We start from the raw sequence: 46,373 nt of genomic DNA on the forward strand, positions 1-46,373 counted from the left end.
TCGAGCGGCAATCTGAATAGGGAAATAAAACCCATGACTATGAGACTGAGCGCTACCATTACAGCAGTAATGGGTTTTTTGATCGCGTATTCCGAGAGTTTCATAAGCGGGCCTCAAAAGAGCGAAAATTGAAGGTTGAAGTAAGGAACGAGACGCGAATCTCAGAGTGCGTCCATCAGAGATTGAGACTGATTTTGCTAAGTAACCATTTACTTACTTACGGATAATATACAACATTTCGCTGCAAAAGCAACCGCAGTTTTTTTAAAAATTTCACCATTACAGAAAAGACTTGCGATTTTGTTTCAATAGATATTTCATGCTGAAGTCTGAACATAATCACGTAACTATATTTTGGAGGAGACTTCCATGGGCAATCGCGTCAATCGCGCAGTTGAGTTGCTTGCACAAGATCAACCTATCTATTACACGGGTGCACACACAGGGCATGTGCTTACGTTTGAACAGGGTCAGAATGACGCCAGTACCTGGGCGGATTATATCAATGTGGGTATGGAACACGGGGCTTTTAATCTGGGAGGTCTCGACGACTATATGCGCGGTCTGGTGGGCGGGGGACCTACAAATAGTGGGCACAGGACGCCCGCTGTTATTGTCGAAGCCCCCGTGGAGGGCGCGTCTGAAAATATTGTGCGCTACAATGCCTGGCAGTTTCGGCAGATTCTCGCGCGCGGTGTACACGGCGTTTTGCTCTGTCAGGCGGAATCGCCCGATGCGATACGCGCTTTTGTCGAGTCGTGTCGCTATCCCATTAACAAGATCGGCGTTGGACACGGCCTCAGTACAGGTACGCGAGGCGTGGGATCCGAATCGTCGGCCTCAGCGATATGGGGTGTTAACCGCGATGAGTACATCCAGAAGGCCGATCCCTATCCGCTGAATCCCGATGGCGAGTTGCTGTTGGGCATCAAGATTGAGAATGTGCGCGGCGCGTCCAATATCGAACAGATTCTCAAGGTGCCCGGCATTGGATTTGCCGAAATGGGTCCGGGCGATTTGAGTATGTCGATGGGGTATTTGCACCGTCCAACGCCTTTTTCTCCCGAAATGCAAGAGGTGAGAGATCGAGTGAAGGCAGCCTGTGAAGAAAATGGCGTTGCTTTTCTCGAGGGGGGTAGTCCCGAGACGGTTGCCGCAAAAATAGACGAGGGCGTGCGCGTGGTTTCTGGGGGCAGGGAAGAGATCGCGCGTATTGGACGCGAATATTCAGGCCGCCGCATGCCGGTTTAAAAAAATAGGGCTGTGCGATGTTTGCACAGCCCTGAGTATTCAGTTTAATAGATGCTTAAAATGGATTGCCCTGGCGGGCCAGCTCAAATTTTCGCCAGCCGACTTGTTTGCCATTTTCGAATACTTTTTGTATGGCGTAAAAGGAGGACGGATCGTATTCTCGCCAGACACCTGTTTTCTTTCCCTCCAGATATCGGCCTTCTTCTTTTTTCACACCGTTTCTAAAATAAGATATCCAATTCCCATCTTCCACACCATTTGTCCAGTTGCCTTCTGTTTTTTTCTGTCCGTTGCTGTAAAATGTGATCTCAAGTCCGTCTTGCATGACGCCATTTTTGTATGTGCCCTGCCCGCGCACATTGCCCGCAGCATCGTAATATGTCCAAACGCCAGTGCGGGCACCGCTGTCGTATTGCCCTTCTGCCAGTACGCGGCCGTATTGTTTTATTTGCGTCTGCCCTTCAAATAGTGAGGGCATCTGACACCCGGTTGTGAGTATTCCCACGATAAAAATTGCAATAGAGCGTTTGATCATTTATTTTCTCCTGTGTTGTTCTTTAGATGGACATTTTACTGTAATACAACTAATATACAAAACTGCTTTCATAAGGCAAAGATGAAATGACAAAAGACGTGTTTAATGCTTGCGCGTGCGCATAATATCATACCGGACCTCAACCGCAAAGCGATTGCATTCAACTATCTCTTTATTGTCACAATCGTCCTCTCATCGTAATTTTTATTTTAAAGGTTCGCCCATCGCGGCCTAAAGAGTCCAATATGCTACTTATTGAACTCGGTCAACGCCTTCGCGCTCAGCGGGAACGCCTTGGCCTCAAGCAAAACGACATTGCCAATGCCCTGCAGGTAAGCCCACAGGCCGTTTCCAAGTGGGAAAGGGGCGAAAACGGTCCCGATATTGCTACTCTGGGACCGCTTGCCAAATTGCTCGGCGTTTCTACGGACTGGCTTTTGGATGCACATGGCGAAAATCAAGATGTTTTTGATGCTACTATCTTTACCTCTACCGTTGTCGGTGCATACCAAAAATCATTACAAATGGAGGCGCGAGAGTTTGCAGCCTGGGCAAATGGCATTTTGTTTCAACTGACCGAAGCTGTTTTGCGCCATGATGGCGTTCCGCTCAGATATATGGGAGACGCATTTTTGTGTTTTTTTTCTGGCGTACACCATCAGCTTCGCGCTGCCCAGGCAGCGGCATTTTCCCAGCGGCTTATCAGCGAAGACCTGGTCATTGGCTTGAGCAGCGGTGAGATTTATTTGGGCGCAATGGGGCATCCCGATTACGCCCATCCCGATGTGACAGGAGAAGTGGTCAACATCGCATTTATTGTTCGAGAATGGGCAGAAACAAATGTCCGCAAAGGAATTGCAGCAACGACATCTGTGTCGAACAATCTCGATGAAGTTTTTGATATTTCCCAACCCACAGAAATCAATTTTCGTGGCATCAAGACGCCCATCTCAATTTGCGAGATTAGATAGGCGTATGCCAACCGAGAGAAAGGATGATATATGGCCGATATAGTGTTGCCCGATAGCGCGACGGATATTCAAATTCCCGATTATTCGCATCTGCCCCATAAAGTCGCCGATATGTCTCAGGCAGATTTTGGACGGAAAGAGATTACAATTGCCGAGCGCGAGATGCCCGGTTTGATGGCTGTGCGCGAAAAATACGCAGATCAGAAACCTCTCAAAGGTGCTCGCATAATGGGGTCTTTGCACATGACGATTCAGACAGCTGTGTTGATCGAGTCTCTCAAAGTGCTGGGGGCCGATGTGCGCTGGGCGTCGTGCAATATTTTTTCTACGCAGGATCACGCCGCTGCCGCTATTGCAGAAACAGGTACGCCGGTTTATGCGTGGAAGGGCGAGTCGCTGGAAGAATATTGGGAATGTACTTTGCAGGCACTCAATTTTGTGGAGGGTGGACCGACACTTATTGTCGATGATGGCGGGGATGCAACGCTGCTGGTTCACCGGGGGTATCAGGCTGAAGACGATCCCTCGATTCTCGATGAGCCGACCGATAATCGCGAATTGGAGATTGTCAATGCCGTGCTGAAGCGGCAACTCGAACGCAATCCGCGTTTTTGGCACAATATGGCCACCGATATTCAGGGCGTGTCAGAGGAGACTACAACGGGGGTTCACCGTCTGTATCAGATGCGGGATGAAGGCGTGCTTCTCTTTCCCGCGATCAATGTCAATGATTCGGTGACCAAATCGAAATTCGATAATCTCTATGGCTGCCGCGAGTCGCTCGCCGATGGTATTAAGCGCGCGACAGATGTTATGGTCGCCGGGAAGGTCGTTTGTGTGTGCGGTTATGGCGATGTGGGCAAGGGATGTGCCCAGTCTATGCGGGGATTTGGCGCGCGCGTGTTGGTGACGGAAATCGATCCGATATGTGCTTTGCAGGCGGCGATGGAGGGGTTTGAAGTGACGACTGTGGAAGATGCCCTTTCCGAAGCCAATATTTTTGTTACGACGACGGGCAATACGGATATTATCCGCATTGAGCACATGGAAAATATGCTCGACCAATCCATTGTGTGCAATATCGGACATTTCGACAATGAAATTCAGGTCGATAAGCTGGGTGATTACCCGGGCATTATGCACGAAAATATCAAGCCGCAGGTCGATAAATACACGTTTCCAGATGGGCGTGCGATCTTTTTGCTCGCAGAAGGCCGTCTGGTCAATCTCGGCTGTGCGACCGGGCATCCTTCTTTTGTGATGTCCAATTCGTTTACCAATCAGGTGCTGGCGCAGATGGATCTGTGGGCACAGCAGCGCGAAGTCGGCGTTTATACCCTGCCCAAACACCTCGATGAGGAGGTCGCACGGCTTCACCTTGAAAAGCTCGGTGTAAAGTTGACTGAACTCACGCAGAAGCAGGCCGATTATATTGGCGTGTCCGTCGAAGGTCCGTACAAACCCGGTCATTATCGGTATTAACGATTAGAGACTGGGAGCTTAGCCCCAGTACCCAGCCCCTATTTTATGCGATTTTTAGACTATTTTACCGGCGATCAACCGGTCATTTCCTTTGAGATTTATCCCCCGCAGACGCAGGGTGGTATGCGTGCCCTCAAAGCGCGGGTTGTACCCAATTTGCTCAAGCTGAATCCCAGTTATATGACGGTTACGTATGGCGCGGGTGGTTCTACTCGCGCCAAAACGCTGGAGATTGCCTCGCTTATCCAGAACGAATTTGGTCTGACAGCGGCGTGTCATCTCACATGTGTGGGGTCGTCCCGAACGGATATTGATGATATTCTGAAGGCGATTCGCACAGAGGGTATTCGCAATATTGTCGCGCTTCGCGGCGATCCCCCGCGCGGCGAAGATACTTTTGTGCCCGCGAAGGATGGATTTGCCCACGGCAATGAGCTTGTGGCGCATATTCGCAGCACTGAACCGAAAGATGATGGGTTTGGGTTGGCTGTTGCGGGGTATCCCGAGAAACACCTTGAAGCGCCCAATTTCGATACCGATATTGCAAATTTGAAGCGCAAGGTCGAGTCCGGTGGGGATATTGTTATTACGCAGCTTTTTTACAATAACGATTATTTTTTTCGCTTTGTCGATCGCGTGCGTGCAGCCAATATTACAGCACCTGTTGTTCCGGGGTTGATGCCGATTCTCGCGGCGGGACAGATACAGCGCATCGCGTCTTTGTGCGGGTCTGAGATTCCCGGGGATTTGCAGGATCAACTCAAGGGGGCTGTGGATGATGAAGATAAGGCGATGAAAATTGGGGTAGATCAATGCATCGAGCAGGCAACCGAATTGCTCGAACAGGGCGTGCCGGGTATTCACTTTTACGTGCTCAACAAGTCCATCCATATGCGTCGGATTATCAGTGCGCTTCCTCTCTGAGCGGAAATTTCTCAGTGATCAGCATGATTAGCTTTTTATTGGCGAATACCCTGTAGGTGCGGCTGAGTAGTGGTTCCCCTTCAAGATGCGCAATGGCTTCCGGCAAATCCCGTGCGGTTTCAAAGCAGCACCACAACAATTCACGGCGGGTTTCCAGTCCGCTGTTTTGCAGAATTCCTCCCAATCCCGAAGGATCTGATTCCAATCCGTCCAAAATGCCTTTTGGCAAGTGTTGTGGTACAATGAGGGATGTGGCATACGCCTGAGTTTTCGGCGTTTCGTTGCCGATTGAGGGTGTTTGTAATGCTACTTGTCGCGCGATGACTGGTGCTCCTGATGGCAACTCGAGCCAGATATGCTCTGTGCAGAGTGTCTGTTCCGCCTGATGGAGGAGTACGACTTCCACAGGTGTGAGTGTATAGGCTTCGATGAGTCTTGTGACGGTGCCGTCGGTGACGATCAATGCCCGCTGGAATGGCGTTAATTGCGCGATGTTGATTTCTCCAGACATTGCTGGCCTTTCGGCTTGTGCGACAAATATATTTTTTACATGTGTGTCAGCAAAGGTTGTCGAATTGAAAATTGAATCTGTCTTCATCGAGCTATTGTCCTTTCATATATACAGTTGTTGTGTAACGCAGGTGCACTTTAGACACATAAGGACAAAAAAAGTTCTGAAACATTGCATGTGTGATTCTAATCAGTTATTTTGATGGAAAGGACAGCATGCGTATCATAACCTGGAATGTAAACGGATTGCGGGCGGCGCTTCGCAAGGGGTTTATGGATCATATTAAAACGCTAAACCCCGATGTGATCCTTTTGCAAGAGATTCGGGTCTTGCCCGAGCAACTATCTGCGAGCGAGCGCAATCCTGAGGGATGGCATGTTATCTGGCATCCGGCCGAGCGCAAGGGCTATGCGGGTACAGCGGTATGGTCTCGCACGCCTTTAAGTGAGGAAGAACGCGGTGAGGGCGATTCTGAAGGCCGGATTTTGCGGGTGAGTACTCTGGGGATTCAATTTGTCAGCGTGTACCTGCCTTCGGGATCATCGGGCGATGAGCGCCAGGCGATTAAGGAGTGCTGGATGGATCGCTTTCGTCCCTGGGCCGATGGCCTGGTCAAAAAACGGGTTCCCACAATTATGGGCGGTGATTTTAATATCGCGCATACCGAACGCGATATTTTTTATGCTAAAAGCAATGAAAAAAATTCGGGTTTTTTGTCGCATGAACGCGCGTGGATGGGCAATCTCATCGCTTCTGGCTGGCGCGATTTTACACGGGAACAATACGGCGATGTTCAGGGTCCGTATTCGTGGTGGTCCAATCGGGGAAGAGCCAGAGAATTGGACCGCGGTTGGCGCATCGACTATTTGTTGGGTAATGAGGTAGCTGCAAAGCGCGTTGAATCCGCCCATGTTGATCGCGAAGGTGGCATGACCATATCTGATCACGCACCGGTTGTTGTGGATTTGAAATAGCTCATACACACAGGAGATTTCCATGCACACTCTTGAAACACATCCTTTTGCAGCGTTATTCGGCGTTGATGAAAGCGTGGCCGAGCAGGCATTGTCCGAAGCGATGTCCCGAGGTGCCGAATTTGCCGATCTGTATTTTCAGCATGTGCGTACTACGTCACTCAGTTTGGAAGATGGCATTATTTCCAGTGCCAATACAGGCGTTGATCAGGGCGTGGGGATTCGCGCGGTGATTGGGGATCAGGTTGGCTATGCTTTTTCCGAGAGTTTAGAGGCAGATGCAATTTATGCGGCTGCTCGAACAGCGGCTGCAATAGCAGAGGGCACAAAAAATGTGCCCCCGCAACACTTGCAGGGCAGAGAGGTTGACAATTACTACGCGATTGATCGCGACTGGGATGAGGTCAATATTACCGAACGCCTGCCACTGGTGCAGAATGCGGAAATAATGACTCGCGCAATGGATCCCTCAATAGAAAAGGTGTCTGTGGGGTGGATGGATAGGGATGAGCGCGTGCTCATTGTGACCAGCGATGGTGTTTTCAGTACGGACCGGCGGCCTATGGCGACGCTGTATTGTTCGGTGACAGCCAACAAGAATGGCGTGCGGCAGAGCAATGGGGCTTCGGTTTCCCGGCGCGAGGGGATTGACTATTTTACCGAAGAGAATATCAAAGCGGTCTGTCAAAAGGCGGTTGATCGCACGATGATTCTCTTTGAGGCGCAGCGCCCACCTGCTGGCGAGATGCCGGTGGTGCTTGCAGCTGGTGCTTCGGGTATTTTGCTCCACGAGGCGATTGGTCACGGCCTGGAAGCGGATTTCAACCGCAAGGGTACTTCTATTTACGCGACGATGATGAATGAGAAAGTCGCCCCGGATTTTGTGACGATTGTCGATGACGGTTTGCAGGAAAATGATCGCGGGGCGCTCAATGTAGATGACGAGGGCCAGGCTACTGCGTGTACGACGCTTATTGAAAACGGCGTCTTAAAAAGCTATTTGCACGACCGCATTTCGGCCAGGCACTACGGGGTCGCACCCACGGGGTCGGGTCGTCGCGAGAGTTTTCGGCATGTTCCTATGCCGCGTATGCGATCTACGTATATGCTCGACGGTCCCCACACCCGCGATGAGATTATTGGCGCTGTCGATTACGGCATTATTGCCGATACGTTTACCAATGGACAGGTGCAAATTGGCGCGGGTGATTTTACTTTTTATATCAAGAATGGATGGCTTATTGAAGGCGGCAAAATTACTGCGCCGATCAAGGATGTCAATATTATTGGCAATGGTCCCGAGGCATTAAAAAATGTGGTTATGGCAGCAGGTGATGCCGTGCTGGATGATGGTAGCTGGACGTGTGGAAAAAACGGGCAGGGTGTGCCCGTTTCGATGGGCGTTCCGACGATGCTGGTGGAAAAGAGTATGACTGTGGGTGGGGTGAATTAAATGGAACGAGAACTTCTACAACAGGCAGAACAGGCGGTTGATCAGGCGCGCGGAGCAGGTGCGAATGATGCGATAGCGCGGGTGCGGGATGAAAATAGCACGGAGTACACGTATCGCGATGGGAATATTGAGCAGGTCCAACAGAGTGCTGCCCGCGGCTTGAGTATTCAATTATATGTCAATGGGCGGTATTCGACACACCAGACCTCGGATTTGCGCGCGGCGTCTGTTGCCCGGTTTATCGAAGATGCAGTTGCGCTGACACAGCATCTGGCTGAAGATTCGCATCGCGTTATTCCCGATGCTGCACTGTATGACAATCGTCCGGATACTGACCTCCAATCCGACGATGTTGTGGTGCGCGATTTGCCCCGCGAAGCGTGTATTGATTGGTTAAAAAAAATGGATGCTGTCACCCATACAGATGACCGTGTGGTGAGTGCTACCGCCGATGTTTACTATGGTTGGAATACGTCGGCTCGGGTGAGTTCAAATGGATTTTCGGGGATACAGAGCGGGACTTCGATAGGCTATGGCGCGAGTGTGACGCTCAAAGAGGGCGAGCACGGGCGTCCCGAAGACCATCGCTATGTGCGGGCGCATCATTTGTCGGATTTGCCCGATCCAGAGGCGGTTGCGCGCGAGAGCCTCGACCGCGCACTTTCCCGATTGGGGAGTGAAAAAGCGCCGAGTGGGCGGGCGACTATGGTGGTTGATCCCGAAGCTGGCGGGCGTTTGATTGGCGCGATATGGGGTGCGTTGCAGGCGCGCAGCATTCAGCAGAATCGGTCTTTTCTCGCTGATAAAAAAGACGCGCAAATTGCCAGTTCGCTCCTGTCGGTGACAGATGATCCCCTGATGGTGCGCGGTCTCGCATCTCGGCATTACGATGGCGAGGGGATTTCGGCAAAGCGCAGGTGTGTCGTCGATCAGGGCGTCTTGCAAATGTATTATGTCGATACGTATTACGGGCGCAAACTCGGCTGGGAGCCTACAACTGGAATGTCGTCTAATCTCGTTTTTGCACCGGGCGATAAAGATCTCAATGGCCTGATTGCAGAGATCGAGGATGGCTTTCACGTCACGTCCTGGCTCGGCGGCAATGCCGATACGACGACTGGGGATTTCTCTTATGGTTTTCGCGGCTTTCGCATTGCCAACGGGCAGAAGACGGGTGCGGTATCGGAAATGAATATCGCTGGCAATTTTCTCGATTTGTTGCAAAATCTCGTCGCCGTGGGCAATGATCCCAATGTCTATTCCAGCGTGCAAACGCCTACTCTAATTTTTGACAATGTGGCGTTTAGCGGAAAGTAAAAAGAGTGGCATTAGAGAGGGTAAATAATGTCTGCCGCGTCAAAAACGTCGCGCCATATTGCATTGGATATCCTCTGTCGCGTTGAACGGGGCGCTTATCTCGACCGTTTGCTCGACGCGCAGCGCGAGCATATCCGCGGTCCCGATGGCGATTTGCTTCACCATCTCGTGCGGGGTACGCTGACCTATCGGGCGCGTCTCGACCATATTTTGACGCCCTATCTCAAAAAATCCCTGTCCAGACAGCACGCAAAACTCCGCAATCTCCTGCGCCTCGGTGTTTACCAACTCCAGTATCTCGACCGCGTGCCGCCTTATGCGGTTGTTTCTGAATCCGTTATTCTCGCCCGTCACATTCTCGGGGAGCCGGTCGCCAGACTGGTCAATGCGGTGTTGCGCGGTGTGGCCGAGAATCGCAAGCCTGTTGTTTTTCCCGATTTTGATAGCGATCCCGTTGAGTATCTCGCCATTATGACATCACATCCCCAATGGCTCGTCGCGCGGTGGATCAAACGCTATGGCGTGGATGAGACACGCGCCCTGTGTGAATTTAATAATGCCCAACCTACCCTGACCATTCGCCCCAATGCGTTGCGAACGACGTCCGATGCTTTGCGCGATCAACTCGCTCTCGAAGGGATTGACACCGAATTTGCAGCATCCAATCTCCTCGCTGTATCCCAGGTGGGTCATCTTTTTCAGAGCAGGGCTTATTGCGATGGTCTCTTTAGCGTTCAAGGCGCAGGGGCTGCAATGGTTGTTCCCCTGCTCGATCCCCAACCCGGCGAGGCTGTTCTCGATTTGTGCAGTGCGCCCGGCGGCAAAACCACTGCTATGGCCGAGCGTATGAAAAATCGGGGTTTTATTCTCGCTACAGATCTCTATCCGCGTCGCCTCGAAATGCTAAAAAAAAACACGCACCGACTCGGGATTACATGTGTTTACCCTCTCGCTGTCGATGCGCGTTGTCTGGCTGTGAATCGCTTATTTGATCGGGTTCTGGTCGATGTGCCCTGTTCCTCGCTGGGTATTCTGAATCACCATCCCGACCTGCGCTGGCGAAAATTCGATATTCACGGTCTTGCGCGCTTGCAGCGTACTCTTCTCGATAGCGCTGCCGATTACGTGCGCCCGGGCGGCGTTCTGGTTTACAGCACTTGCACGCTTGAACCGGAGGAAAATGAGCGCGTTGTCGAAGGCTTTTTAAGCGATCATCCGGGCTTTCGAGTGACCCATCCCTATTTGCAATTGCTGCCCCATCAAACTGGTAATGACGGTGTTTTTGCCGTGCGGTTGAAGCGCTCTGTTTAGACCAACTCGTAGTGTCTGGAGTCAGGTGGAGGCACTGGCCGGGCATCTTCGGTGTTGATGCTCCAGTCGGCCAGTCGCAGTCGCATGGCGGCGAGGGCGTCGCGATGTTGATCTTCGTCGATTACATTGACCAGTTCGCCTGGATCGGCGACGAGGTCGTAGAGTTCGTCGCGGTCTCCCATGGGGTCGTGGACGTACTTCCACTCACGGGTGCGGACCATTTTGCACCGACCGGCTGCCTCGCGCCACTGCAAGGTGTCAATCAGGGTTTTGCGGCCCCAGGGTTGAGGTAGCTTTTCCAGGTCGGGCATGGTAAAGAGCGGTCCCCCGCTTCCGTATTCGGAAAAGGTCGCGTCCCTGGGTGCGGCTGCGGTTACAGTGGGTAGGGGTATTCCGTGCATGGCATGCGGCTGCGCCAGCCCTTGCAAGTGTAGCAACGTGGGCACGACATCAATCAGATTGGCCATGCTTTGATCGCGCACCCCGGCGGTGACCTGTCCGGGCCAGGAGACGATCAGCGGCACCCGCGTCAGGCTGTCGTAGAAGACCCCGCCTTTGCACTGCATGGCGTGTTCTCCCATAAAGTCGCCGTGGTCCGAACAAAAGACCACAATTGTTTGCTCTCGCAGCCCCAGTGCGTCGAGTTTGTCGAGTATTTGGCCGAGTGCGTCGTCGATAAAGCGCACCATGCCAAAATACGAGGCCATAACGCCGTAAACGTCTTCAATTGGATCGCGGTGCATCCCCAGCATCTGGTAGAGCACGCGGTTGCGTTCGGGTGCGCGCTCGTCGTCGAATTCGCCGTTGCGCCAGGGGGGAAGGTCAATATTTTCGGGCGGAAACAAGGCCGCGTACTCGGCCGGACACAGCCAGGACTCGTGTGGATCGGGAAAGGAGACCCACAGGGCAAAGGGTTGGTCTTGGTACTTTTCGATAAAGCGCGTCGTCTGTCCGGCGATCAGGCCGGTGGAGTGATCCTCCAACGGCAACTCGGAGGTGCCGTAGCTGAAGCGGGGGTTCTGATGGGCGAGCTGGCGATTTTCGGCGGCGACCTTGCGTCGGCCTTCTGCCGGGCGGAACCAGTCCATGCCCCGCGTCTCTTCGCCGCTACCACCGTGGGTACCGGGGTTCCACACGTCGAAGAGGGCCAAATCCTCCTCCTGTTCGAAGCAGTGGTTTTTGCCGATCAGGCCCGTGGCGTAGCCCTCTGCTTTCCAGAGTTGCCAGGCGTGTTCGGCACCGGCTGGCATCAAGGTCTGGTTGCGTCGGCCCCCGTGCGAGTGGGGAAATTGCGAAGTCCAAAATGAGATGCGCGCTGGCACGCAGAGGGGGTGCGGGGTGATGGCGTTTTCAAAGAGAACCCCGCTATCTGCTAGGCGTTCCATCGACGGGGTTTGGCAAAAGGTGTTGCCGTAGAGATGGCTGGCCGTGGCGCGCTGTTGATCGGTCATGATTACCAGGATGTTGGGGCGGTCAGTCATGGTGTTCTGCCTCGTTTTTGTTATGCGGCTGCCGACATGGCTTTGCTCAATATCTCCGATGTGCTGGGGCGCATGATTCGGGGATCGACTTGTTCGCCGTTGCTGAGTGTGTCGCGCACTTGAGAGCCTGAGATAAAGACCGGTTGTTCATCGGGGTGATGTTCCATCAAATCCACGCGTCCAAGTGATTCGTAATAGGCGGCAAATCCCACGTTTACGGGCTGAATTTGCAGGTCGCCATTCAGATGATCAAAAATTTCCTGTGCATCGAAGTCTCCCCAGATCGCGCTGCCGTCGTGATAGGGGGCATCGGCGTGTTTGCGGCCGATAATGATGTCGGTAAATCCAAAGTTTTGGCGATAAATGGCATGCATGACGGCTTCTTTGGGTCCGGCGTAGAACATTTTGATGTCCAGCCCGAGCAAAATGACTCTATCCGGTACAGATTCACCGCGTTTTTGCCAGAGTTCCACATCGCTATCCCCTTCGCCCAGTCCCCGAGATGCGATGAGTGCTTCGTAAGTTTGCATGCGAATCTCTGCGTTCACGTCGTCCGATTTGGTTTCTCCCACGAGGGGATTTAAGCACGCGCCTGCGTTGTGTCCCTGGCGCAGGAGGGTTTCCAAACCATATACCAGTGCGTATTCGTGTGCCCGATGCAGGGCATTGCGCGTTTGAAATGCCACAACGCGGTTCCAGCCTTTTTGTGTCAGGAGGGGTCTGATTTCACGCGGGCTGAGGACGTATTGTCCAAAATGTGGATTTTTGGGTTGGGATAGTACCTGAATTTCGCCGCCGAGGAGATGGGTTTTGTCGGCATCGCCATTCAGGACCATGTCGGCACCGGGATGGTCTGTGCGGTCCGTTAAATATACGCGCTGAAGATATTTGGTTTTGTCCCATTCAAAGATGTCGCTGATGTCCAGTACCGCCACAGTTTCGCCAGATGTGTTTTCCAATGCGACTTTTTGCCCAATCGAAAGGGTTTTGGCGAGGTCGGAACTCACGGGTAGTGATATTGGGATCGTCCAGGCATAGCACTTGCCGCCCACTTCGATGACGGATTCGTCGAGTACTCGATGATATGTTTGTGCATCCATTGGTCCTGTTAGTGGACTCAATCCGCCGTCGCCAAAACGATAGACCGAGGATAGATCTGCATCGCTGACCGGGACACGCGTCAGTCCGTTTGCTCTGGATAAAAATGTTTCAACATCTACTATCAGGCGATTGACCGGTTCGGATAGACCACCGTGGGGTGCAATCAGGGGTGTATCGGACATTTGGATAAACCTCCAGTGTTGTTTTTGATATTCTTGATTCACTAAGTAATGAATATATCTTTGACCTGTTTTCTGTCAAGAAAGAAAGCGGTTTTGGGCTTCTGCTTCTTCAACGCAATTCATCCCACTTGAATTCCAGGCGGATGAGATCTGGGGGCGATTCGCGCAGGTGGAGGGATTTATAGGTTATGATATTGAAATACACTTTTTCGGCGCGCGTTGTGAAATAAGGCATCGCATAATACCCGTCGGGTACAACTGCGCCTTCGTAATTGTCCAGTATGGCATAGGTGAGGATGTCGAGTGATTCGGGATCAAATTTGAATAGACACAGTTTCATGCCGCGTATCGATTTCATGTAATTTCTACCGATAAAGTAGTAGTTGCCATCTCGCTTGAAAAGTCGCGGTCTGCCTATCTGGGCGCGTATGAATTTGTAGGTCTGTGTCAGGTTCACTTCTCTGATTAAGTGGAACGATCTATCGGTAAAATGCATTCGCTGGATGCCGTCCAGACCTCGTGTGTTGAAGATGTATCCGTCTTCATATCGCAGGAAGGATGTTTCATTGATGGGGGCGTTGCCAAAGGCTTTTGTGAGGTTAGCTACAAACTGCCAACTTTTCCCATTGTCATCGGATCGAATCACATCCACATTGGGATTGTTATTTCGATAATGCCGGTAGGGCGTCAGGAGCATCCAGGTCGTTTCGTCCTCTGTCAGAGATTCAAAGGCATAGACATATTCCGTACCGTTGATGGAGCCGAGTTTTTCCCCGCCTTCAAAATGCACGCCATTGTCCGAAGACCGATATGCAAGAAGCCCGAATTTGTCTTTGGAATTTGGGAAATGGGGATCTACGTACAGGCCAATATCGCCATTGGCGAATCGGACAAATTCTCCGTTCTGGATCGTGAATCCATCCAGGTGCGCGACAATTTTCCGATCCGAAATTGTCCCCGTGGTGGGATTGTAGCGAAATATCTCCCAGTCGGCGGCTGGTTCTGTGTTGTGCCGGGTGCCGCGTTTGTAGGCGATCAGGACATTATGCTCGTCCAGAAACAAGAGGTGTGGGGCTTTCACATAAGGCAGTGTCTTTTGTTCTGCGGCTCGTATCAGGATTTCCTGGGTTTTGTAATGAGGTAGAATGGGGATATGAGGTTTCATGGTATTTTTCTACTGGCAGTTGGTACCAAGAAAAAAGGGTATGCCTTGAAGCCATGTCTGAAAGGCAGCATTGAGCGGCGCGCATAGCTCCGTGTCTTGAAAGATGAATTCCTTTAGATTCGTCAGGTTTGTCAGGCTTTGGGGAAGTGGACCCGTCAGGCCATTCTGGTCGAGATACAGTCCCGTGAGGTTGGACAGATTGCTCAATTCAGAGGGGATTGATCCGCTCAATGCATTTCTGGAAAGATACAGGTCCGTGAGGTTGGACAGATTGCCCAATTCGGAGGGGATTGGGCCATGCAACTGATTGTTGGAAAGATTTAATGTTTTGAGGTCGGACAATTTGCCCAATGCCCCGGGAAGTTCGCCCGTTAGATTATTGTTGGCGAGGTCCAGGGCTATGACCCGTTCATTAGAAACCGTGATGCCATGCCAGGTCGAAAGATCACTATCGCTCAGCCAATTTGTTTTGTTCGTCCAGTTTGCTCCGTTGGTTGCGTTGTACAGGGCTACCAGTACATCGCGGTCTGCCGCCAGTGACTGTTCTGGTCCCGTGCTGTTCTTCCCACAACTGAAAAGGAGAAATACCAGCATAATGTAAATGGGAAATGGTCGCATTATGCCATCCTCAAAAAAAGGCTACCGAAAGAACGAAATCGGTGACCTATTATGAGGTTGTTTTCTCTTTTATGTCAATATATAAAAAAACAGGCACTTGCTAGAATGTACGTAAGTGCCTGTTAGATTATGGTGCGCCCACAGGGAATCGAACCCCGAACCTACTGATTAAGAGTCAGTTGCTCTGCCAGTTGAGCTATAGGCGCGTTTTTTATGTACGATTGGAAATGTAAAGAAGCCTTTGTGTGATGTCAAGCCTTGCGAACATAAGTTCCGCTGCGTCCGCCACTTTTTTGTAAGAGACAGATTTCTCCGATGACCATGTTGCGATCTACTGCTTTGCACATGTCGTAAATGGTCAATAGGGCGACACTGACCGCGGTGAGCGCTTCCATTTCGACACCTGTGCGGTCGGGTACGCGCACGGTTGCACGCACTATAATGCTCGCGTTTTCGGTCTCAAAGTTGAGTTCGACGCCCGTAATGCCCAGCGGGTGACACATTGGGATGAGGTCAGAGGTGCGCTTGGCAGCCATGATGCCCGCAATGCGTGCGGTTTCCAGCACATTGCCTTTGGGTATGTTTCCCCCGGTGATGAGTTGCAGGGTTTCGGGCCGCATTTCAATTTTGCCCGATGCGATCGCCTCGCGGTCTGTCACATCTTTATCTGTGACATCCACCATCTTTACGGATCCCTGTTCGTCAATATGTGTCAATTTTGCCATGATCTTTTACCAGCTATTTAATAAAATGAGGTCTAATTCAGTTCCCGCACGCACATGGGCATCTTCGGCGTTGACCACGAATAAGCTGTTTGCGCGGGCCATTGAAAACAGGTCCGCCGAGCCGTGGTGCCCGACCCAGGAGCTTTCCCATATGCCGTTTTTGCTCGGAACACTGTGCGCGGGTACAAATTGCTTTCGCCCGGGCGTTTGTCGAAAGTCGGCACTGAGCACTGTGCGGACGGTGGGGAGGTGTACATCTGTCATGCACTGCATTTTTCTGATTGCAGGGCGCATGAGCAATTCCAGGCCGACTACAGAAGATACTGGATTGCCGGGTAAGCCAAAGACCTGTCGCGGACCTTTTACGCCAAATGTCAGGGGTTTGCCGGGTTTCATGCGGATGCGGTCAAATAGTACTTCGACACCCAGATCTCGCATGCCGTCTTGCACCAGATCGTATTCGCCGGCGGAGACACCACCCGATAGGGCGACGATATCACAGGTCTCCAGACCCTCGCCGATGGTTTGTATCAAGGCATGGATGTCGTCTTCTACTATGCCGAGATAACGCGCCTGCGCCCCCGAGCGCAAGACTTGAGCGACCATCGAGTACCCATTGCTATTTCGAATTTGACCGGGTTTGGGTTTGTGGTGTGGTTCCACCACTTCGCTGCCGGTTGCCACGATGCCGACTACTGGTTGGCGATAGACCTCGATATGGATATGTCCCACAGCGGCGAGAATGCCAACTTCGGGGGGGCGTATGACCGTGTTGGCCTGTAATACGACCTGATTGACGCGCACATCTTCGCCGAGGCGGGCGATATTTCTGCCTGTTTCCGTGGTGTCGAGCACGCGCACCTTTTTGGCATCTGCGTGTGGTTCTGTGTCTTCGACCATAATTACCGTGTCTGCGCCATCGGGTACGGGTGCGCCTGTCATAATTTGAGAGGCTTGCCCACATTCTACGCGCTTTTGCGGGACTGTGCCCGCTGGGATCTCTTCGATTACATCGAGTATGACCGGTGTATTACTGGATGCGGATGCGATATCTGCTCCCTGAAGGGCATAACCATCCATGAGGGCTTTGTCAAAGGGGGGCATATCGATATCTGAGCGCACATCTTCGGATAAAACGCGCCCGAGCACGTCGTCCAATCCCACGCGGATTTTGTCAATTGGCCGGGTATTTTCCATTACAATGCGGATGGCGTCGTCCATTTCAATCATATTTTACTCCTTGTCTATTTTCCCAATCGCGCATAATATACGCAAACTCGTTCGAAGTATTTGAGATTTTTTTTTTGTTTTTTTCATAGAGTATGTCGATATTTGTTTAACATACTGTGTTCAAAATGACAATATTTTTGACGGGAAAAATCGCGATAGAGTGTATTTTAACTATGAGGAGCAATATGTCCAAGACAGCAATTATTACTGGCGCAGGTACCGGAATTGGTGCGGGCATTGCCATTGCATTTGCCGAAGCGGGCTATAATCTCGCACTCGTGGGTCGGCGTATAGAACCCCTTGAAGAGATAGCCCGGCAATGCGGCTCTGCCAATATCGAGATTTGCGCTGCCGATGTTGCCGACCGCCAGGCGGTTCAATTGCTTGCCGACCAAACGGTCGCGGCATTTGGTTGCATCGATATTTTAGTGAACAACGCGGGCATCAATACCAAAAAACGCCACTTGACCGATATTGCGGATGAAGACTGGGACCGCGTTATGGAGATCAATCTCACGGGTGCTTTTAATGCGTTTCGCGCTGTTTTGCCACAAATGAAAGCGCAAAATGACGGTCTGGTTATCAATGTCTCATCTATGGCTGGCAAAAGAGCGGGTATGATCAGTGGTGTGGCTTATTGCGCGTCCAAATTTGGCATGGCCGCGCTGAATCAATCGATTAATGTCGAGTTTCGAGAGGCGGGTATTCGCGCCTGCTGTATTTATCCCGGAGAAGTCGATACACCTATCTTAGACCACCGCCCCAATCCCGTTTCAGATGAAAAACGCGCGGCCGCTCTTTTGCCCGAAGACATTGCCGCAGCCGCACTTATGGTCGCTCAGATGCCAGACCGCGTCATTGTCGAAGAAATTACCATTTTTCCACGCCGCGTGGTTGGGAGATAGAAGGAGCGTTGTACAACTGGCCGTATCTCAGGCCAGTTCATATCAGTAAGGAAGATAAAATGAAAACCGAAATTATCATTAATGTCGCTTCACACGAGTCGCGAATTGCCATTCTCGAAGATGGGAAACTCGCGGAAATTCTCGTTGAGCGCGCTGAAAGAGAACGCATGGTTGGCGATATTTATCAGGGTGTTGTCACGGCGGTTTTGCCCGGCTTGCAGGCCGCCTTTGTCGATATTGGGCAGGAAAAAGCAGCCTTTTTACACGTCTCAGATATGCCTGGCTCGCCCGGCTCAATGGTCGAGCTCGACTCGGAAGTCCTCGAAGACATTCGGGATCAGAGCAATGGTCAGAGCAAGTTCAGTATTGATGAGCTTGTGTCCAGGGGCCAGGAGGTCATTGTACAGATTAAAAAAGAGTCTATTAACACAAAAGGACCGCGCATTTCTGCTGTGCCATCGCTTGCCGGTCGGTTTATGGTGCTTGTGCCCGATGGCGATAAAGTCGGCGTGTCGCGCAAGATTACCAATTGGCGTGAAAAACGGCGCCTTCGAGATCTCGCGGGCAATATCAAGCCCGAGGGCTTTGGCCTTATTGTGCGTACCGAAGCCAATGGCAAAGGCGATCGGGAACTCGGGCGCGACCTCAAGCAGCTTTTGACCACCTGGAAACGGCTTCAAAAACAGGGAAAGAAGAGTAGCGGGCCCCAGTTGCTTCACAAGGAAGTGGGTATGACGTCTGGCCTTATCCGCGATTTGTTTACGGAGGATGTTCACCGCCTTGTCGTCGATTCGAAGCGCGAATACAAGCAAATTCAGGCATATCTCAAAGGGGTTTCGCCCGAGTTGCGCCGAACCGTGGAATACTACGGCGATACGCGACCGATTTTCGACGCTTTTGGCATTGAGGCTGAAATTGAAAAACTCTCCGAACGAAGGGTCTGGTTCAAAGGCGGTGGTTATCTGGTTATTGATCCGACCGAAGCGCTGGTTGCCATTGATGTCAACAGTGGGCGCAGCGTGGGTAAAGGACGCGCCAGGCAAGATGAGACCGTGTTGAAGACCAATTTGGAGGCTGCCCGAGAAGTTGCCCGACAACTCCGTTTGCGCGATATGGGCGGACTGGTGGTTGTCGATTTTATCGATATGGACCATGCGCGAGATCGCAAGCGCGTGGAAGATGAAATGCGTCAGGCTATTCGCCGCGACCGGTCCAAAATCCGGTATTCACGGATTACAGCGTTTGGGCTGATGGAGATGACCCGCCAGCGGGTGCGTCCCAGTTTGATGTCCACTTATTCTACGCCCTGTCCGCAATGCCATGGTACCGGGCATATTCCGAGTCAGGAGACCGTGTTGTCGCGTATCGAACGCTGGCTCAAACGCTCTCGCGCAGCTGCGCTCGAAAGACGGCTCACTGTGCAGGTTCATCCCACGCTCGGGTTCTATTTGCTCGAAAATCGCAGGGAACGCCTCAAAGCCATTCGCAAATCCACCCGGGTTTGGCTCGATGTCGAGTCGGCTCCGGATTTGAGTGAGGAAGATTATCGCATTTTTTCCAGAAAGCGGAAGATTGATGTGACAAATGAAGTTCAAACTTGACATAAAGTACGACTTCGGATAGATTTAGCCCTCTTTGGATTTCCCGATCCACGCCGGGTCGGGAAGTCTGTTTGAAAATAAAAAGTGGGGGCTGGGGACTGGAGGTTGGGGACTGGAACAATTTCTGGAGGTTTAGTATGTATGCAGTGGTCGATATTGCTGGCAGCCAATACAAGGTGCAAGAGGGCGATCATATCCGCGTGGCCCGGCTCGATGCCGAGGCGGGGGATTCACTCACTTTGCCCGATGTGTTGCTCTTAGGTGGCAGCGATGAAATCAAAGTGGGTACGCCTCAAGTTGAAGGGGCTGCCGTCGAAGTGAGTGTTAAAGGGCATAGTCTTGCAGATAAAGTCACGGTTTTTAAGATGAAGCGCCGCAAAAATTACCGGCGCAAGAGAGGGCATCGGCAATCTTATACCGATCTTCAGGTTGAAAAAATTGTAGCGGAAAGCTAAAATCGAGGAGGCTTTTCATGGCACACAAAAAAGGTGTTGGCAGTTCGAGAAATGGCAGAGATAGCGCGGGAAGACGCCTGGGTGTGAAATCCCCTGGTGGTCAGGTTGTCTCTGCAGGGACGATTATTATGCGCCAGCGCGGCACAAAAATTCACCCGGGCAATAATGTTAAGAAGGGTAAAGACGATACGCTGTATTCGGTCATCGACGGGCGCGTCAAATTTGAGCATCTCGGTAAGAAGCGCAAGAAGGTGAGTGTTTACGCGTAAGAGGCGAGAGGCGTGAGGTGAACAAAATTGGGATTGTTGGTGCTGGCAATGTGGGGGCGACTTCTGCACAGCGCATTGCCGAGAGAGAATTGGCCCGCGAGGTTGTGCTTCTCGATGTGGCAGAGGGTATTCCGCAGGGCAAGGGTCTCGATATGGCGGAGTCTGCACCTGTCGAGCGTTTTGATACCCATCTGATTGGCACCAATGACCCCAGCGCGCTTGCAGGATGTGACCTCGTGGTGATTACCGCTGGGCTTGCGCGCAAGCCCGGTATGAGCCGCGATGATTTGCAGGCGACGAATGCCGATATTGTCGGGACGGTGTCCGAGAATGTGCGGGATGTCGCGCCCAATGCCATTGTTATGGTGGTTTCGAATCCGCTGGATGTGATGACGTATGTGGCGTTGCAAAAAACCGGCTTTCCACCACATCGCGTGGTCGGGATGGCCGGTATTCTCGATTCTGCGCGGTTTCGGTTTTTTATTGCCGAGGCACTTGATGTTTCCGTCGAAGATGTGACGGCGTTTGTGCTCGGCGGTCACGGCGATTCTATGGTTCCTCTGCCTCGCTATTCTTCTGTTGCGGGGATTCCTTTGACCGAATTGCTCGATGGTGATACTATTGAGGCGATTGTGCAGAGGACGCGGGATGGCGGTGCAGAGATTGTGGGGCATTTGAAAACAGGGAGTGCGTATTACGCACCGGCTTCAGCGGTTGCCGAGATGACTGCGGCGATTGTGCGCGATAAGAAACGCATTTTGCCCTGTGCAGCGTATCTGACCGGGCAATACGGTATCCACGATCTTTTTGTGGGTGTGCCCATAAAGCTCGGCGCCCAGGGCGTTGAGAGCATTATCGAAATTGGTCTGACACCAGAAGAGACCGCAGCCCTGCAAAAATCCGCCGACGAGGTGCGAGAAAATATTGCGAAACTCGAGTTGTGAGAGTTGACAGAATAAAATAAAAGCGGTTTCACAATCAGCCCGTTCAATCTCCCCAATAGAAGGGTAGTTGGACGGGCTTTTATCTTATGTGCAAAAAATGAGAGGACGATCAAATGCAAGATAGCCAAGTCAATCGCATTCCCAACTTTATCTGGGGCATTGCCGACGATGTGTTGCGAGATCTGTACGTGCGGGGCAAGTACCGCGATATTATCCTGCCGATGACGGTGATTCGGAGGCTGGATGCGGCGCTTGAGCCGACCAAGCAGGCTGTTCTCACTATGCGAACCAGACTGGACGAGGATGGCGTTATTGAGCAGGAGGCCGCTTTGAAGCAGGCTGCCGGGCACGCTTTTTACAACGCATCTCCATTTACTTTGCGCGATCTTCGCTCTCGCGCCAACAGGCAGCAACTTCGGGCTGACTTTGAGGCATATCTGGACGGATTTTCGTCCAATGTGCAGGATATTTTGAAGAATTTCGAGTTTCGCAATCAGATTCCGCGTTTGTCCGATGCCGATGCTCTCGGCGCGCTGATTGAGAAATTTCTGTCGCCGGATATCAATCTGAGTCCCTATCCGGTGGAGAATGGCGATGGCTCTGTGCGGTTTTCCGGTCTGGATAATCACGCGATGGGTACGATTTTCGAGGAGCTGGTGCGGCGGTTTAATGAGGAGAATAACGAAGAGGCTGGCGAACACTGGACACCACGCGATGCGGTTAAGCTGATGGCAAATCTCATTTTTCTTCCGGTGGCTGACGAGATTGAGTCGAGTACTTATCTGCTCTACGATGGTGCTTGCGGTACGGGTGGTATGCTGACTGTCGCAGAGGAGACGCTTCGAGATCTCGCCCAGGAGCGCGGTAAGCAGGTTTCCACGCATCTTTATGGACAGGAGATCAATGCTGAGACCTATGCCATTTGCAAGGCGGATCTTTTGCTGAAGGGCGAAGGCAGCGCAGCGGATAATATTGTCGGAGGTCCGGAATATTCGACGCTTTCCAATGATGCTTTCCCTTCCCACAAGTTTGATTTTATGCTCAGCAATCCGCCTTATGGCAAGAGTTGGAAGAATGATCTGGCGCGTATGGGGGGCAAGAGCGGCTTATCTGATCCGCGATTTCTTATCGCTCACAACGGCGACGCGGAATATTCCCTGCTCACCCGCTCCAGCGATGGGCAGATGCTGTTCCTCGCCAATCTGCTTTCGAAGATGAAGCGCGATACCACGCTGGGCAGCCGCATTGCCGAGGTTCATAATGGAAGTTCCTTGTTCACTGGTGATGCCGGGCAGGGGGAGAGCAATATCCGCCGTTGGATTATCGAGAATGACTATCTGGAGGCGATTGTCGCGCTGCCGCTCAATATGTTCTACAATACGGGTATTGCCACGTACATCTGGGTGTTGACCAATCGCAAGCCAGCGCATCGGCGCGGCAAGGTGCAACTTATCGACGCGACCGAGTGGTACAGTCCTTTGCGTAAGAATCTGGGCGCCAAGAACTGCGAGTTGTCCAATGACGACATCCGCCGCATTTGCGATGCTTTTCTCGCGTTTGAGGAGACGGAACAGTCGAAGATTTTTCCCAATAAGGCATTTGGCTACTATAAGGTGACGGTTGAACGACCACTGCGGCTCGCTGTTGATTTGTCGCCAGAGCAACGGACGCGATTTCGGGATGCTTGCCGAGAAGCAAAGGAAGAGCCGCTCGCCGATGTGGTTGATCTGGTGGCGGAGACTTTGGGCAACGGTCCCCATCTCGATTTCAACAGTTTCATGGATGCGGTTGCCGCAGAGGCTTCTGAGCAGGGCGTTAAGCTGATCGCCAAGCGGAAAAAGCTGTTGCAAACGTCGCTGGCATTCCGGGACGAAGCCGCCGAGCCAGTGATTAAGAGGGTCCACAAATTGGGCAATAGGGAGCCAAATCCGATTCGCGGTCTGGTAGAGACGACTGTGAATGACCAGTGCGTTATCGTTGAATATGAGCCAGACAGCGAGTTGCGAGATACCGAACAGGTCCCCTTGCTCGACGAGGGCGGTATTGAGGGTTTCTTGCGCCGCGAGGTGTTACCTTATGCTCCAGATGCATGGTATGTCCTGACGAGTGTCAAGATTGGCTATGAGATCAGCTTTACCCGCCACTTCTACAAGCCACAACCTATGCGGTCAAGAGAAGAGATTCGCGCTGATATAATGGCGTTGGAGCGAGAGAGTGAGGGGGTACTGGCAGAGATTATTGGGGAGTAAACATCTTACCGAATGCAATTCCCTTCTTAAAACAGGCAGGGATGGACTTGAATGTGCGGGTAAAGTTGACTATACTAAATACATAGTGAAATCGCTCTGATTACACTGTAAAATAAATTAAGTGTTTGACAGCTAAAAGAAGGATGAGGAGATAAAATGCCACTAAAAAATAACTCAAAGAAAATTCACGCAGTGGATCTTTTTTGCGGTATTGGTGGATTGACAAAAGGTCTCGATTTGTCTGGTATTAGCGTCAAGGCAGGTTTTGATATTGACCAGTCGTGCCAATACGCATATGAGGCAAATAATCCTCAATCAAAATTTTTCACCACCGATATTCGTGACATTCAATTCAGCGATATTGCTCCACATTACAAGGACGCGAATATTGTGGTGATGGCCGGTTGTGCGCCTTGCCAGCCTTTTTCAGCGCATAATCAAAATAGAAAGACGCAAAATTTTCGAACGGATGATTGTTCTTTGGTCGGGGAATTTGCTCGTCTTATTAGAGAGGGCTTGCCCGACTTAGTCACTATGGAAAATGTTCCTGGGCTCGCCAAACACGAAGCATTTGACGAATTTCTTGTAATGCTCAACGACTTGGGTTACGAGTTGGACTATGATGTTTTGTCATGCGCGGATTACGGTGTTCCACAAAATAGAAAACGCCTTGTTCTATTAGCGTCCAGGCTGGGTGAAATTTCTTTGCCTTGCCCAATGGGAGACAAAAAGACTGTTGCCGACTTCATCCAACACTTGCCTGCGATTAAAGCCGGAGAAGCCTGTCCCGATGACCCTGCTCATATTTCGATGGCATTGTCCGAGAAAAACAAATTACGAATTAGTCAATCAAAACCAGGAGGAACATGGCAGGATTGGGACGAGGATATTATCAACGATTGCCATCGTAAGGCATATTATTCATCGTCCTATGGCAGAATGCGTTGGGATGCGCCCGGGCCAACCATCACTACACAATTCTGTTATTACAGCACTGGACGATTCGGGCATCCTGAACAGGACCGGGCTATATCAGTTCGTGAAGCTGCATTGTTACAAACTTTCCCACCCGATTACAAATTCGCAGAGTTCGGACACCCCGTTATCATAACCAAAACGGCGCGGTACATTGGCAATGCTGTGCCGGTCAAACTGGCTGAAGCCATTGGCAAATCACTTATAGAGGCAGCAAATGTCCAATAGCAGATATAGAATGAGTATCAGTTTGAATGTGCTTAACCACTTGGGATTGAACCTGTATAGCAATACGCCAGCGGTGCTTGCCGAAGTAATTGCCAACGCTTGGGATGCCGATGCTACTGAAGTAAAAGTTGATTTCAATATTGCACAGAAAACGATTACCGTTACCGATAATGGTCACGGAATGGACGTGGATGACATCAACGATAAGTATCTGCATGTTGGGTATCAAAAGAGGGGGGATACGTCCGATTATCACACGCCTGGTGGTAGAAAACCGATGGGTAGAAAAGGTATTGGGAAGTTGTCTTTGTTTTCCATTGCGAAAAAAATCTTTGTCTATAGCCTCAAAAAAGGAGGTGAGAACGAATCCTTTTTAATGGATTCAGACGAGATTAAAAAGGCTATACAGAATGAAGACCCGTCATCGCCAGGTGAATACGAACCTGAACAAGTGAAGTTTGACGTTGACATTGAGAAACAGGGGACGATCATAAAAATTACGGAACTGAAGAAGCTGCGATTGACACAGGCTTCAATCAATGGGCTTAGAAAGAGAATTGCCCGTAGATTTGGAATTATCGGTGAGCAGTGGGATTTTCGTATCTTCGTGAATGGCGAAGAGGTAAACTTTTCTGACCGAGATTATTTTCACAAAGCTCGTTTTATTTTTCAATATGGCGCCTATGACTATGCTCAATATTGCCAAAATTTAGACACGGATAACGACACGGGCGACAAGATGAGCTTTGAACGCCCCTGTCGTTTCGATTCGAAGGGCAATGCCACCGAAGAAGGGGTACACAAAATTAGCGGCTGGATCGCCATCGCACGTCACTCTAACGATTTGGATGACGGACAAGGGCAGGAAGATAACCTTAACAAAATCACGATTGTTGTACGAGGTAAAGTGGCACAGGAAGATATTTTGAATGAACTCCGAATGGGATCAATGATAAGCAAATTCATCTACGGAGAAATTTACGCTGATTTTCTTGATGAAGACAGAAAAGAGGACATTGCCACTTCCAGTCGCCAAAGACTTGTTGAAGATGACCCGCGCTATATTGCAACTAAGAAGTTCATTGATAATGAAATTAAGCACATACGGACAGAAACGGATAAACTTAAAGAAAAGAAAGGATTAGAACAGGCGATTACGTACAACCCCTATATCAAAGAGTGGTATGATGAATTACGGCCGCCTCACTTGCAAGAACCAGCAAAGAAAATTTTTGCTGCTATCGATCAAGCAGGAGTAGATGAGGCACATAAACAGAATTTCTACGCTGATGGAGTATTACTTTTTGAGTCACTAAAGATGAACTATGCCCTGGAGAAATTGGAAACCATTGATGCGTCCAACTTAGACGAATTTCTTAGTTATTTGTCTGATGTTGATGCTATAGAAGCAGCTCGTTATCACGAGATAGTTCAAGAACGACTCAGTATAATCCGCAAATTACGAGAGCAGGTTGACAAAAATGTTATTGAAGCGTTGTTACGGGATTACATATTTGATCACTTATGGCTTCTTGATCCTGCCTGGGAACGCGCAACCGAGTATAAACACATGGAACAAACTCTTCAAAGAGTCGTGGATGGAGTCACCCAAAAAAATAAGTTTGTAAGAACAGATATCAGATACCGTAGGGTTTCCGGCGCACATGTGATTATCGAACTAAAAAGGCCTGAGAGACTTTTGGAAAAGACAGAAATCGAGTCTCAGATCCGTAAGTACATTGCTGCCGTTGGCAACGAATTGAAAAAGGACCCTAATGAGAGCCATCTCCTTATTGAATCATTTTGCATTGTAGACAGACTGCCTCAGGGATGGGAGGATCGTGAAACCCGAAGAACCGACGAAGATTCATTGAAACTTTATCGTATTAGAGTTCTCACTTATACCGAACTAATTAACAATGCTAACTCAGCATACTCGAAGTTTATTCAGGCATCCGAGTCAGTAACAGAACTGCGTACTCTGCTTGATAACATCCGGTCATACAAAGCAGAATCAAATGATCGCGAACCTTAAATCCTATCCCCACTACAAATCCTCCTGTGTGGAGTGGCTCGGTGATGTGCCAACGCATTGGGAAGTGCGGCGGTTGAAGCGCGTCGCATCATTGAATCCAAGTAAGACCGAATCGCAGGCATTTCTGACGGCAGACATGCCAGTAATATTTCTACCTATGGAACGAGTGGGGGCGGACGGAAAAATAGATGAAAAGATGGTGTCTGCCTCCAGTGTTTGGAATGGCTTTACTTATTTTAGACGAGATGATGTTCTCGTTGCCAAAATCACCCCTTGCTTTGAGAATGGCAAGGGTGCGTGTCTTGATTCCTTATCTACGGTAATCGGTTTTGGATCAACTGAATTTCACGTTTTAAGATCGAGCCCCTCAGTTTTACCACAATTTCTGTATCGACTTACCGCCCTTGCAGAATTTCGGCATTCTGGTGCTGAGGAGATGACCGGAGCAGCAGGTCAACAACGAGTACCACAGGCATTTGTGGCAAACTATCCCCTTCCTCTCCCACCCCTCTCCGAACAAACCGCTATCGTCCGCTATCTTGATCATACTGACGAGCGCATCTGCCACTACATCAGCAGCAGAGAGCGGCTCATCGAACTGTTGGAGGAATATCGGCAGGCGGTCATCCACCACGCAGTCACGCGCGGCCTTGATCCCGATGTGCGTCTCAAGCCATCGGGTGTGGAGTGGCTGGGCGATGTGCCAGCGCATTGGGAGGTGAGGCGATTTAAAACTATAGGGAAGAACTTTACGAATGGAACTACTGCTGAACAGTTGGCGACAGGTATCTCCGATTTCCCCGTTTCAAGAATCGAAACTATATCTACAGGTCAGATTACTTATTCAAAAGTGGGCTACTTGAATGAATCTTCAGTTATCAAATCCTTTTATTTACAGCCAGATGATTTTCTCATTAGCCATATCAACAGCTATGAGAGAGTTGGTAATTCTGCCAGATACAAAGGTGAACGTGCTCTGCTACATGGGATGAATTTGATACGTATTACGCCACTAAAGGTCATTGTCCCGAATTACCTTGAATACTTACTAAAATCTTCACTGTTTATTGGGAGTATGCAACGGGCCTGCAAGCCAGCTATTAATCAAGTGTCTGTTACAACGGCAGCAATTAAAGCAATACAATTTCCTCTCCCACCCCTCGCCGAACAAACCGTCATCGTCCGCTATCTCAATAAGGCCACCGCCGATATTGACGCTGCCATTGACCGCGCTCGGCGAGAAATTGAGTTGCTGGGTGAATACCGTACGCGGTTGATTGCCGATGTGGTTACAGGCAAAGTAGATGTGCGCGAGGCAGCGGCTGAGTTGTCCGCTGTTTAATGAACAGAAATAGAGGTTATATGGACAATCACGCAGTTTTCAAGATGACGCCCGGACGCGCCGCGCTGGTAGGGCTGATGGACTGTTATGTGCGCGGCTTGCTGGATCCATTCGTGACGCTGCTGGAAGTGCATAAGCTCATGTATTTTATGCAGGTCGCAGGCGAGCCGTTGAGATTGAAATTCGTTAAAGCCACGTATGGGCCTTATGCTAAGAACCTCCGGCATGTTTTGAACGCCATTGAGGGACATCTGGTGTCCGGCTATGCAGATGGTGGCGATGCGCCCGATAAGGAATTGGAATTGGTTCCAGGCGCGCTTGAAGATGCCCATGCGTTTCTCGAAAACACACCTGAAACGCAGGCGCGCTTTGAAAGAGTTTCCGCGCTTATTGAAGGGTTCGAGTCGTCGTTTGGCCTGGAATTGCTCTCTACGGTGCATTGGATCGCCAGCGGGGAGGAGATATTGGACTTTGACGACATAGTGAATCACACTTACGTCTGGAGCGAGAGAAAGAAGCAGTTTTCACAGCGTCAGATTAAGATTGCATTTGATGTTTTGTCAGAGAAGGACTGGATTGTGCATTCCGATGTGTGAGACAGCGCATCCAGGAAGGACATTTCATAAATAAAAATTAAAGAAAACGAGTCTAAAAAAGAGTATTATATAAAAAGAAAATATATAAATATTTGTTTTAAAAAGATTTGTCCTTTAATAAATTTTAGAATATTTTGAGAGTTTATTAAAGGATTTAGCAAAGTCACGTTGTTTTTCAAGCTCTCGATTGACTATGAGCCTGAATCTTTTAACTTTGTTTGACGGTTGCTTGACGGTTGTTTGATAGAAAATCCAAAAAATGATTCGGCAGAGCAGATTCGATTTTGTAACTTATTGTTATACAAATATTTACTGTTTTGGAATTTGTTTGATGGTTGTTTGATAGAAAATCCGAAAAATGACTCGATGGAGTAGATGTAATTTTGTAACTCATTGTTATAAAATTACTTACTGTTTTGGAATTTGCTTGATGGTTGTTTGATGGAAGCCAAATGATCACCGACACCACAGAGCGCGTTTGATGTCTATTGCAGGGCGTCCCGATATTGGATATACTCTCACAGACTTGAAGAACCATAGTGAGGCCGCGCGAAATAATTTGAGGGTGGAGGTCTTTGAAGGGGCTATGGAAGAATTGGGTGATGTGACGATTGTAGCAGAGGTTAATGATAGAGGTTGTAACCCATGAGTAGCCGACGTTTGCAAATAACATTGCAGCCTGCTGTGTTGCGGTGGGCGCGGGAGCGGGCGCGCATTGATGCCGAGCAACTGGCGGATAAGATGCAGGTGAAGCCAGAGCGCGTGTTGGCGTGGGAACGCGATGGCAGGATCAGTATTGCCCAGGCAGATAAACTTGCCCAGCGTACGCATACCGCTCTGGGCTTGCTATACTTAACAGAGCCGCCCAAAGATCTCTTGCCAATACCCGATTTTCGTACCCGAGACGATGATCTGCAGCCGAGTGTCAATCTCCTCGATACTATTTATCTGATGCAGCGTCGTCAGTCCTGGATGCGCGACGAGTTAATCGGGGAGGGTGCCAGACCGCTGAGCTTCATTGGAAACTATGAGATAGGTGGCGATCCCCTGCAAGTCGCCCGTGCAATGCGTGATGCACTCCAACTTACTGACGATTGGGCTGCATCTGTATTTACCTGGTCTGATGCCCTTGGGCATTTGCGGAGTAGAGCCGAGGATGCCGGTGTGCTGGTGGTTTTCAATGGCATTGTGGGAAATAATACAAGCCGCAAACTCGATCCGGATGAATTTCAAGGCTTTGCTCTCGTAGATGAGTATGCTCCGTTGGTCTTTGTGAATAATGCCGACTTCAAAGCAGCGCAGATGTTCACCCTCGCTCACGAACTCGCACATCTTTTTGTTGGAGAGACTGGGGTATCCAGTTTTGAACATCTGAAGTTCGATTCTAATACCACAGAGAGATTTTGTGACCAAGTAGCGGCGGAATTTTTAGTGCCAGCAGAGGAGTTGCGAGCCTTTTGGCCTACAGCTGAGCGGACAAGCGATCCTTATCAACCTGTTGCACGTCAATTCAAAGTGAGTTCTCTCGTAGCCGCACGTCGAGCGCGCGATCTCGGCTTGATTGACCCGATTGCCTTTTTCAAATTCTATGACGAATATACAGACAGGGAATGGCACAGCAGTCAGCAAAGTCAAGCAAGTGGTGGAAATTTCTGGAATACTCAGAAATGGCGCATTGGCACTCGATTTGGTAGTGCAATCTTCCGAGCAGTTAAAGAAGGCCGTCTGCTCTATCGCGAAGCGTACAATCTCACCGGTCTGAAGGGAGAAACTTTTGAAAATATGCGAGACAAGATGGAGATACAGGTGTGATAAATCAGGCTCCATCCTTGTTCGTGCTGGATACAAGTGTTTTTATACAGGCTCATCGCCTCTATTACGCGCAAGATCTATGTCCGGGATTCTGGGATAGTCTGACGCATTATTGCAGCGAGGGGCGGGTGTTAAGCATTGATCGCGTTCGTGACGAAATGCTTAACAACCAGGATCAACTATCTGAGTGGGTTAATCAAGCACCAGATAGTCTTTTTGTATCATCCGCGGAACCAGAGGTTGTAAATGCTTTTACGGACATGATGGACTGGGTACAGGGGAATGAGCAGTTTCAACTTGAAGCAAAAGAGGAGTTCGCAGGCGTAGCTGATGGATGGCTTGCGGCCTACGCGAGGGTTCACAGCGCGGTTGTGGTTACTCAAGAGGTATATAGTCCAGGCGTGAGGAAAAGGGTTCCTCTGCCAAATGTATGTAGAGAGTTCGGTGTTGATTACCGAGACACTTTTGAGATGTTGCGAGAGCTTAAGGTCAGTTTCGACTGGAGACGTTCTCCATGACTACTTTGACCTGAGTTGCTGCTCGGTAATTGACGGGTAATTGATGGGTAATTGACACATAGGGAACCGGGAAACTGTGAATTTTACTTAACTGATTTATTTTACTCAAATTATGTTAATTGATGGGTAATTGACTGGTACTTGACTGACGAGCAGAGATATGAGATCGTATTTTTCGTAAATTATTGAATATACAATAGTTATTTTACTTGACTGGTACTTGACTGGAACCTCCTGATGACCACTGATACAACTGAACGCGGTTTAGAAGATCGCATTTGCGAGATGTTGGCTGGTAGGGCGGATGAATCGGGTACGGGTGATGTAGGGGAGCGTCCGGCTGCCTATAGCGCGGGTTGGCGTTATGGGGATCGCGAGGATTATGACCGCGAGTATTGCGTGGATCTGGCGCAGTTGACGGCTTTTCTGGTGGCGACGCAGCCGGAGATTGCTGAGGCGCTTTCTCTGGAGAGCGATAATCCAACGCGACGCCGGTTTCTCGCCCGGTTGAAGAGTGAGGTTGGCAGGCGTGGGATTGTCGATGCGCTTCGCAATGGGGTCAAGCACGGGCCGCATGATATTGCGCTTTTTTACGGTGCGCCGTCGCCGGGCAACCGTCGGGCAGCAGCGCTTTACGAGCAGAATCGCTTTTCGGTTACGCGCCAGTTGTCGTATAGCAATGCCAATAAGCGGCTCGCGCTGGATCTTGCGCTGTTTATCAATGGCCTGCCGGTGGCGACTTTTGAGTTAAAAAATAGCCTTACTAAGCAGACGGTGGCAGATGCGGTTGAGCAATACAAACGCGACCGTGATCCGAGGGAGGAACTTTTCCGCATTGGTCGTTGTTTGGCTCATTTCGCGGTGGATGAACACGAGGTGATGTTCTGTACGCATCTCAAGGGTAAGTCGTCCTGGTTTCTGCCTTTTAATAAGGGTTGGAATGACGGTGCTGGCAATCCGACCAATCCCAATGGCCTTAAGACCGATTATTTGTGGCAGGAGGTTCTGACCCGGCAGAGTTTGACGGATATTATCGAGAATTACGCTCTGCTGGTGGAGTCTGCTGACGCGCAGACCGGGCGCAGGTCTCGGACGCAAATTTGGCCGCGCTATCACCAGTTGGATGTGGTGCGGAAGTTACTGGCTGATGCTGTGGAGAAGGGGGCGGGGCAGCGCTATCTCATTCAGCATTCGGCGGGTAGTGGTAAGTCCAATTCTATCGCCTGGTTGGCACACCGTCTCATTGGGCTGGAAAAGGGCGGTGAGATGGTTTTTGATTCGATTATTGTTGTGACTGACCGGATTATTCTGGATAGGCAGATTAACGATACGATTCGGCAGTTCGCGCAAGTGGGGGCGACTGTCGGGCATGCCGAAAATTCTGGCGATCTGCGTCGCTTTATCGGCGAAGGAAAGAAAATTATTATCTCTACGGTGCAGAAGTTTCCGTTTATCCTGGACGAGATTGGCGCAGAACATCGGGGGAGCCGCTTTGCCATCATTATTGACGAAGCGCATTCCAGCCAGGGCGGGCGCACGTCTTCGGCGATGGCGCAGGCTCTGGGCGACCATGAGGACGGGGATGATGAAGATACGTTTGAAGATAAGATTAACCGGATTATTGAGCAAAAGCGTCTGTTGACCAATGCGAGCTATTTTGCTTTTACTGCTACGCCGAAGAATAAGACGCTGGAGTTATTTGGCACACCATCGCCGCAGCCCGATGGCACGACAAAGCATCGGTCTTTCCACGGCTATGCGATGAAACAGGCGATTGAGGAGGGTTTCATTCTGGATGTGCTGGGTAATTATACGCCGGTAAAGAGCTACTACCATCTCGCCAAGACGATAGAAGATGATCCGGAGTTTGATACAATAAAGGCGAGAAAGAAGCTCATCAGCTATGTGGAAACACACAGTCATGCGATTCGCCTCAAAGCGGAGATTATGGTTGACCACTTCCACGAGCAGGTGCTGGCACCGCGCAAAATTGGGGGACAGGCACGGGCTATGGTTGTAACTGGTGGTATTCAGATGGCGATTGAATACTATCACGCTATCCGCAATTACCTGAACGAGCGCAATAGTCCGGACAAAGCTATTGTTGCTTTTTCTGGCGAGGTGGATTACGGAGGTGAGAGGGTGAGTGAATCGTCGTTGAACGGTTTTCCGTCATCGCAAATAGCCAATAAGATTCAGGAAGATCCCTATAGGCTTCTGGTCTGCGCGGATAAGTTTCAGACGGGCTATGATGAGCCTTTGCTGCATGTGATGTACGTGGATAAGGTGCTTTCCGGTATTAAGGCCGTGCAGACTCTTTCGCGTCTCAACCGCGCCCACCCTGATAAGCGCGATACGTTTGTGCTGGATTTCTACAATGACGCTGAGATGATAAAGGATGCTTTTGCTGATTACTACCGCACGACTATTTTAGCGGATGAAACCGATCCGAACAAGTTGCACGATCTCAAGGCCACGCTGGATGGCCGACAGGTTTATTCCGATGAGCAAGTCCACAATGTAGTGGCGTCGTATTTGAAGGGCGATGACCGTGGGGCTTTTGATCCCATTCTGGATGAGTGTGTGGCGATCTATCGCAGTGAACTGGATGAGGATGGGCAGGTTGAATTTAAGGGGAATGCCAAAGCCTTTGTACGCGCATACAACTTTTTGTCTCAGGTGCTTCCCTACGCGAATGTGGAGTGGGAACAGCTTTCCATTTTTCTGAATTTTCTCGTTCCCAAGTTGCCGACGCCCGTTACTGAAGATTTGTCGCTGGGTATTGAGGGTGCTATTGATATGGATAGCTATCGCGCGGAGAAACAGGCGACGATGCAAATTCTGCTGTCCGATGAGGATGCCGAGATCGATCCGGTGCCCACAGGTGGTGGCGGTCATAAGCCAGAGCCGGAAATGGACCGGCTTTCCAATATTCTCCGGTCGTTCAACGATCTTTTTGGGGATATTCCGTGGACCAATGAAGACCGCATTCGCAGGATGATTACCGAGGATGTTCCGAAGATGGTTGATTCGGATAGTGCCTATCGCAATGCGCGAGAACATTCAGATGAGCAGAATACGCGCATTGAACACGATAAGGCGTTGGAGAAAGCGATTATGGCTCTGCTCTCGGACGATACTGAACTTTACAAGCAGTATTCCCAGAATGAAGCGTTTAAGCGTTGGCTGGAAAATAGCGTGTTTGAACTGACCAATCGCTAAGCTGGGGACTCCGCGTATTGGAGAATATAGAGCAAAAGGTGAGAAGTTCAGTGCGGATAGGTGGGAACTCGACACGGATGGGGGGGAGTTAAGCGCGGATGGGAGGGAGACGGATACAGGGGAGCTCGGCACGGATATAGAGGAGCTCGGCAACGGATACAGGGGAGTTCGGCTCGGATACAGGTAAGCTTCACTCGGATACAGGTATGCTTAGCCCGGATACCGGTATGCTCCTGGTTGCTTAACAAAACAGCCCGTCCTGAAAATGGATGGGCTATTTTTTGTCAAATCCACCTTCACGCGCTTGGCGGGTCATTTCCCGGATGAGTTTGGGGGCGGGGTCTTCCCATCCTTCGGGTTTGAGTATTTTGCCGTCTTCTCGGCGAATGACTTTCCCGTTTACGACTTTTTGCATGTTTGCATTGTGGACGATGTCGAAGAGTGGGTCGAGGTTGATGCCGTTTCGTACGGCAAAATCGCAGATGTAGTAAATTGCATCGACGAGCGCGTCAGCCTGTTCTGTGACGGTTTGCGCGTCCATTAATTCGTCCATTTCATCGTTGACCATTTGTCTTATGAATGCGATGCCTTCTGTTGTCATGTTTTGCGGATGCGCTGGCAGGGCGTCGTTACAGGCCATTGTAAATTCGCGCACTTGAGCAGTGTATCCCATGCGTACTCCTGGTGAATGGTAAGGGGAGAGATATAAGAGAGCTTGCCCCTGCATGTTTTAAGCAAGGGTGAGATGTAAGGAGGGAGAAGTGTGTGTTAGAAATTACTAAAATACATGTTCAAAAACAAATGTAATGATTCCACAGCAATCAATGTAAAGCGCGAATAGACAGAGCGGTGTACAACTGGCCGTCTTTCAGGCAAGTTCATAGACAAATGGCAATACATACTGATACTGACTTACATCATGTCAGCACATGCTTTGGGAGGATGGGTGGGGTTCGTCTATTCGTTGATTCGTCTATTCGTCTATGTATTTTTGGTCTTTGACTTTTGGGCGTTGCGTCTATATTTTTTTGCGCGATATTTTGTTGATCGGTGAACTATGACGTGAAAGGATTTACATTACATGGCGAGTATTAATGCAAATTACGACAAATTGGCTGCGGGATATTTGTTTCCCGAGATTGCGCGGCGGACGCAGACTTTTCTCGATGCGCATCCAGAGGTGTCCGTGATGCGGTTGGGTATTGGCAATACGACCGAGCCGCTGACGAGGAGCGTGATTGCCGGTTTGCACGATGCGGTGGATCAGATGGCGCATGTGGAGACGTATCGCGGCTATGCCGATGGCGGAGAGGGTGAGCCTGAGATGCGGGAGGCTCTGGCGAAGCGCTATGCAAAGTACGGGGTTGAACTCGATGCATCTGAGGTTTTTGTGAGCGATGGCGCCAAGTCGGATTCGGCGAATATCCAGTCGATTTTTGGTATGGATAATGTGATTGCTGTGCAGGATCCGGCGTATCCGGTATATGTCGATAGCAATGTGATTGCCGGGCGGACGGGTGAGGCGGTGAACGATCAGTACGAGGGACTGGTTTATATGCCGTGTACAGAAGAGAATGGTTTTATGCCCGAGGTGCCGGATGAAAAGGTGGATTTGATCTATATTTGCAGCCCGAATAATCCTACGGGTGCCGTGGCAACGCGAGCGCAGCTTCAGGCGTTTGTGGATTATGCGATAGAACACAGGGCGGTGATTATTTACGATGCGGCTTATGCCGGGTATATTTCGGATGCGGATTTGCCGCGAACGATTTACGAGGTTGAAGGGGCAAAGTCCTGTGCGATTGAGATCAATAGTTTTTCCAAAGATACCGGGTTTACGGGTGTGCGCCTGGGGTGGACTATTGTGCCGATGGATCTGGTGGTAGAAGATGCAGAGGCGGGTAAGTTGAATACGCTGTGGGGCAGGCGTCAAAATACGTTTTTTAATGGTGCTTCTAATATTGTGCAATTGGGTGCTTTGTCGGTGTTTACAGAAGAAGGCGAGCGAGAGTGCCAGGAGATGATTGCGTATTATATGGAAAATGCGCGCATTATTCGGGCGGGGCTGAGGCGTATTGGGCTGACGGTTTTCGGCGGTGTACACGCGCCTTATTTGTGGCTCAAGACCCCGAATGGTATGTCGTCGTGGGACTTTTTTGACAAGTTGTTATCAGAAACCCATGTTGTGGGTACGCCGGGTTCGGGTTTTGGTCCTGCTGGCGAAGGTTATTTTCGTTTGAGTTCGTTTGGACATCGAGAAGATGTCGAGCGGGCAGTGGCGAGTATTCAGGCGAATTTGAAGATTTGAGGTGAAGAGATGACGCGGTCCAATCCAAACATCATTTTTATTTTGGCTGATGATATGGGCTATGGAGATATGACGTGCCAGAATCCAGAGTCTAAAATTCCAACGCCGAATCTGGACAGGTTGGCGTCACAGGGGGTTCGTTTTACCGATGCCCACGCGCCGTCCAGTGTCTGTACGCCGTCGCGCTATGCGATTCTTACGGGGCGGTATTCGTGGCGCACCCGGTTGCAAGGTGGTGTGTTGTGGCCCTGGGATCCGCCTTTGATTGATCCGGGGCGAAAGACGGTGGCGACATTGCTGCGAGATCAGGGATATCGCACGGCCTGTATTGGGAAGTGGCATCTGGGATGGAACTGGGAGACAAAGGATGGACGTGCGGCTTATGAAGGCGCGGAATACGGGGTGATGGGTAGGGATCAGCGGTATGAATTGGCCGGGAATATCGATTTTAGTAAGCCGGTTACTGGTGGTCCTGTAGAATGTGGATTTGATTATTATTTTGGCGATGATGTACCCAATTTTCCGCCTTATACCTGGTTTGAAAACGATCAGTTAGTGGATGCGCCGGTTGAGGAGAAGCCCGAGGAGATGTTTGGATCGCCCGGGCCAATGGCGCCGGGATGGTCGCTCGAGGCGGTGATGCCCGAGTTGACCCATCGCGCAGTTCAATATATTGAGGCGGCGGATGAGCAACCATTTTTTTTGTATTTTCCGCTGACTGCGCCGCATACGCCTATTGTTCCGATAGATGAGTTTAAGGGTATGAGCGAGGCGGGTGAGTACGGAGATTTTGTGTGTGAAGTGGATTGGACTGTGGGCGAGGTGATGGCGGCTCTTGATCGAAGAGGGATTGCCGAGAATACGCTGATTATTTTTACCAGCGATAATGGCCCGGAAAGTTTTGCGTATAGACGGGTCCAGGAATACGGGCATTACAGTATGGATGGCTTGCGGGGGTTGAAACGCGATGTGTGGGAAGGTGGGCATCGAGTTCCGTTTGTTGCCAGGTGGCCCGGTCAGATTGAGGGGGACAGGGTTTGCGATGAGGTGATTTGTATGTCCGATTTTATGGCTACGGTGGCGGCGATAACTGGCGTGTCTTTGTCGGAGGATATGGGTGAAGATAGTTATAATATATTGCCCGCGCTTTTGGATGAGTCTTTTGATACGCCCATCCGGGAGGCGACTGTGCATCACAGCATTCGGGGAAAGTTCGCCATTCGGAAGGGCCGCTGGGTGTTGATTGATGCACCCAATGGGGATGATAGTAAAGAACCGGATTGGTTTGTGGAAGAACGCGGGTATGTGCCTCACGATCATCCGGGCGAACTCTTTGATCTCGAACGCGATCGGATTGAGCGATTTAACCGTTATGCAGAATATCCCGAGGTCGTTGAAGAACTCAAGACTTTGCTCGAAAAGTATAAGCGACAGGGCCGAAGTGTTTCGGGCTGAGCGGTAGAGGGATGAATTTTATGGGACGTATTTTTTGCATCCTGATTGTATTTGCTTGTATTGGCACGGCCAGGGCAGAGGTGCAGGTCGAGTTTCGCTTTGAGGCTGTTTTTGGCGAAGTCGGGGGTGGCGATGGGCAATTTCTCAATCCCGAGGGGTTGACTCTGGATACGTCGGGCAATGTGTTTGTGGTGGATACGGGAAATGATCGCGTCCAAAAATTGTCTTCAACGGGAACTTTTTTGCGGGCGGTAGGTGGACCGGGCTGGGAAGATGGGCAATTTAACAAACCGGGTGGTATTGCCGCGAGCAAGGGGCTGGAGATTTATGTGGCCGATGGCCGGAATCGCCGCATTCAGGTGTTTAATCTCAATTTGCGTCTTTTGGCGGTGATTGGGGGTACGGATGCTGCTGGTTCTGTGGATCTGGGGACGCTCAGTGGTATTGCCGTGTCGGATGCAGATGAGATTTTGGTGAGCGATATCGATGCCGATCAACTGGTGCAGATCGATACGTATAGCCGCGTTGATCGCAGTTTTGGCGGTTTTGGGTATGGGGCTGGCAATTTGCGGCGTCCTTTGGGGATTGCAATAGAAGGGCGCAAGGCAGTTTATGTTTGCGATAGCGAGAATGATCGGATCGCGGTATTCGACAGGTTTGGCAATTTTCAAAAGACGATGGGCGAAGATGTTTTATTGCAGCCCTCTGCGCTGTGTATGGGGCCAGAGCGGACGCTGATTGTAGCGGATACGGGCCACCATCGCGTTGTGGTGTTTGACCTCGATTCTGGCAGTGTTGCAGAATTTTTGGGCGGTCCCGATCCGGGAAAGGGGGCGATGGCATTTCAGTTTCCCCGAGGTGTCGCACTTGGACGCGCTGGCAGGTTGTTCGTTCTGGATTCGGGCAATGGGCGCATTCAGAAGTTGCAATTACAGGTTTCAAGGGTGAAGTGAGGAAGTGTGAAATGGGAAAAGGCCGGGATATTCCGCGGGGGCGGGATGTCCTGTTTTTTTTACATACGAGACATGAGAGATGAGTTTTAACACCCTTCGTATTGCTCGGGGCATTGTATTTTTTTTAATCTGTGTCGTGAAGGCGTACGCACAGCTGCCCGTGCCAGAGCAGTTTACGTTGTTCGATGGGGAACGGGTGTTTCAAGCAGATGGAAGCCGCGGGCCTTTTTCGATTTCCGATCGCGCTATTGAGGCGAAGAGTGAACGGGTTTGGGTAGATGGGGTGTTGCTCGTTCGGGATCGGGATTATGTGGTGGATGCAGATCGCGCGTTGCTGACGCTTTTGCGAAATGTTGCGCGGGGTGTGGAGATTGTGGTGCGTTTTAGGCAGCGTCCTCTGGTAACTGCACCTGTGGTTCAGCGTCGCCAGTTTCAACCGGGGAAAGGCAGTGGGGATCAACCGATTGTGCGCGTGTTTTCTCCGCCTGTTGTGCGAGATAGGAATGAGGAGGAGAAGTTGACGATTGGTGGTCATAAGAGTATTTCTGTGACCGCAGGATCACAACACGCGGTTCATCAGGCTTTGCAGTTGCGTATTTCGGGCGAGGTCGCCGAGGGGGTCAATTTATTGGCTGTGCTGTCCGATCGCAATTTGCCAGTAGGGGAGCAGGGAGGATCAAAGCGGTTGCAGGAATTAGATCGCGTGTTTTTTCAGGTTGACTCCGACCAGGTATCGGCCACGCTCGGCGATCTCGATGTGGCGTTTGACGAGACTGTGTTTGGGCGCTATCGGAGGCAGTTGCAGGGTGCGCGCGTGTTGGCCTATCGAGAGAAGGGACAAGTTGCGGCTTTTGGGGCGGTGTCGCGGGGACGTTGGGAAACGCGGCGGTTGGTGACGATTGAAGGGTTTCAGGGACCTTATTCGTTGTCGGGTGGTGGGTTGAGGGGGCAAATTGTGCCGGAGTCTGAGCGCGTGTATCTCAATGGGCGATTGCTCACCCGCGGGGATGGGGCAGATTATACGATTGATTACGAGCGCGGGCATGTGGCGTTTATGCCTGAGATACCAATTGGGGTCGAGAGCCGCGTTACAGTGGAGTATCAGGTGATTGATGCCGGTATGAGAAGCCGGCTGATGGGTATGGAGTCCCGCATGTCGCTCGCTGAGGGGATGTCTGTGGGGACGACGCTGATTCGAGAGTCTGATCGTTCCGCATTATCGCCCGGACCTACTGCGGTGCAGCGGCAGTTGGGGGTGGTGTACGCGACGTACACGCCGTGGTCAAATGCGCGCGTTTCTGGGGAGGTTGCCCTGAGTGATCGGGATTCGGGAAGTGGGCGCGGGGTTCGCATGGACGGCGCGTGGACAGGGCGCGATTTTGAAGTCACGGGTCGGTTTCGCCAGGTTGGGGCCGATTTTGAAGCATTTGAGCGATTGGATAGGGGGCGGGCTGCCGGGCGATGGGGTTGGCAAGCCGATACTGCGCGAACTGCCCAACGCGAGGGCGAGGTGGCTGTGCGTTGGGATTTGGGCAAGGCACTTTCTATTACCGGGGAATACGGGCAGCATGTGGGTGTTGTGCGAACGGATCGGAAGAGTGTGGGGATCCGTTCACCTGTGGGGATGTATCGCTATGAGTCGCTCGGGCGCGATAGCGGCGGGATGCGCCGGCACGAGGGACAGGTTGAAGTGTCGATGGGGGAGGTTGTGCCAGGGTTCCGTTTTTCGCTGGAAAATGGGGTGGGCGATGGGGTGGGTAGCAGTTCGCTTTTTTATGCGGCGCGTCCACGCGTTTTGCCCGAGGGCATTGACAAACAGGAGTTGGTGTGGCACCTGGGCATTGGCGAAGGGCGAAATTGGTCGTGGGTATCGGAGTTGAAATACCGGAAGTTCAGGCAGCGAGAAACGGTGTGGCAGGATAGTTTGCGCGGTTGGTTGCATACCCACAGGGCACAGGTGACAAATTGGAGGGGCTGGATTTTTTCGGGTTCTTATACGCACGGAGAAATTCAGATCGGGCGCGAACGTCAGCAGACGACGACGCATCTGGGGCGCGTGCGGTTGGGGCATAATCGTCCCGGCTCGTCACATCAGATAACGTATCGTGTTTCGAGTACGCGGGTCAGTCAGCCCATTTTTGTCGAGGTGGCGCCCGGGTTGGGAGAATATATTTGGGAGGATGCCAATGGCGATGGTTTGCGAGATGTGGAAGAGTTTGTGCCCGATGTCGATGGCGATTATGTGCGGGTTTATGATTACGGGCAGTTTGCCCCTGCACGCGATGGCGCGCTGGGCATGCGTCTGGAGATTGATTTTCGGCGTTTGATTGGAGATGAGCACTTTTTGTCCGTTGTTGCGCTGGATGCGTCGTTGCGCGCAGAGCGACAGATTGCGATTGGGACAAGGCACGCGGCTCCCTGGGATCTGTTTGGTTTTGATGCGGATGCCGGGATTTTGGGTGCTCGCAGAGATGGATTGGTGCGTCTTTATTTGTTTCGGTATCACAAACGGGGATCGCTGCGTTTGACTGCGCGCGTGCGCGGTCAGGTCAATCGGGCGTTTTACGGAGGTGCTGCCGAATCTTTTGTGCAGGGTGGGGCGTTGGGAAAATTGAGGCCTGGCAATCGCCTTGAACTGGAGACGGAATTTGATTTGGGGCACAGAGCGCGCGAGGGTGCCGGTGCTTTTGCCTATCGCATTGATGGTGCGAGTGGTGCGCTGCGCTGTGCGTTCAGGTCTGCGCGTAAATGGTATTTGCGTTTGGGTGTTTTGGGTGGGCGAGATTGGGAAGGTATCAGGGTGTTGCGCGCGTGGCATGTCGGCGTTCAGCCAGAGGTGATTTACGCTTTGCCCGGTCGCGGGCGATTGCGCGGGCGGTTGGATTGGACGCGGGTTTGGGCGACGGATGTAGTGCCCTTATTTTTGGGGTTGGCAAGGGGCAATCGCCAGGGACAGAACTGGGCGTGGCGGTTGGGGATGGATTACCGTTTTGGCAAATATGTATCGGCGCGGGTGATGTACGATGGGCGCATAAGACCTGCTCGTCAGACGATACATCTCGGGCGCATGGAGATGCGGGCGGTGTTTTGATCCGCAGAAGAAAACGCGAGTAATTTGAGCGTTTTTCGCAGATGGACGCAGATGAAAAATCAAGTGTAGGGGCGGTGCCCCTGTGCCCGCCCGTCGCGCAAAGGTGCAGATGAATACGGATAAATACATAAAAATATGGCGGTATTTGCTTTTTGCGATTTGGATGGCCTGTGTCGGTTCCAGCGCGGGGGGAGAGGTGCGTGCGATTGTGAAGCGCGTGCAGGTTGAAGGTACGCGGTCTGTAAGTGCGCGCGATGTGCGGGGGTGGTTGGTTACGCGGGCAGGGGTTGCGGTGGATTCGGCGTTGTTGCGGAAGGATGTTTACCGCATTTTGAAGGGGTATCAGGCGCGTGGATTCTGGCATGTGGCGGTGGCTTTTCCCAGGGTTGCCATGCGCGCGGGCGACGCGGCGGTGGCTTTTGCGATTGTTGAAGGGGTGCGAACGCGGGTCGCGTCTGTGGATGTGCGCGGTGATTTGATTTTTGATCAATCTGATGTGCTTATGACATTTGGTCTGGCGCAGGGTATGGTGTTGCTTGAGAGCGATTTGAACCAGCGGTTGGATCATTTGTTGCGTTTTTATGAAGATCAGGGCTACCCGTTTTGCGCGTTGCGTCCAGATGTGCGATTTGATGGTGATGAGGCGCGGGTAGAGGTGGTGGTGTCGCCCGGTCCTCTGGTGCATGTCAATGCGGTGCGTTTTGAGGGCAATCAAACGACGCGGGAAGATGTTTTGTTGCGGCATATTTCGTTTGTTGCGGGCGAGGTCTATGATCAGCGTCGCGTGGATGCTTTTGTGAGGCAGTTGCAGAATTTGCCGTTTATTGACCGAGTTTATGCGCCTGAACTCGTATCTACCGGTGGTGAGATGGCGCTTGTGATCAGTGTAGAGGAGTCGCGCCACACGCGCGTTGAAGGGGTGCTCGGTGTGGGGTCTGGACAGGGTTTGACCGGGGAGATCGCGCTCGATGTTCTGAATTTTTCCGGTGGGGGACGAGAGGGTTACGCGCTGTGGTCGCGGCAGGGTGTGGGGTTGTCGAATTTGCATGTGTCGTATCGCGAACCCTATGTGTTAAATAGCCCGCTTTCAGGTTGGGGTGCTGTGGAGACGGTTGCGCGTCCGGGGTATGTGACGCATAAGTTTGGGGGTGGCGCAGATGTTTCTGTGGGTGAGGGCGCGCGGTTTTTTGGCGGTGTTGCACACAGGCGCGTTTTGCCCGATTCTTCGGGGTTGGAATTTTTCGAGGCTGAGAGGATGTGGTCTATCGAGTCAGGTGTTCGGTTTGATCGACGGGGGCATGCTATGGGCGGTTGGAAAGCGGAGATCAGGGGAGAGATTGGCGAGGTTTCAGATGGGGTCCGGCGCGTGCAGTGGGGTGTTGATGGACAGGTGTTTTTGCCTGTGGGCAGGCAGTCTGTTGTTGCTGGTCGAGCGCGCGCTTTTTGGGTGGGACAAAAGGGGAATGTGCCGCAGTCTGCTGGCATCTGGCTGGGGGGCGCACAATCGCTGCGGGGCTATCGGGAAGAGATGTTTTGGGGGACGAATGCGGGGTGGGTCAATGTGGAATGGCGGTGGTTGCTGGGTCCGAAAACGCGGCTTTTTGCTTTTGTCGATGCGGGGCGGATTGAAGGGGCAGGGACGCATTCATGGCCCGTGTCCTACGGCATTGGTCTGTTGGCAAATGGACGTATGGGTGCAGTTGGGATAGATTATGGATTGCCACGGGGCGAGAGTTTGGGACAGGGTATGGTGCATGTGCGGATGGTCAGTGCGTTTTAGCTGGTTAAATTCGCGTTGACATCCATACGCTCGGGGCGTATTCTGTGTCGTTTCTGAACTTTTGAGAGAAATTATTCATTCACAGGGAGGACCTTATGTTGAACAGGATTCGCAGTATCATGATGTTAGTACTCGCCGCAGGTCTCATGTGGGGCTGTGGTGGCGAGCGCGGGATGGAGTCTTCCGGGGTAGATGAACAGATTGGACGCCCGCTGAGTAAAATGGTCGTAGCGGGTGGGGGTATGTCTCAGGCGACGGTGGTGGCGACTGTGTCGCAAGATGATGCGCCTGTGGCAGGTGTGATGGTCGAGTTTGCGCGTTCTATTGCCGGGCAGATGCCCGATTATCAGTGGTCGGGTATGACCGATGATATGGGGCGCGTCACAGTGGAGATATCCGGTCAGGTGAGTGGATATTATCAGGCACGCGCTTCTCAAGATGGTTCTGTGATGGGGCGCTGGTCGAGTATTCCGATCAATGGAGGCTATACGTCAACAGTTGCGTTGCCCATTGGTGGACAGGCGCAGGTGACGGGTACGTCTAAACTCATATCAGTTGGCCTGGTTGTGTCTCAAACGGGGCGGTTATCCGAGACTGGGCAGGGGTTTATCAATGGCTTTGAAATGGCTCTTGAAGAGGTGAACTCACAACTGAGCGATATGACTTTGAGGTTTATTGTCGAGGATGATCAGAGCACTATAGAAGGCGCTACTACAGCGTATAATAAACTCATTTATGAAGATGGCGTGCCAGTTATTCTCGGTGTTTATACTTCTACCATGGTGCGCGCGGTTTTTCCCATTGCACAGGAAAATGAAGTCGTGGCGATCAGTCCCACTTCGGCCGCACGCGGCCTCAGCGCGATTGGCGATTTTGTTTTTCGCGTCGCCCTTACTGTTGATGCGCTGATTCCGGGGGGTGTAAAACTGACGCGGGAAAAATTGGACTATGAGCGCGTGGTTACGATGTTTCAAAATATGGATGTTTTTTCGCAGAGTAGCGATGAGGTGTTGAAAAGTGCCTTTAGTGAGAACGGGGTCGAGGTTCTGACTACTGAGACTTTTGAAACCGGCGCTATGGATCTTTCCGCGCAATTTTCCCGGATTGTGGCGTTGAATCCAGATGCGATTTTTGTTTCGGCTATATCAGCAGGGCGAACACAGGCTCTGATCGATGGGGGACAACACGGTATTCCTATCCTGATGCCCCTGCTTACTATGGATGAGGTAGAACGCGCCGGGGAGGCAGCTGAGGGGGCAATTAGTTTTACGTATTGGAGCAGTACGGGCAATGTGCTGGCCAATCGCGTCTTTGTTGAGAATTATATGACGAAATACGGTGCCGCGCCGGGCCGATTCGCCGCCGTGTCCTACGCGACGGTTCACATTTTGGCAAAGGCGATTGCAGATGCCCGGTCCCCTGATTCGCACGCGATTCGGGACGCATTGGCTCAAATCGAGAATTTGGACACGATTTTGGGTTCGTTTTCTTTTGATGCCAATGGCGATGCGGTTTACGATCCGGCTGTTCTGATTGTCAAGGATGGGAAATTTGAGGTGTTTGATACAAAAACTGCCTTGGCGGCAATCGGCGAGACGAACGAAAGCGGTGTGGCTGGAAAAGCGGTTTTCACACAAATCGGTGATAATATCAAGCTCGTCGTCTCGCTCGCTAATGCGTCCGCAGGCGAACACGCTGTCCATATCCACACAACTGGCGATTGCAGTGCGCCAGACGGGACATCGGCTGGCGGGCATTGGAATCCCACTGGCGTTGCACACGGAAAATGGGGAGAAGGTGAATTTCACCTCGGCGACATTGGCAATATGACTGTGGATGATCAAGGCATGGGGAAAATTGAACTGACGACAAATCTGTGGGAGATGAACACTGGCTCAGACATAGATATTGTTGGAAAAGCGATCATCGTCCATGCGGGTGCTGATGATTTTGTGTCACAACCTTCGGGCAATGCTGGCGCACGTATCGGTTGCGGCGTGATTGAGTTAGGACAGTAATAGGAGACAGAAAGTTTTGTTAAACGGTGTGAAAGCATAGCATGAGAAAGGGCGCGTTTAAAACGCGCCCTTTTTCTATTTATCAAAAGAGAATTTATGCTATTATCCACCAAAACGGGTTAAGTCCACTCCACCTAAGCGGAGTAATTCCAACAAGAAACCCTGATCGGCTCGTATGGCAGTCACGAGAGCAATGATAACATCCATTTGCCGGTCCATATCCTATCCTTTCTGCTTCTCTAACCGCAAGGAAGCAGGAAAGAAAGTTGCCGAGATAGACACGGTTTGAAGGACTTGGCAACCAACTGCAATCTTCAATGTGGACTTCATGATCTCCTTTGTCGTTTGTGTTTTTATTTACGTAGTAATATACCACGATATTCTCC

At 51.1% G+C, this 46,373-nt stretch carries 35 protein-coding genes, 1 tRNA gene and 2 pseudogenes; 27 read left to right on the top strand and 11 right to left on the bottom strand.

Annotated elements, in window-relative coordinates; translation table 11 throughout:
• The first annotated feature begins 369 nt into the window (after positions 1-369).
• Entirely contained in the window at positions 370-1,251 is an 882-nt protein-coding gene (locus tag OXG87_18510) for an aldolase/citrate lyase family protein (protein MCY3871547.1), read from the top strand.
• A gap of 55 nt (positions 1,252-1,306) precedes the next feature.
• Here OXG87_18510 and OXG87_18515 read toward each other — a convergent pair whose 3' ends face one another.
• A complete protein-coding gene (locus OXG87_18515; protein MCY3871548.1) occupies positions 1,307-1,786 on the bottom strand; it encodes a hypothetical protein in 480 nt (159 codons plus the stop codon).
• Positions 1,787-2,031: 245 nt separating this feature from the next.
• On the opposite strand from OXG87_18515, the gene OXG87_18520 reads away from it, so the two are divergent.
• Genes OXG87_18520 through metF form a run of 3 tightly spaced genes read left to right on the top strand, consistent with a single transcriptional unit; the run spans position 2,032 to position 5,163 of the window.
• Positions 2,032-2,757: a helix-turn-helix domain-containing protein gene (locus OXG87_18520; GenBank protein ID MCY3871549.1), complete on the top strand. Its 726-nt coding sequence runs from the start codon at positions 2,032-2,034 to the stop codon at positions 2,755-2,757.
• Positions 2,758-2,787: 30 nt separating this feature from the next.
• Complete coding sequence (ahcY, locus tag OXG87_18525) at positions 2,788-4,239, top strand: adenosylhomocysteinase (protein MCY3871550.1); 1,452 nt, start codon at positions 2,788-2,790, stop codon at positions 4,237-4,239.
• Between the two features lie 45 nt (positions 4,240-4,284).
• Positions 4,285-5,163, top strand: coding sequence for a methylenetetrahydrofolate reductase [NAD(P)H] (gene metF / locus OXG87_18530; GenBank protein ID MCY3871551.1), 879 nt, complete (start codon positions 4,285-4,287; stop codon positions 5,161-5,163).
• Here metF and OXG87_18535 read toward each other — a convergent pair.
• Positions 5,144-5,761 carry a chorismate pyruvate-lyase family protein gene (locus OXG87_18535; GenBank protein ID MCY3871552.1) on the bottom strand — a complete coding sequence of 206 codons (618 nt, stop codon included), beginning with the start codon at positions 5,759-5,761 and terminating at the stop codon, positions 5,144-5,146. The two genes, metF and OXG87_18535, sit on opposite strands and share 20 nt — an antisense overlap.
• A 128-nt stretch (positions 5,762-5,889) precedes the next feature.
• On the opposite strand from OXG87_18535, the gene OXG87_18540 reads away from it, so the two are divergent.
• The 4 genes from OXG87_18540 to rsmB are packed head-to-tail and all read left to right on the top strand — an operon-like array spanning position 5,890 to position 10,729.
• Complete coding sequence (locus tag OXG87_18540) at positions 5,890-6,648, top strand: exodeoxyribonuclease III (GenBank protein MCY3871553.1); 759 nt, start codon at positions 5,890-5,892, stop codon at positions 6,646-6,648.
• Positions 6,649-6,670: 22 nt separating this feature from the next.
• Positions 6,671-8,101 carry a TldD/PmbA family protein gene (locus tag OXG87_18545; protein MCY3871554.1) on the top strand — a complete coding sequence of 477 codons (1,431 nt, stop codon included), beginning with the start codon at positions 6,671-6,673 and terminating at the stop codon, positions 8,099-8,101.
• The gene (locus OXG87_18550; GenBank protein ID MCY3871555.1) at positions 8,102-9,418 is read left to right on the top strand and encodes a TldD/PmbA family protein; all 1,317 of its coding nucleotides are present in this window, start codon (positions 8,102-8,104) and stop codon (positions 9,416-9,418) included. It abuts the gene before it with no gap.
• Positions 9,419-9,445: 27 nt separating this feature from the next.
• Complete coding sequence (rsmB, locus tag OXG87_18555) at positions 9,446-10,729, top strand: 16S rRNA (cytosine(967)-C(5))-methyltransferase RsmB (protein MCY3871556.1); 1,284 nt, start codon at positions 9,446-9,448, stop codon at positions 10,727-10,729.
• Here rsmB and OXG87_18560 read toward each other — a convergent pair.
• From OXG87_18560 to OXG87_18590, 7 genes are all read right to left on the bottom strand, one after another.
• Positions 10,726-12,210 carry a sulfatase-like hydrolase/transferase gene (locus tag OXG87_18560; protein MCY3871557.1) on the bottom strand — a complete coding sequence of 495 codons (1,485 nt, stop codon included), beginning with the start codon at positions 12,208-12,210 and terminating at the stop codon, positions 10,726-10,728. The two genes, rsmB and OXG87_18560, sit on opposite strands and share 4 nt — an antisense overlap.
• 20 nt (positions 12,211-12,230) lie before the next feature.
• Positions 12,231-13,493, bottom strand: coding sequence for a sulfate adenylyltransferase (locus OXG87_18565; GenBank protein ID MCY3871558.1), 1,263 nt, complete (start codon positions 13,491-13,493; stop codon positions 12,231-12,233).
• Between the two features lie 109 nt (positions 13,494-13,602).
• Positions 13,603-14,658, bottom strand: coding sequence for a sialidase family protein (locus OXG87_18570; GenBank protein ID MCY3871559.1), 1,056 nt, complete (start codon positions 14,656-14,658; stop codon positions 13,603-13,605).
• A 9-nt stretch (positions 14,659-14,667) separates the two neighbouring features.
• Positions 14,668-15,276, bottom strand: coding sequence for a leucine-rich repeat domain-containing protein (locus OXG87_18575; protein ID MCY3871560.1), 609 nt, complete (start codon positions 15,274-15,276; stop codon positions 14,668-14,670).
• A 130-nt stretch (positions 15,277-15,406) separates the two neighbouring features.
• Positions 15,407-15,482, bottom strand: a tRNA-Lys gene (locus tag OXG87_18580).
• A gap of 45 nt (positions 15,483-15,527) precedes the next feature.
• Positions 15,528-16,001, bottom strand: a complete 474-nt coding sequence (moaC, locus tag OXG87_18585) for a cyclic pyranopterin monophosphate synthase MoaC (protein ID MCY3871561.1) — start codon at positions 15,999-16,001, stop codon at positions 15,528-15,530.
• 6 nt (positions 16,002-16,007) lie between these two features.
• A complete protein-coding gene (locus OXG87_18590; protein ID MCY3871562.1) occupies positions 16,008-17,231 on the bottom strand; it encodes a molybdopterin molybdotransferase MoeA in 1,224 nt (407 codons plus the stop codon).
• A gap of 185 nt (positions 17,232-17,416) precedes the next feature.
• On the opposite strand from OXG87_18590, the gene OXG87_18595 reads away from it, so the two are divergent.
• The 13 genes and pseudogenes from OXG87_18595 to OXG87_18655 all read left to right on the top strand — a co-directional run bounded on the left by OXG87_18595 (position 17,417) and on the right by OXG87_18655 (position 34,382).
• The gene (locus OXG87_18595; GenBank protein ID MCY3871563.1) at positions 17,417-18,136 is read left to right on the top strand and encodes an SDR family oxidoreductase; all 720 of its coding nucleotides are present in this window, start codon (positions 17,417-17,419) and stop codon (positions 18,134-18,136) included.
• A gap of 59 nt (positions 18,137-18,195) precedes the next feature.
• Positions 18,196-19,737, top strand: a complete 1,542-nt coding sequence (locus OXG87_18600; GenBank protein MCY3871564.1) for an Rne/Rng family ribonuclease — start codon at positions 18,196-18,198, stop codon at positions 19,735-19,737.
• Positions 19,738-19,874: 137 nt separating this feature from the next.
• Positions 19,875-20,192: a 50S ribosomal protein L21 gene (rplU, locus tag OXG87_18605; GenBank protein MCY3871565.1), complete on the top strand. Its 318-nt coding sequence runs from the start codon at positions 19,875-19,877 to the stop codon at positions 20,190-20,192.
• Positions 20,193-20,209: 17 nt separating this feature from the next.
• Complete coding sequence (gene rpmA, locus OXG87_18610) at positions 20,210-20,461, top strand: 50S ribosomal protein L27 (GenBank protein MCY3871566.1); 252 nt, start codon at positions 20,210-20,212, stop codon at positions 20,459-20,461.
• Between the two features lie 17 nt (positions 20,462-20,478).
• On the top strand, positions 20,479-21,405 hold the full coding sequence (gene mdh, locus OXG87_18615; GenBank protein ID MCY3871567.1) for a malate dehydrogenase: 927 nt from the start codon (positions 20,479-20,481) through the stop codon (positions 21,403-21,405).
• Between the two features lie 113 nt (positions 21,406-21,518).
• The gene (locus tag OXG87_18620; GenBank protein ID MCY3871568.1) at positions 21,519-23,654 is read left to right on the top strand and encodes a class I SAM-dependent DNA methyltransferase; all 2,136 of its coding nucleotides are present in this window, start codon (positions 21,519-21,521) and stop codon (positions 23,652-23,654) included.
• Positions 23,655-23,810: 156 nt separating this feature from the next.
• Complete coding sequence (locus OXG87_18625; protein ID MCY3871569.1) at positions 23,811-24,857, top strand: DNA cytosine methyltransferase; 1,047 nt, start codon at positions 23,811-23,813, stop codon at positions 24,855-24,857.
• 10 nt (positions 24,858-24,867) lie between these two features.
• Entirely contained in the window at positions 24,868-26,892 is a 2,025-nt protein-coding gene (locus OXG87_18630; GenBank protein MCY3871570.1) for an ATP-binding protein, read from the top strand.
• Entirely contained in the window at positions 26,876-28,234 is a 1,359-nt protein-coding gene (locus tag OXG87_18635) for a restriction endonuclease subunit S (protein MCY3871571.1), read from the top strand. Before OXG87_18630 ends, OXG87_18635 begins: the two co-directional genes overlap by 17 nt.
• Positions 28,235-28,278: 44 nt before the next feature.
• Positions 28,279-28,830 (top strand): annotated as a pseudogene (locus OXG87_18640) (Appr-1-p processing protein).
• A 645-nt stretch (positions 28,831-29,475) separates the two neighbouring features.
• Positions 29,476-30,642 (top strand): XRE family transcriptional regulator, encoded by a 1,167-nt coding sequence (locus OXG87_18645; GenBank protein ID MCY3871572.1) that lies wholly within the window; start codon positions 29,476-29,478, stop codon positions 30,640-30,642.
• Positions 30,639-31,160, top strand: coding sequence for a DUF4411 family protein (locus OXG87_18650; GenBank protein ID MCY3871573.1), 522 nt, complete (start codon positions 30,639-30,641; stop codon positions 31,158-31,160). The genes OXG87_18645 and OXG87_18650 overlap by 4 nt, the downstream gene beginning before the upstream one ends.
• A gap of 237 nt (positions 31,161-31,397) precedes the next feature.
• On the top strand, positions 31,398-34,382 hold the full coding sequence (locus OXG87_18655) for a type I restriction endonuclease subunit R (GenBank protein MCY3871574.1): 2,985 nt from the start codon (positions 31,398-31,400) through the stop codon (positions 34,380-34,382).
• Positions 34,383-34,656: 274 nt separating this feature from the next.
• Here the strand turns inward: OXG87_18655 and OXG87_18660 are convergent, their stop codons facing one another.
• Positions 34,657-35,055: an HAD family hydrolase gene (locus tag OXG87_18660; protein MCY3871575.1), complete on the bottom strand. Its 399-nt coding sequence runs from the start codon at positions 35,053-35,055 to the stop codon at positions 34,657-34,659.
• Between the two features lie 408 nt (positions 35,056-35,463).
• Between OXG87_18660 and OXG87_18665 the strand changes: the two genes are divergently transcribed.
• The 6 genes from OXG87_18665 to OXG87_18690 all read left to right on the top strand — a co-directional run bounded on the left by OXG87_18665 (position 35,464) and on the right by OXG87_18690 (position 45,987).
• On the top strand, positions 35,464-36,690 hold the full coding sequence (locus OXG87_18665) for an LL-diaminopimelate aminotransferase (protein MCY3871576.1): 1,227 nt from the start codon (positions 35,464-35,466) through the stop codon (positions 36,688-36,690).
• 9 nt (positions 36,691-36,699) lie between these two features.
• The gene (locus OXG87_18670; protein MCY3871577.1) at positions 36,700-38,145 is read left to right on the top strand and encodes an arylsulfatase; all 1,446 of its coding nucleotides are present in this window, start codon (positions 36,700-36,702) and stop codon (positions 38,143-38,145) included.
• 20 nt (positions 38,146-38,165) lie between these two features.
• Positions 38,166-39,098, top strand: coding sequence for an NHL repeat-containing protein (locus OXG87_18675; GenBank protein MCY3871578.1), 933 nt, complete (start codon positions 38,166-38,168; stop codon positions 39,096-39,098).
• Between the two features lie 79 nt (positions 39,099-39,177).
• Entirely contained in the window at positions 39,178-42,189 is a 3,012-nt protein-coding gene (locus tag OXG87_18680; protein MCY3871579.1) for a hypothetical protein, read from the top strand.
• 82 nt (positions 42,190-42,271) lie between these two features.
• Complete coding sequence (locus tag OXG87_18685; protein MCY3871580.1) at positions 42,272-43,969, top strand: BamA/TamA family outer membrane protein; 1,698 nt, start codon at positions 42,272-42,274, stop codon at positions 43,967-43,969.
• A gap of 95 nt (positions 43,970-44,064) precedes the next feature.
• Entirely contained in the window at positions 44,065-45,987 is a 1,923-nt protein-coding gene (locus OXG87_18690) for an ABC transporter substrate-binding protein (GenBank protein ID MCY3871581.1), read from the top strand.
• A gap of 169 nt (positions 45,988-46,156) precedes the next feature.
• Here the strand turns inward: OXG87_18690 and OXG87_18695 are convergent.
• Positions 46,157-46,363 (bottom strand): annotated as a pseudogene (locus OXG87_18695) (hypothetical protein).
• Between the last annotated feature and the right edge of the window lie 10 nt (positions 46,364-46,373).

It is taken from the genome of Gemmatimonadota bacterium (assembly GCA_026706845.1).
Taxonomy (GTDB): Bacteria; Latescibacterota; UBA2968; order UBA2968; family UBA2968; genus VXRD01.

Bases quoted from the DNA above. Each gene is read 5' to 3' on its own strand.
- OXG87_18575 (MCY3871560.1), bottom strand. From the start codon at position 15,276: ATGCGACCATTTCCCATTTACATTATGCTGGTATTTCTCCTTTTCAGT.
- OXG87_18595 (MCY3871563.1), top strand. From the start codon at position 17,417: ATGTCCAAGACAGCAATTATTACTGGCGCAGGTACCGGAATTGGTGCG.
- OXG87_18600 (MCY3871564.1), top strand. From the start codon at position 18,196: ATGAAAACCGAAATTATCATTAATGTCGCTTCACACGAGTCGCGAATT.
- OXG87_18675 (MCY3871578.1), top strand. From the start codon at position 38,166: ATGGGACGTATTTTTTGCATCCTGATTGTATTTGCTTGTATTGGCACG.
- OXG87_18520 (MCY3871549.1), top strand. From the start codon at position 2,032: ATGCTACTTATTGAACTCGGTCAACGCCTTCGCGCTCAGCGGGAACGC.
- rpmA (MCY3871566.1), top strand. From the start codon at position 20,210: ATGGCACACAAAAAAGGTGTTGGCAGTTCGAGAAATGGCAGAGATAGC.
- OXG87_18665 (MCY3871576.1), top strand. From the start codon at position 35,464: ATGGCGAGTATTAATGCAAATTACGACAAATTGGCTGCGGGATATTTG.
- OXG87_18655 (MCY3871574.1), top strand. From the start codon at position 31,398: ATGACCACTGATACAACTGAACGCGGTTTAGAAGATCGCATTTGCGAG.
- moaC (MCY3871561.1), bottom strand. From the start codon at position 16,001: ATGGCAAAATTGACACATATTGACGAACAGGGATCCGTAAAGATGGTG.
- OXG87_18660 (MCY3871575.1), bottom strand. From the start codon at position 35,055: ATGGGATACACTGCTCAAGTGCGCGAATTTACAATGGCCTGTAACGAC.
- OXG87_18645 (MCY3871572.1), top strand. From the start codon at position 29,476: ATGAGTAGCCGACGTTTGCAAATAACATTGCAGCCTGCTGTGTTGCGG.
- OXG87_18590 (MCY3871562.1), bottom strand. From the start codon at position 17,231: ATGATTGAAATGGACGACGCCATCCGCATTGTAATGGAAAATACCCGG.
- OXG87_18630 (MCY3871570.1), top strand. From the start codon at position 24,868: ATGAGTATCAGTTTGAATGTGCTTAACCACTTGGGATTGAACCTGTAT.
- OXG87_18535 (MCY3871552.1), bottom strand. From the start codon at position 5,761: ATGAAGACAGATTCAATTTTCAATTCGACAACCTTTGCTGACACACAT.
- OXG87_18510 (MCY3871547.1), top strand. From the start codon at position 370: ATGGGCAATCGCGTCAATCGCGCAGTTGAGTTGCTTGCACAAGATCAA.
- OXG87_18690 (MCY3871581.1), top strand. From the start codon at position 44,065: ATGTTGAACAGGATTCGCAGTATCATGATGTTAGTACTCGCCGCAGGT.
- OXG87_18550 (MCY3871555.1), top strand. From the start codon at position 8,102: ATGGAACGAGAACTTCTACAACAGGCAGAACAGGCGGTTGATCAGGCG.
- OXG87_18620 (MCY3871568.1), top strand. From the start codon at position 21,519: ATGCAAGATAGCCAAGTCAATCGCATTCCCAACTTTATCTGGGGCATT.
- OXG87_18680 (MCY3871579.1), top strand. From the start codon at position 39,178: ATGAGTTTTAACACCCTTCGTATTGCTCGGGGCATTGTATTTTTTTTA.
- rplU (MCY3871565.1), top strand. From the start codon at position 19,875: ATGTATGCAGTGGTCGATATTGCTGGCAGCCAATACAAGGTGCAAGAG.
- OXG87_18545 (MCY3871554.1), top strand. From the start codon at position 6,671: ATGCACACTCTTGAAACACATCCTTTTGCAGCGTTATTCGGCGTTGAT.
- OXG87_18560 (MCY3871557.1), bottom strand. From the start codon at position 12,210: ATGACTGACCGCCCCAACATCCTGGTAATCATGACCGATCAACAGCGC.
- OXG87_18625 (MCY3871569.1), top strand. From the start codon at position 23,811: ATGCCACTAAAAAATAACTCAAAGAAAATTCACGCAGTGGATCTTTTT.
- ahcY (MCY3871550.1), top strand. From the start codon at position 2,788: ATGGCCGATATAGTGTTGCCCGATAGCGCGACGGATATTCAAATTCCC.
- OXG87_18565 (MCY3871558.1), bottom strand. From the start codon at position 13,493: ATGTCCGATACACCCCTGATTGCACCCCACGGTGGTCTATCCGAACCG.
- OXG87_18515 (MCY3871548.1), bottom strand. From the start codon at position 1,786: ATGATCAAACGCTCTATTGCAATTTTTATCGTGGGAATACTCACAACC.
- OXG87_18540 (MCY3871553.1), top strand. From the start codon at position 5,890: ATGCGTATCATAACCTGGAATGTAAACGGATTGCGGGCGGCGCTTCGC.
- metF (MCY3871551.1), top strand. From the start codon at position 4,285: ATGCGATTTTTAGACTATTTTACCGGCGATCAACCGGTCATTTCCTTT.
- OXG87_18635 (MCY3871571.1), top strand. From the start codon at position 26,876: ATGATCGCGAACCTTAAATCCTATCCCCACTACAAATCCTCCTGTGTG.
- rsmB (MCY3871556.1), top strand. From the start codon at position 9,446: ATGTCTGCCGCGTCAAAAACGTCGCGCCATATTGCATTGGATATCCTC.
- OXG87_18670 (MCY3871577.1), top strand. From the start codon at position 36,700: ATGACGCGGTCCAATCCAAACATCATTTTTATTTTGGCTGATGATATG.
- OXG87_18570 (MCY3871559.1), bottom strand. From the start codon at position 14,658: ATGAAACCTCATATCCCCATTCTACCTCATTACAAAACCCAGGAAATC.